Annotated in this window: 51 protein-coding genes and 1 pseudogene; 25 read left to right on the forward strand and 27 right to left on the reverse strand. The window is 71.6% G+C overall.

Features of this window, described 5'->3' with window-relative positions:
* Window positions 1-4: 4 nt before the first annotated feature.
* The 3 genes from Raf01_RS50975 to Raf01_RS33310 all read left to right on the forward strand — a co-directional run bounded on the left by Raf01_RS50975 (window position 5) and on the right by Raf01_RS33310 (window position 3785).
* Complete coding sequence (locus Raf01_RS50975) at window positions 5-310, forward strand: zinc ribbon domain-containing protein (RefSeq protein ID WP_373319646.1); 306 nt, start codon at window positions 5-7, stop codon at window positions 308-310.
* Between the two features lie 116 nt (window positions 311-426).
* The gene (locus Raf01_RS33305; RefSeq protein ID WP_203922147.1) at window positions 427-2043 is read left to right on the forward strand and encodes an ABC transporter transmembrane domain-containing protein; all 1617 of its coding nucleotides are present in this window, start codon (window positions 427-429) and stop codon (window positions 2041-2043) included.
* Complete coding sequence (locus Raf01_RS33310; RefSeq protein ID WP_203922055.1) at window positions 2040-3785, forward strand: ABC transporter ATP-binding protein; 1746 nt, start codon at window positions 2040-2042, stop codon at window positions 3783-3785. Before Raf01_RS33305 ends, Raf01_RS33310 begins: the two co-directional genes overlap by 4 nt.
* Window positions 3786-3826: 41 nt before the next feature.
* Here the strand turns inward: Raf01_RS33310 and Raf01_RS33315 are convergent, their stop codons facing one another.
* The 3 genes from Raf01_RS33315 to Raf01_RS33325 form a co-directional block, all read right to left on the reverse strand.
* Window positions 3827-4288: a DUF3291 domain-containing protein gene (locus Raf01_RS33315; RefSeq protein WP_203922056.1), complete on the reverse strand. Its 462-nt coding sequence runs from the start codon at window positions 4286-4288 to the stop codon at window positions 3827-3829.
* Between the two features lie 33 nt (window positions 4289-4321).
* Window positions 4322-5059 carry a helix-turn-helix transcriptional regulator gene (locus tag Raf01_RS33320; protein ID WP_203922057.1) on the reverse strand — a complete coding sequence of 246 codons (738 nt, stop codon included), beginning with the start codon at window positions 5057-5059 and terminating at the stop codon, window positions 4322-4324.
* A gap of 81 nt (window positions 5060-5140) precedes the next feature.
* A complete protein-coding gene (locus Raf01_RS33325) occupies window positions 5141-5530 on the reverse strand; it encodes a winged helix-turn-helix transcriptional regulator (RefSeq protein WP_239134154.1) in 390 nt (129 codons plus the stop codon).
* 156 nt (window positions 5531-5686) lie between these two features.
* Here Raf01_RS33325 and Raf01_RS33330 point away from each other — a divergent pair, with 156 nt between their 5' ends.
* The 6 genes from Raf01_RS33330 (at window position 5687) to Raf01_RS33355 (ending at window position 11634) form a co-directional block, all read left to right on the forward strand.
* Complete coding sequence (locus tag Raf01_RS33330; RefSeq protein ID WP_203922058.1) at window positions 5687-6322, forward strand: DsbA family oxidoreductase; 636 nt, start codon at window positions 5687-5689, stop codon at window positions 6320-6322.
* A 99-nt stretch (window positions 6323-6421) separates the two neighbouring features.
* The gene (locus Raf01_RS33335; protein ID WP_203922059.1) at window positions 6422-7207 is read left to right on the forward strand and encodes a YaaA family protein; all 786 of its coding nucleotides are present in this window, start codon (window positions 6422-6424) and stop codon (window positions 7205-7207) included.
* A 92-nt stretch (window positions 7208-7299) separates the two neighbouring features.
* Entirely contained in the window at window positions 7300-7959 is a 660-nt protein-coding gene (locus tag Raf01_RS33340) for a D-alanyl-D-alanine carboxypeptidase family protein (RefSeq protein WP_203922060.1), read from the forward strand.
* Window positions 7952-9961: a sensor histidine kinase gene (locus Raf01_RS33345; protein ID WP_203922061.1), complete on the forward strand. Its 2010-nt coding sequence runs from the start codon at window positions 7952-7954 to the stop codon at window positions 9959-9961. The genes Raf01_RS33340 and Raf01_RS33345 overlap by 8 nt, the downstream gene beginning before the upstream one ends.
* Before the next feature lie 105 nt (window positions 9962-10066).
* Complete coding sequence (locus tag Raf01_RS33350) at window positions 10067-10951, forward strand: ABC transporter substrate-binding protein (RefSeq protein WP_203922062.1); 885 nt, start codon at window positions 10067-10069, stop codon at window positions 10949-10951.
* Window positions 10952-10956: 5 nt separating this feature from the next.
* A complete protein-coding gene (locus Raf01_RS33355; protein WP_203922063.1) occupies window positions 10957-11634 on the forward strand; it encodes a formylglycine-generating enzyme family protein in 678 nt (225 codons plus the stop codon).
* Between the two features lie 49 nt (window positions 11635-11683).
* Here Raf01_RS33355 and Raf01_RS33360 read toward each other — a convergent pair whose 3' ends face one another.
* The 7 genes from Raf01_RS33360 to Raf01_RS33390 all read right to left on the reverse strand — a co-directional run bounded on the left by Raf01_RS33360 (window position 11684) and on the right by Raf01_RS33390 (window position 17627).
* Window positions 11684-13126: an MFS transporter gene (locus Raf01_RS33360; protein WP_239134155.1), complete on the reverse strand. Its 1443-nt coding sequence runs from the start codon at window positions 13124-13126 to the stop codon at window positions 11684-11686.
* On the reverse strand, window positions 13119-13595 hold the full coding sequence (locus Raf01_RS33365) for a MarR family winged helix-turn-helix transcriptional regulator (protein ID WP_203922064.1): 477 nt from the start codon (window positions 13593-13595) through the stop codon (window positions 13119-13121). The genes Raf01_RS33360 and Raf01_RS33365 overlap by 8 nt, the downstream gene beginning before the upstream one ends.
* Window positions 13596-13754: 159 nt before the next feature.
* Window positions 13755-14531: a hypothetical protein gene (locus Raf01_RS33370; RefSeq protein WP_203922065.1), complete on the reverse strand. Its 777-nt coding sequence runs from the start codon at window positions 14529-14531 to the stop codon at window positions 13755-13757.
* Between the two features lie 160 nt (window positions 14532-14691).
* Window positions 14692-14829, reverse strand: a complete 138-nt coding sequence (locus Raf01_RS33375) for a hypothetical protein (protein ID WP_203922066.1) — start codon at window positions 14827-14829, stop codon at window positions 14692-14694.
* Window positions 14830-14835: 6 nt separating this feature from the next.
* On the reverse strand, window positions 14836-15618 hold the full coding sequence (locus tag Raf01_RS33380; RefSeq protein WP_203922067.1) for an isocitrate lyase/PEP mutase family protein: 783 nt from the start codon (window positions 15616-15618) through the stop codon (window positions 14836-14838).
* A 7-nt stretch (window positions 15619-15625) separates the two neighbouring features.
* The gene (locus Raf01_RS33385) at window positions 15626-16885 is read right to left on the reverse strand and encodes an epoxide hydrolase family protein (RefSeq protein WP_239134175.1); all 1260 of its coding nucleotides are present in this window, start codon (window positions 16883-16885) and stop codon (window positions 15626-15628) included.
* Between the two features lie 97 nt (window positions 16886-16982).
* Window positions 16983-17627: a TetR/AcrR family transcriptional regulator gene (locus tag Raf01_RS33390; protein WP_239134156.1), complete on the reverse strand. Its 645-nt coding sequence runs from the start codon at window positions 17625-17627 to the stop codon at window positions 16983-16985.
* 145 nt (window positions 17628-17772) lie between these two features.
* On the opposite strand from Raf01_RS33390, the gene Raf01_RS33395 reads away from it, so the two are divergent.
* The 4 genes from Raf01_RS33395 to Raf01_RS33410 are packed head-to-tail and all read left to right on the forward strand — an operon-like array spanning window position 17773 to window position 22370.
* On the forward strand, window positions 17773-19134 hold the full coding sequence (locus Raf01_RS33395) for a cytochrome P450 (protein ID WP_203922069.1): 1362 nt from the start codon (window positions 17773-17775) through the stop codon (window positions 19132-19134).
* Entirely contained in the window at window positions 19131-20051 is a 921-nt protein-coding gene (locus Raf01_RS33400; RefSeq protein WP_203922070.1) for an alpha/beta fold hydrolase, read from the forward strand. Before Raf01_RS33395 ends, Raf01_RS33400 begins: the two co-directional genes overlap by 4 nt.
* Window positions 20032-20883: an SDR family NAD(P)-dependent oxidoreductase gene (locus Raf01_RS33405; RefSeq protein ID WP_203922071.1), complete on the forward strand. Its 852-nt coding sequence runs from the start codon at window positions 20032-20034 to the stop codon at window positions 20881-20883. Before Raf01_RS33400 ends, Raf01_RS33405 begins: the two co-directional genes overlap by 20 nt.
* Window positions 20880-22370, forward strand: a complete 1491-nt coding sequence (locus Raf01_RS33410) for a flavin-containing monooxygenase (protein ID WP_239134157.1) — start codon at window positions 20880-20882, stop codon at window positions 22368-22370. The genes Raf01_RS33405 and Raf01_RS33410 overlap by 4 nt, the downstream gene beginning before the upstream one ends.
* 36 nt (window positions 22371-22406) lie before the next feature.
* On the opposite strand, the gene Raf01_RS33415 is transcribed toward Raf01_RS33410, so the two are convergent.
* The 3 genes from Raf01_RS33415 to Raf01_RS49945 form a co-directional block, all read right to left on the reverse strand.
* Entirely contained in the window at window positions 22407-23279 is an 873-nt protein-coding gene (locus Raf01_RS33415) for a DUF4097 family beta strand repeat-containing protein (RefSeq protein ID WP_203922072.1), read from the reverse strand.
* 60 nt (window positions 23280-23339) lie between these two features.
* The gene (locus Raf01_RS33420; RefSeq protein WP_203922073.1) at window positions 23340-23855 is read right to left on the reverse strand and encodes a hypothetical protein; all 516 of its coding nucleotides are present in this window, start codon (window positions 23853-23855) and stop codon (window positions 23340-23342) included.
* A gap of 143 nt (window positions 23856-23998) precedes the next feature.
* A complete protein-coding gene (locus Raf01_RS49945; RefSeq protein ID WP_239134158.1) occupies window positions 23999-25096 on the reverse strand; it encodes a glycoside hydrolase family 75 protein in 1098 nt (365 codons plus the stop codon).
* 409 nt (window positions 25097-25505) lie between these two features.
* On the opposite strand from Raf01_RS49945, the gene Raf01_RS33430 reads away from it, so the two are divergent.
* The gene (locus Raf01_RS33430) at window positions 25506-26039 is read left to right on the forward strand and encodes a P-loop nucleotide/nucleoside kinase family protein (RefSeq protein WP_203922074.1); all 534 of its coding nucleotides are present in this window, start codon (window positions 25506-25508) and stop codon (window positions 26037-26039) included.
* A 50-nt stretch (window positions 26040-26089) separates the two neighbouring features.
* Here Raf01_RS33430 and Raf01_RS33435 read toward each other — a convergent pair whose 3' ends face one another.
* Window positions 26090-27622, reverse strand: coding sequence for an MFS transporter (locus Raf01_RS33435; protein ID WP_203922075.1), 1533 nt, complete (start codon window positions 27620-27622; stop codon window positions 26090-26092).
* A 641-nt stretch (window positions 27623-28263) separates the two neighbouring features.
* Between Raf01_RS33435 and Raf01_RS33440 the strand changes: the two genes are divergently transcribed.
* From Raf01_RS33440 to larA, 4 genes are all read left to right on the forward strand, one after another.
* On the forward strand, window positions 28264-29427 hold the full coding sequence (locus Raf01_RS33440; protein WP_203922076.1) for a cellulose binding domain-containing protein: 1164 nt from the start codon (window positions 28264-28266) through the stop codon (window positions 29425-29427).
* A gap of 390 nt (window positions 29428-29817) precedes the next feature.
* Window positions 29818-30666, forward strand: coding sequence for a fumarylacetoacetate hydrolase family protein (locus Raf01_RS33445; protein ID WP_203922077.1), 849 nt, complete (start codon window positions 29818-29820; stop codon window positions 30664-30666).
* Window positions 30663-31424 carry an SDR family NAD(P)-dependent oxidoreductase gene (locus tag Raf01_RS33450; protein ID WP_203922078.1) on the forward strand — a complete coding sequence of 254 codons (762 nt, stop codon included), beginning with the start codon at window positions 30663-30665 and terminating at the stop codon, window positions 31422-31424. Before Raf01_RS33445 ends, Raf01_RS33450 begins: the two co-directional genes overlap by 4 nt.
* 112 nt (window positions 31425-31536) lie before the next feature.
* Window positions 31537-32796: a nickel-dependent lactate racemase gene (larA, locus tag Raf01_RS33455; RefSeq protein WP_203922079.1), complete on the forward strand. Its 1260-nt coding sequence runs from the start codon at window positions 31537-31539 to the stop codon at window positions 32794-32796.
* Between the two features lie 38 nt (window positions 32797-32834).
* Here the strand turns inward: larA and Raf01_RS33460 are convergent, their stop codons facing one another.
* Both Raf01_RS33460 and Raf01_RS33465 read right to left on the reverse strand, forming a co-directional pair.
* Window positions 32835-33998, reverse strand: a complete 1164-nt coding sequence (locus tag Raf01_RS33460; protein ID WP_203922080.1) for a low temperature requirement protein A — start codon at window positions 33996-33998, stop codon at window positions 32835-32837.
* Between the two features lie 144 nt (window positions 33999-34142).
* A complete protein-coding gene (locus Raf01_RS33465; protein WP_239134159.1) occupies window positions 34143-35042 on the reverse strand; it encodes a fumarylacetoacetate hydrolase family protein in 900 nt (299 codons plus the stop codon).
* A 120-nt stretch (window positions 35043-35162) separates the two neighbouring features.
* Between Raf01_RS33465 and Raf01_RS33470 the strand changes: the two genes are divergently transcribed.
* Window positions 35163-35675 carry a GNAT family N-acetyltransferase gene (locus Raf01_RS33470; RefSeq protein ID WP_203922081.1) on the forward strand — a complete coding sequence of 171 codons (513 nt, stop codon included), beginning with the start codon at window positions 35163-35165 and terminating at the stop codon, window positions 35673-35675.
* 112 nt (window positions 35676-35787) lie between these two features.
* Here Raf01_RS33470 and Raf01_RS33475 read toward each other — a convergent pair whose 3' ends face one another.
* Window positions 35788-36969 (reverse strand): tetratricopeptide repeat protein, encoded by a 1182-nt coding sequence (locus Raf01_RS33475; RefSeq protein ID WP_203922082.1) that lies wholly within the window; start codon window positions 36967-36969, stop codon window positions 35788-35790.
* On the reverse strand, window positions 36966-38294 hold the full coding sequence (locus Raf01_RS33480) for a tetratricopeptide repeat protein (protein WP_203922083.1): 1329 nt from the start codon (window positions 38292-38294) through the stop codon (window positions 36966-36968). The genes Raf01_RS33475 and Raf01_RS33480 overlap by 4 nt, the downstream gene beginning before the upstream one ends.
* Before the next feature lie 122 nt (window positions 38295-38416).
* Between Raf01_RS33480 and Raf01_RS33485 the strand changes: the two genes are divergently transcribed.
* Entirely contained in the window at window positions 38417-39823 is a 1407-nt protein-coding gene (locus Raf01_RS33485; protein ID WP_203922084.1) for an MFS transporter, read from the forward strand.
* A 98-nt stretch (window positions 39824-39921) separates the two neighbouring features.
* Here Raf01_RS33485 and Raf01_RS33490 read toward each other — a convergent pair whose 3' ends face one another.
* The 8 genes and pseudogenes from Raf01_RS33490 to accD all read right to left on the reverse strand — a co-directional run bounded on the left by Raf01_RS33490 (window position 39922) and on the right by accD (window position 49139).
* Window positions 39922-41175: a glycoside hydrolase family 3 N-terminal domain-containing protein gene (locus Raf01_RS33490; protein ID WP_203922085.1), complete on the reverse strand. Its 1254-nt coding sequence runs from the start codon at window positions 41173-41175 to the stop codon at window positions 39922-39924.
* 196 nt (window positions 41176-41371) lie between these two features.
* Complete coding sequence (locus tag Raf01_RS33495) at window positions 41372-42640, reverse strand: beta-ketoacyl synthase N-terminal-like domain-containing protein (RefSeq protein ID WP_203922086.1); 1269 nt, start codon at window positions 42638-42640, stop codon at window positions 41372-41374.
* On the reverse strand, window positions 42637-43908 hold the full coding sequence (locus Raf01_RS33500) for a beta-ketoacyl-[acyl-carrier-protein] synthase family protein (RefSeq protein ID WP_203922087.1): 1272 nt from the start codon (window positions 43906-43908) through the stop codon (window positions 42637-42639). Before Raf01_RS33500 ends, Raf01_RS33495 begins: the two co-directional genes overlap by 4 nt.
* 146 nt (window positions 43909-44054) lie before the next feature.
* Window positions 44055-44444: pseudogene (locus tag Raf01_RS33505) on the reverse strand (cupin domain-containing protein); the annotation flags it as partial.
* Entirely contained in the window at window positions 44437-45270 is an 834-nt protein-coding gene (locus Raf01_RS33510; protein ID WP_203922089.1) for an SRPBCC family protein, read from the reverse strand. The gene Raf01_RS33510 and the pseudogene Raf01_RS33505, both read right to left, overlap by 8 nt.
* 15 nt (window positions 45271-45285) lie before the next feature.
* Window positions 45286-46674 carry an acetyl-CoA carboxylase biotin carboxylase subunit gene (locus Raf01_RS33515; RefSeq protein ID WP_203922090.1) on the reverse strand — a complete coding sequence of 463 codons (1389 nt, stop codon included), beginning with the start codon at window positions 46672-46674 and terminating at the stop codon, window positions 45286-45288.
* A gap of 109 nt (window positions 46675-46783) precedes the next feature.
* Entirely contained in the window at window positions 46784-47281 is a 498-nt protein-coding gene (accB, locus tag Raf01_RS33520) for an acetyl-CoA carboxylase biotin carboxyl carrier protein (protein ID WP_203922091.1), read from the reverse strand.
* Entirely contained in the window at window positions 47262-49139 is a 1878-nt protein-coding gene (accD, locus tag Raf01_RS33525; protein ID WP_203922092.1) for an acetyl-CoA carboxylase, carboxyltransferase subunit beta, read from the reverse strand. Before accD ends, accB begins: the two co-directional genes overlap by 20 nt.
* Before the next feature lie 406 nt (window positions 49140-49545).
* On the opposite strand from accD, the gene Raf01_RS33530 reads away from it, so the two are divergent.
* The 5 genes from Raf01_RS33530 to Raf01_RS33550 all read left to right on the forward strand — a co-directional run bounded on the left by Raf01_RS33530 (window position 49546) and on the right by Raf01_RS33550 (window position 55500).
* Window positions 49546-50460: an AfsR/SARP family transcriptional regulator gene (locus tag Raf01_RS33530; RefSeq protein ID WP_203922093.1), complete on the forward strand. Its 915-nt coding sequence runs from the start codon at window positions 49546-49548 to the stop codon at window positions 50458-50460.
* Between the two features lie 314 nt (window positions 50461-50774).
* Window positions 50775-51452: a TcmI family type II polyketide cyclase gene (locus Raf01_RS33535; RefSeq protein ID WP_203922094.1), complete on the forward strand. Its 678-nt coding sequence runs from the start codon at window positions 50775-50777 to the stop codon at window positions 51450-51452.
* 126 nt (window positions 51453-51578) lie between these two features.
* Window positions 51579-53930, forward strand: a complete 2352-nt coding sequence (locus Raf01_RS33540; protein WP_203922095.1) for an FAD-dependent monooxygenase — start codon at window positions 51579-51581, stop codon at window positions 53928-53930.
* On the forward strand, window positions 53927-54247 hold the full coding sequence (locus Raf01_RS33545; protein WP_203922096.1) for a putative quinol monooxygenase: 321 nt from the start codon (window positions 53927-53929) through the stop codon (window positions 54245-54247). Before Raf01_RS33540 ends, Raf01_RS33545 begins: the two co-directional genes overlap by 4 nt.
* Complete coding sequence (locus Raf01_RS33550; protein WP_203922097.1) at window positions 54244-55500, forward strand: cytochrome P450 family protein; 1257 nt, start codon at window positions 54244-54246, stop codon at window positions 55498-55500. Before Raf01_RS33545 ends, Raf01_RS33550 begins: the two co-directional genes overlap by 4 nt.
* Window positions 55501-55581: 81 nt before the next feature.
* On the opposite strand, the gene Raf01_RS33555 is transcribed toward Raf01_RS33550, so the two are convergent.
* Entirely contained in the window at window positions 55582-56574 is a 993-nt protein-coding gene (locus tag Raf01_RS33555; protein WP_373319647.1) for a phosphatidylinositol-specific phospholipase C domain-containing protein, read from the reverse strand.
* Between the last annotated feature and the right edge of the window lie 58 nt (window positions 56575-56632).

Raw genomic sequence — 56632 nt, forward strand, 5'->3', positions numbered from 1 at the left:
CCGCATGCTTGGCCCGGCGCTGCCGTTGTCGCAGCGGGTGTTCAGTTGCGACGGGTGTGGTTACCAGGCCGACCGGGATCACAACGCGGCGGTCAATCTCGCCGTCTGGGGCGAGCAGCACCACACCCAGACCCGGGACCCCGAGGTACGAGGCCCGGTCACCAACGCCTCCCGAGGGGCAGGCTCTGACCCACACCCAGGTGTGGGTGAAACCGACCCCGGTGACGGAGGAACCCCACCACCACACCCCCAGGAGTGCGGTGGCAGGGACGCCCGAGGAGGGCGCTGTCAGACGAGTCAACAACCGTGACTTTGAGACAGACCGTAGGCTTTGGCATGGTCGAGACGTATCCCCCGCCCCGGCTCAGCGACATCCGTACGCCCGGTCGGTTCCTCCGGTGGCTGGCCCGCAGCCAGCCGAAACGCATCCTGGCCGGAGCATTCCTGGGCACCACCTGGATGATCGGGCTGATCGTCCCGCCGTGGCTGCTGTCCAAGGCGGTCGATGAGGGACTCATTCCCGGCGACCTCGGCCGGCTGGTCGAGTGGGTTGCCGCGCTGATCGGCGTGGGCGTGCTCACCGCGTACCTGTCGATCATGCGGCACCGCACCATGACCCGCATCCGGATGGACGGCGCTTTCCGCACCGTGACCGCGGTGAACCGGCATGCCACCGTGCTCGGCGCGACGCTGTCCCGGCGGGTGACCAGCGGCGAGGTGGTCACGATCGGGATCGGCGATGTGGGAGCGGTCGCCATGGCACTGACGATGGCCGGGCCGGGGTTCGGTGGGCTGGTCGCCTACGCGGTTGTCGTGGTCCTGGTCTTCGCCATCTCGCCGCTCCTGGCGATCATCGTGCTGGCCGGCGTGCCGGTCCTGGCCGGCGTGGTCGGGCCGCTCCTCAAGCGGCTGAACCACACCGGCACCGCGTACCGGCAACGGCAGGGCGTCGCGACCGCGCGGATCGTCGACATCGTCGGCGGGCTGCGCGTGCTCAGCGGCCTCGGTGGCAAGGACGTCTTCGCCCGGCGGTACCGCGCCGACTCGGCGGCACTGCGGGTCGAGGGGTACCGCGTCGGTGCGGTGTCGAGCTGGATCGCCGCCTGCGGTGTCGGTCTGCCGGCGTTGTTCCTCGCGGTCGTGACGTGGATCGCGGCGCGGATGGCCGCACAGGGCACGATCCGGCCAGGCGACTTGGTAGCTGTCTACGGATATGTCGGCCTTCTAGTCATTCCGGTGTTCCAGTTCATCGAGGCCGGCGAGTCGCTGAGCCGCGCCCTGGTGGCGGCGAGCCGGATCGTGCGCTTCCTCAACCTGGCGCCGGACCGGTCGACCGGCACCGGAGCCGCACCGCCGCGCCCGTCGGAACTGCACGAGCCGCGGTCCGGTGTCCGGATCGCGGCCGGCGAGTTCGTGGCTCTCGTCGGCGCGCGCCCGGCCGAGGCCGAGGCCGTCATCGAACGGCTCGGCGGATTCGCGCCGTCGGATGCGACCTGGGGCGGTGTGCGACTCGACGCGATCGACGCTGACGAGCTTCGGCGCCGGATCGTGGTCGCGGACAACGACGCGTACCTGTTCGCCGGCGCGTTCCGCGAGGTCGTCGGCGGCGCCGACGACGCCAGTGTGCTGGCCGCGGTCGATGCCGCGGCGGTGAGGGACGTGGTGGAGGCGCTGCCCGACGGGTTGAACACGCGGATTCGCGGCCGGGCCGCGAATCTGTCGGGCGGTCAACGGCAGCGGGTACGCCTGGTCCGCGCGCTGCTGGCCGACCCGGAGATCCTGCTCGCCGCGGAACCCACGTCGGCCGTGGACGCGCACACCGAGGCCGCGATGGTCGACGGGCTGCGGCGCGCTCGCTCCGGTCGCACCACCGTGGTGACGACCACGTCACCGCTGGTCCTCGATCGAGCCGACCGGGTGATGTTCCTGGTCGACGGCGTGGTCGTCGCCACCGGAACGCACGCCGAGCTGCTCACCGGCGAGTCCGGGTATCGCGCCGTGGTCGCGCGCACCGCCGGAGAGGCCGCAGAGGTGCGCCGATGACCGTCGATCAGCTGCCGGTCGCCGGTACCCGCCAGGTGTGGCGCGCCGCCGGACGGCTGGTCGGGCGCGAGCGCCGCGCGGTCGCCGTCGTGCTGGCGCTCAACGGGCTCGCCGCGATCGCCGGGCTGGTCGGGCCGTGGCTGCTCGGCCGGATCATCGACGCCATCACCGGGGCGCACGACCCCGCGCAGCGGCACGCCGCGGTCGGCACCGTCGACCGGCTCGCCGCCGTGATCCTCACGATGACGGCCGCGTCGATGCTGCTCACCCGGTACGCGCGGCTGGTCGCGTTCCGGTTCGGCGAGCGTACGGCGGCACGGGTGCGCGAGGAGTTCCTCGACCGTACGCTCGCGCTGCCCGCCGCCGCCGTCGAGCAGGCATCGACCGGCGACCTGACCGCGCGCGGCACCACCGATGTCTCGAACGTCGCCTACACGCTGCGCGACGCCATGCCCGATGTCCTGCTCTCGCTGGTACAGGCTCTCGTCATCGTCGTCGCGGTCGTTCTGCTGGATCCGGTCCTCGGAGCGTGCGGCATCGTCAGCCTCGCCGGCGCCTGGGGTGCCGCCCGCTGGTACCTGCGGCGTGCGCGTGCGGCCTACCTCGCCGAAGGTGCCGCGCACTCGGTTCTCGCCGAGGAGCTGACCGCGACAGCCACCGGCGCCCGCACGGTCGAGGCGCTGTCGCTGGCCCAGCGTCGCATCGCCGCCGGCGACGACGCCATCGCCGGATCACGGCGGGCGCGGCTGCGTACGCTCGCGCTGCGTACCGTGCTGTATCCAGCCGTCGACATCTCGTACGTCATCCCGGTCGCCGGTGTGCTGCTCATCGGCGGCGCCTTCTACCATCGCTCGGACCTCGGTACCGTCGTCGCTGCCGCGCTCTACCTGCGCCAACTGGCCGCGCCGCTGGACGTCGTGCTGATGTGGGTCGAGGAGTTGCAGAGCAGCGGTGCGTCCTTCGCGCGTGTCGAGGGGCTCGCCGATCTCACCGAACCCCGTCCGGTGGCCGACGCCGAACCGGCCGACGATCGCATCGCCGTCACGGATGTCCGGTACGCCTACGACGAGGGCCGCGACGTGCTGCACGGCGTCGACCTCACGGTACGGCCGGGCGAACGGCTCGCGGTCGTCGGTGCCTCCGGGGCCGGCAAGTCGACTCTCGGGCGGCTGCTGGCCGGCGTCGACCGGCCGCGTACCGGTTCGGTGACCGTCGGCGGCGTGCCGATCGCCGACCTTCGGCCGGAGCGGCTCCGGGAACAGGTCGTCCTGGTGACGCAGGAGTACCACGTCTTCCACGACTCGATCCGCGGCAACCTGCTCATCGCGCGCCCGGAAGCGACCGACGCGCAACTGCTCGCGGCGCTCGACGCGGTCGGCGCGTCCTGGGCCGGGAACCTCGACACCGTGGTCGGCGGCGATGCGCTGAGGCTCGACGGTGCACAGGCACAGCAGCTCGCGCTGGCCCGGGTCGTACTCGCCGATCCGCACACGGTGATCCTGGACGAGGCGACCGCGATGCTGGACCCGGCCACGGCACGCGACGCCGAGCGGGCGCTGGCCGCGGTACTCGACGGCCGTACGGTCATCGCCATCGCCCACCGCCTGCAGACCGCGCACGACGCCGACCGGGTCGCCGTGATGGACGGCGGTGCGGTGACCGAATCGGGTACGCACGACGAACTGGTCGCGGCCGGCGGCACGTACGCGGCGCTGTGGCGTTCGTGGCACACCGCGCGCTGACGATCCGCCACCGAAGCCGTCACTGGTCGCCTTCTCCCCGATCAGTCTGACGAGCCGGGAGCGGCAAACCGCTGCTGGAACGTGAACGCCTCCGCCGTCGGTCCACGCTCGGCCAGCAGGTCGAGCCGGTCTCGTGCCTCCTTGAGTGTCGGGATCGTGCCGGCCGGCACCCACCACAGCACCGAGTGCGCGCCCAGCCCGTCGTGGGAGAACCACTCCCGGCGGCGGCGCAGCAGGTCGAGGTGAGCGGTGCGGTACATGTAGTCGTACAGCGTCTCGACGCTCTCCCACACCGACATGTTCACCATCACGTCCGGACCGTACGGGCGCAGTGCGGTGGCGTCGGACCCGCCGTCGTCGACGAGTCGCCAGACGAAGCCGGGGGCGGCGTCGGCCAGTGCGTTGATTTCCTCGAGCCGGGTCATGAAGCCGGCCATCTCGGGAGTGTCGAGCGGCTCGCGGGGCAGGGCGACGTTCAACTGGGCGAGGTGATGGTCCGTCATGGCGTCGAGCAGACCACGCCCCGATGTTCTATGTCAATCGTGATTGTTTTTAGAAGCGAGATCGATGACCACGCAGCAGTTCGTGCCGGTCGGCGCGATCCGCGGCACGGCCGGCGATCCGCCCAGCCCGTCACTCGACCGCTCGCCCAGGTCCGCGCCCCGACTCGCGCTCAGGCCGTCCAGCAGGCCCTCCAGCAGAGCGAGATTCATGCCGCACACCAGTGGCGGGTAGTCCCGCGCCAACGCGTGGAACGGGCAGTTGCGCAACACGATCGAATCGTCGCGCCGCTGCGGCTCGTACCCCTGCCCGGCAAGCACCTCGACGATCCCGGCGGCCGCGTCGGAGCCCGCGCGGTCGGCGTCACCCTCTCGAAGAGCGGCGGCGGCCAGCCCTGCCGACCGGCCCCGGTCGCGGGCCACGGCGAACAGCTTCTCGTCGGCGGCCGCGCGCTCCACCGTCTCCGCCAGCAACTCGGCGACGGCGAGGTACCGGCGCGGCGGAAGGCTCACCTCGTGGTCGGTGGCCGAGCGCCGGTACAGCTTCGCCGGCCGGCCCGCCCCCGGACCGGTGCGCCCCGACCTGCGCCCGAACGACACGTCCAGCAGCCCGGCCGTGGCCAGCCGGTCGAGATGGAAGGCGGCCAGGGTACGCCCGATGCCGCACGCCGAGGCGACCTCGTCGCGGCCCACCGGCTCGTCCTGGCTCACCGCGTACTCGTAGACCGCCCGGCGTACCGGCTCGCGCAGTTCGCCAATGGCCTCGACCGACATCCCGCAACGGTAGCGCGGGCCGCCCCCGCCGCCGTGGGACGGCGAGCGGCCGGCGAGCAGCCGGACGGCGGGGGGACGCCGCTACCCGTCCTGCTCGGAGCCGGCGTCGAAGCGCTGCTGGTGCCGGCGGATCTCGGTGTGGTGGTCGGCCGACCAGGCGGCCAGCGCGAGCACCGTGGACAGCAGCGAGGCGCCCAGGTCGGTCAGCGCGTATTCGACCCGTGGCGGCACCTCCGGGTACGCCGTCCGGGTGACCAGGCCGTTGCGCCGCAACTGCTTCAGCGTCAGCGTCAGCATGCGCTGGGAGATGCCCGGGATCGCGTCGGTGAGGTCGGAGTAGCGGGTCGGGCCGCTCTCGAGGGTACCGATGATCAGCACGCTCCACTTGTCGCCGACCAGGTCGAGGATCTCCCGGATGAAGTCGGCGTCGCGATCGCTCCACTGCGCGCACGGCCCCGGCACGGTTCGCACGTTTCTCCGGACACCGGTCCGGGCCTTCCGCACCGCCCTCGCACCCACCACCGATCCCCTCCCCTGTCGCTACTACGCACATAGATGTGCCTTTTGTACGCCTCCGAATCTAATGCACCATGGGGCTACGCACAATTCGTAAGTAGTGAGGGGATCATGAGGATCGAATTCTGGTCGGACATCGTCTGCCCGTGGTGCGGGCTGATGGATCACCGGCTGAACCGGGCACTGGGGCGCTTCGAGCACAGCCCGGACGTCCAGGTCGTCCACCGGTCGTTTCAACTGCATCCCGACCTGCCGCGGGACGGGGTCACGCAACGCGAGCTGTTCGACATGTTCGGGGTGGCGCGCGCCACCGGCGAGCGGACGCTGCGCGGCACCGAGGAATCCGCCGCGGCCGACGGCCTGGCGCCGTACCACGCGCTGGACCGCACGCTCGGCCCGACCGACCTGGCGCACGAGCTGCTGGCGTACGCGACCGATCGGGGTCGGGGCGCCGAGGTCTGGTCGGCGATGTTCCGGGCCCACTTCGGCGAGGCCCGCAAGCTGTGGATCCTCGATCAGGTGCTCGACTTCGCGGCGGAGGTGGGCCTGGACCGGGACGGCGCGGCCAAGGCGCTGCACGACCGGCGGTACCGCGAACGGGTGGCGGCCGACCAGCAGGAGGCGCAGAGCCTCGGCGCGCACGGAACCCCGTTCATCGTTCTGGATCGCCGGTACGCCGTCCCCGGCGCGGTCGGCACCGACGAACTGCTCGCCGCCATCACCACCGCCTGGCGGACGCGAGACTGACCTCGGCAACGACCCGACCGGGATCGCGGTTACCGTCGTCACGACCCGTAGAGTGGTCGGGATCTTGCGGTACGCGAGGCTGGGAGGGAGCAGGGCCAAGTGATCATCCTGATGCACAGCTCGAAGACGATGCGGCCGCCGACCTCCGGCACGAAGCCGACCGGTACGCCGGTGCTCCTGGACCGGGCCGAGGAACTCATCGGGTACCTGCGGACGCTGTCCACCTCGCAGCTGGCCAAGGTGATGGCGATCTCGCCCGACCTCGCCGAGAAGACCCGCGACCAGTACGCCCGGTGGAGCACCGATCCGGCCGACCAGGCACCCGCGGCCGAGAGCTTCGTCGGCGACATCTACAGCGGGCTGCGCGTCGACTCGTTCGGCGGGGCGGACCGGCGCTACGCCGACACGCACGTGCGGATCCTCTCCGGCCTGTACGGGATCCTGCGGCCGTTCGACGGGATCAGCCCGTACCGGCTGGAGATGGGCTACCGGCTGCGGCCGGCCGGGCACGCGAACCTGTACCAGTTCTGGGGCACAGCCATTTCGGAGCAGTTGCCCGCCTCCGGCCGGGTGGTGAACCTGGCCGCCGGCGAGTACAGCAAGACGGTCACCGGCCACATCGCCGCCGACCGGGTGGTGACGCCGAAGTTCCTCACCGTCCACCCCGCGAGCGGAGAGCCGAAGTTCGTCGTGGTGCACGCGAAGATCGCCCGGGGTGCGTTCGCCCGGTGGCTGGTCACCGCGCGGGTCAAGGACACCGACTCCGCGCTGGCCGGTTTCAGCGACATCGGGTACCGGTACGACGAAAAGTTGAGCACGCCCACCGAGCCGGCCTTCGTGTGCCAGGAGTTTGGCGGCAAGGGGTTGTCCGTCCGGCTCACCTGAGCGCGGCACGGCAGAAGTCGGGTAGGGGTACTCATCGAGGATGAGTAGCGCGACTCAGGCCCCGGGCACACCGGTCATGGGACGTTACCCGCATGCTTGCTCCCCTTCTCGTACCGGTGCCTCCCGGCCCGTTCTACGCCGACCCGCACGGCGTGACCGGCTCGGTACGGCGCCGGGACCGCGCGTACCGCGTCGTCACCCGGGCGCTGGCGGTGGCGCTGGTACCCGCGGCATTCACGGTCGCGCCGCGCCGGGCGCGGCACGTGGCCTGCCAGTGGGCGCTCGCGGCACGCTTTCCCGCGGAGGACCTCACCGGCCTGACGCCGGCGACCCGTGCCGCGTTCGAGGCGGCACGTACTCAGGCACTGTGGTGCGACGGCGAACTGATCGGCCTGACCGACGGGTACCGGGACGCGGAACAGCAGGCGCGCCTGTTCGCCGAGGAGGTCCGCCGCACCGGGTCGGTGGAGGCCGCCCGGCTGTGGATCCTGCCGCCGAACCAGTCGCGGCACGTGGCGGGTACCGCCGTGGACGTACGGCCGGCCGAAGGCGCCCGCTGGCTGGAGCGGCACGGGGCGCGGTATCACCTGTACCGGCTGTACGACAACGAGTGGTGGCACTTCGAGTACCGGCCGGACGCCCAACCCGAGCGCCTGCCCCACCCCGGGGCGCCGGTACCGCCGCCGCACGACGTGCCCCCGACCGCACCCCCGACCGCACCGGCGATCAGTCATGATCTGCGGCATGGATGAGCCGACGGCCCGCCCACCGGTCACGCGGGAGTCGAAGTCCTGGCGCTGGCCGGTTCCGCTGGCCGGGTTGGGCGGTTCCCTGTTCCTCGCGGTGGCCACGTCACCCTGGTACAGCGGTGTGGGGCAGGCGTTCCTCACCACGCCCGGGCGCGCCGAGTTCTCCGGCCTCGGGTGGGTGATCATGGCGGTGCCGATCGCGGCGACCCTGGTCGGCTTGTGCGCGCTGCGCTGGTGGCCGTACCTGCTCACCGCGGCGGGATTGCTGGCGGTCGCGCCGACGGTCGCCGAACTGACGCACGCGGAGTTCCCTCTCGCCGCGGACATAGTCTGCCGGGCGGGGTACCCGCTGGCGGTGGTCGGCGTGCTGGCCTGCGCCCAGAGCCTGGTGAGCAGCGCGGTCGGCTGGGCCGCGGCCGTCGCCGGACTGACGATGGGGGCCCGGTTGTTCGGTACCGTCTTGATCGGGCCGGGTTGGCTCCTCCAGACCCAGACCGTAGCGACCTGGCACGCCGTCCTGACCGCGGTCGGGTTGGCCGCGCTGGCCCCGGCCGTGTGGCGGCACCGGCGCGGTGACCGGACCGCCAACGGGCCATCGGACCAGAGTCTCTGGTCGTGGCAGCGACTCTGGCTGATCGTGCCCGCCACGCTCGCGATGTGCGTGGCCGTCCCGCTGTCGTTCCTGACCACCGACCGGCTCGCCGCGCTGCTCGGGGTCACCGAGTCCGCTCTGTACCGGCACCGGTACGCCGAGATCGGCGTCATCGGGGTGATCACGTTGGTGACCGTGGCCATCCTGGCCGCGATCGCCGGTCTGTGGTCGCTGGCCGGGACGGTGACCGCCGCGGTGATCCAGGTCGCCGTCGCGGCTCCGATGCTCCTCGCGGTGGCCGCGCTGGCGTTCAAGGACCCGGTACGCCTTCTCGGTGCCCTGGCCGGCGTGGCGCTCGGCGTGGTCGCGGCCGGCAACCGGTGGCGGGTACCGCTGGCCGGTACGGCGACGGTGCTCGGCGCGGCGGCGTTGTTCATCGCGTACGGGGCCACGACCGGCCATCCCGAGAAGCTGGCCGACCAGCGGAGCGTCATCCCGGGGCTGCTGATTCTCGTCCTGGTCACGGCGGCGGCCACCGCGGTGGTCGGCGCCACGGCTCCGGTCCTGGCACCGCGCGGCGCCCTCCCGGCCGTCCTGGGCCCGCTGGCCGCGACCCTGGCGGCGGGCGGGCTGCAGACGGTGAGCGTGACCTACCTGCACGACGGCGAGCCGGTCTCGTCCACACTCAACTCGGTCTACCACCTGACCACCTCGGCCGTGCTCCTGCTGGTGGCCGGCGCGGCGATCGGCGGGCTGGGATTCGCCCAGCAGCTGGCGGTGCGGCGGGCCGAGCGGAAGCAGACCGAACAGATCCGGTGGGAAGCCGCCGCCGCCGAGCGGGACCGGCTGGCCCGGCCGATCCACGACGGCGTGTTGCAGGTGCTGGCACTGGTCCAGCGGCATGGCCCCGAACTGGGTGGGCAGGGCAGCCAGCTCGCCGCGCTCGCCGGTGAGCAGGAGGTGGCGCTGCGCACCCTGCTGAGCAGAGGCGTGACCGCTCGCGGCGACGGCAACGGGGACCTGCGGACCCCGCTGCGGGACCTGGCGTCCCCGGCGATCGAGGTGGCCACGCCCGCGCAACCGGTGGTGCTGCCGGCCATCGCGGTCACCGAGCTGACCGCGGCCGTGCAGGCCGCGCTGGACAACGTGCGCCAGCATGCCGGGGCCGGCGCGCACGCCTGGGTGCTGCTGGAGGACGAGCGGGACGGGGTGCGGGTCACGGTCCGCGACGACGGGGTCGGGGTTCCCGCCGGGCGGCTGGACGAGGCGGCCGCATCCGGCCGGCTGGGGGTGGCCCAGTCGATGTGCGGCCGGGTCGCCGATCGCGGCGGTACGACGACCATCCACAGCACCCCCGGTCAGGGGACCGAGGTGGAGTTCTGGTTGCCGCGGCGGCCCTCCGGCGGCCGGTGACGCCGGGCCGGGGCGCCCCACCGGCCGGATGCGCCTCACCGGCCGGTGAGGGCCGCCGGGCGGGGGCGCCGCGGCCCGGGCGGCACCGGCGGGCAGGATGGGAGCATGCGCCTGGTGTCCCTGCTGCCCTCCGCGACCGAGATCGTGTACGCCCTCGGGCTCGACGACCAGCTCGTCGGGGTGACCTTCGAGTGCGACCATCCGCCGGCCGCCCGGACCGACAAGACCGTCGTGGTCGGCGGGCGGGACACCCGGGACCTGAGCCCCGGCGACATCGATGACTACGTCAAGGCTCAGCTCGCCGCCGGTGCCGACCTCTACACCCTGCGCGCCGACGCGCTGGCCGGGCTCGACCCGGAGCTGATTCTCACCCAGGACCTCTGCCGGGTCTGTGCCCTGCCGTCCGATCACGTCTCCGACGCCCTCGACTACCTCGGCTGCCGGGCCGACGTGCTGTCCCTCGACCCGTACACGCTGGACGAGGTACTGGGCACCATCGTCGCCGTCGGTGACCGGGCCGGCGTGCCGGACCGGGCCGCCACGCTGGTGGCCGGGCTGCGGGCACGGCTGGCCGCGGTGGCCTCGGCGGTCCGGGACCTGCCCCGGCCGCGGGTCGCCGTCGTGGAGTGGGTCGACCCGCCGTTCACCTCCGGACACTGGGTACCCGACCTCGTCCGGGCGGCCGGCGGCGAGCCGGTCGCCGCCCGGCCCGGCGCCCGGTCGACGCAGACCACCTGGCGGGAGTTCACCGACGCGGCACCCGACGTGGTCCTCGTGACCCCCTGCGGCTTCCACGTCGAGGGTGCCGCTCGGCAGGCGCGGACGATCGTTGACCGCTTCCCCGGCACGCAGGTATGGGCGCTGGACGCGGACGGGATCGTGGTGCGACCCGGCCCGCGCCTGGTCGACGGGGTCGAGGCGATCGCCGCGATCCTGCACCCCGGCGCGGTTCCCGAGCCGCCGGCCGGCGCCGCGCTGCGGGTGGCGTAGCCCACGTGGACGCGGGTACCGGCATCGAACTCGTCGCCGTTCCGCCGGGGCGGGTGACGCTGTCCGACCGGCGTACCCGACGGAGCTGGGTGATCGATGTGGCGCCGTACGAGCTGGCCGCGTTCCCGGTCACGCAGGCGCAGTACGCGCGGGTGACCGGCCAGTGGCCGAGTAGTGCCCGGGGCGACCGGCTGCCGGTCGAGGGCGTCTCCTGGCTGGACGCGATCCGGTTCTGCAACGCGCTGTCCGGGTGCGAGGGGTTGACGCCCGCGTACCGGCTGCCCGCCGGTTCCGGGGACGTCGCGTGGGACGAGTCCGCCGACGGGTACCGGCTGCCGACCGAGGCCGAGTGGGAGCACGCGTGCCGGGCCGGCGGCACCGGCCCGCGCTACGGCGAGCTGGACGAGATCGGCTGGTACCGCGGCAACTCCGGCGAGCGGATCCACGAGGTGGGCGGCAGGCGGCCCAACGCCTGGGGCCTGTACGACATGCTCGGCAACGCGTGGGACTGGTGCTGGGACATCTACGACGCCCAGGTGTACGGCAGCTACCGGGTACTCCGTGGCGGCGGATGGGCCGACGAGCACTGGAGCTGCCGGGCCTCGGTACGGCGCCGCAGCCACCCGACCTTCCAGATCGACGACGTGAGCTTCCGCCTCGCCCGTACCCCGAGAAACGGATGACGCGGGCCGTGCCGGGACCGGTGTGAGCCGGCCCCGGCACGGCCGCAGATCAGTTGTCCGGGGCGCCCGGCGGGATGAACAGGGCGGCGAGCGCGGCCAGCGCGGCGGAGGCGCCACAGACCGCGAACAGTGCCCGGTAGGCGCCCAGCGACGGCAGCTCGAACCCGCCGAGGACGATGGTGCTCGCGGTGAGCAGGCTGCCGCCGATCGCGCTCGCCAGCGAGCTGCCCAGGCTGCGGGACAACGAGTTGAGCCCGTTGGCAGCGGCGATCTCGGAGGTCGGTGTGTTGCGGTTGATCAGGGTCGGCATCGCGGCGTACCCGATGCCGGTGCCGCCACCGATGATCGTGCTGCCGATCACGACCTCCCACAGCGATCCGGTCGCGACGATGCGCAGTACCCAGCCGGCCGCGACCACCAGCGCACCGAACGCCAGCGTGCGATGCGGGCCCCACCAGCCGATGAGCCGGGCCGCGACCGGCGCGAGCAGGAGCATCAGCAGGCCGCTGGGCAGCAGGCACAGGCCGCCCACGACGATGGACGAGCCGAACCCGTACCCGCTGGCGCGCGGCGCCTCCACGAACGACGCGGTACCGATCAGGCTCGCGAACAGGGCGAAGCCGAACAGCAGCGAGGCCAGGTTGGTCAGCACGATCGGGCGCCTCGACATCGCCGCGATGTCGACCAGGGCGGCCGGCACGCGCCGCTCGACCACGACGAACACGGCGAGCACCACCACCGCGAGCCCGAGCAGCCCCAGGGTCCACGCCGAGGTCCAGCCCCAACTGGAACCCTGCGCCAGCGGCAGCAGCAGAGCGACCAGGCCGCCGGACAGCAGGACGGCGCCGATCAGGTCGACCCGCCCACCGGTGCGGATCGGCGATTCCCGGACGAACCACACGGTCGCGGCGAGAGCCACCGCCCCGGCCACCGTGGTGATCCAGAACAGGACGTGGAAGTCCGCGTGCTCACCGACCAGTCCGGCCAGCGGCAACCCGAGCGCGCCGCCGACCCCGAGCATCGCGCTGACCAGTGCGATGGCGGAGCGTACCCGTTCCCTGGGCAGCACCGAGGACAGCAGGCTGATGCCCAGCGGGATCGCCGACAGCGAGGCGCCCTGCACGGCCCGGCCGACGATCAGCAGCGTGACGTTGCTGGTGAGGGCGTCGAGCAGCGACCCGGCGGCGAGCGTACCGAGGGCCACCATCAGCATCAGCCGCTTGCCGAACATGTCGCCCAACCGCCCGAACAGCGGCACGGCGACCGCCCCGACCAGCAGGGTCGAGGTGAGCAGCCACTCCACGTTGCCGGCGGAGGTGTGCAGCCGGGGCGACAGCACCGGCAGCACCGGTACCAGCAGCGACTGGGACAGGGACACCATCAGCGCGCCGAGGCCGACCACGACCAGTTCGACCCAGGCCCCGCCCGGCGAGGTGTGCTCACGGAGGTCTCGCTCGGCGGCGACCCGCCGGTCGGCGATTGCCTCAGCCACGACCGCCCCCGACACCCACCGCGATCTCACTGGCCAGCTCGGGCCGGTGCACGAAGCGGTGCAGCAGGCGGGCGAACTCGTACCGGTCGCCCGCCGACCAGTCGGCGAGTACGTTGCCCAGTCGGGTACGCCGGTCCACCTCGGCCGCGTCCAGTTGGGCCACCGCCTTCGGGGTCAGGTGCACCAGTGTCGCCCGCCGGTCCGTCGGGTCGGGCCGCCGCGCGACGAGGCCGCGCGCCTGGAGTTCGTCCAGGTGCCGGGTGACCGTGGTGGAGTCCAGCCCCAGCTGGACGGCCAGCTCACTGACCCGCTCCGGACCGGAGCGGTGCAACCGCAGCAACGGTTGTACGGCGCCCCGGCGCAGGCCGGGTGAGAGCCGGGTGGCGAAGTCGGACAGGTACTGCTCACCGAGCGCGGTGAGCTCGACGAAGGCGTCATGGATCGCGTCTTCGATGCGAAGGCGTGGCATGCTGCTCCCAGATTAGCTGTACGCGTACACCAATCGGGGACCGTACCACTGGATCGGCCGCCGCCCGGCGGCGGCTCGCCGCACTGCGCCGGGTGACCGGGCCGACCGGTGGCGGCCCGCCCGGCTGTTGCCGAAACGGGCCGCCACCGAACGCGTTGTCTAGTGGTTGTACTGGAACCAGGGCTGGGCCCAGCCGAGGTACGGCTTGCCCCAGGTGTTGATGATTTCCGCGATCGTCGTCTCGGTCAGCGTGCCGTTGCCGTGGATGTCGTTCGAGACGAACTTCCCGCCGCCGATGGAAATCATCACGTGGCCGGCGCCGCCGGAGAAGAAGGCGAGGCCGCCGGCCGGTACGTTCTTGTCGCCGGCGTGCTTGTACGAGGCCGGAATCGCTTGCCAGTGCGCGTACGCCGTCGTCGAGCCGCTGGCCGGGAATCCGTACGCCAGCCCGACGACGTGGTCGCAGAGGTTGTAGTAGTCCGCGTGGTACGTGGTCGTCTCGTGCGACGTGGCCCAGGACACCGCCTGCGCGCACGTGTTCGGGTCGCCCAGGCCGCTGGTCGAACACGTCGGGGTGGTCGAGCCGCCACACAGGGGCGCGACCGTGCCGTCGGATCCGGTGTAGACGTACGCGTCCGAGACGTACCCGGTCGAGATGTGGTCCCAGAGGTCGGTCGGCCCGTACACGCCGACCACGGAGTCGCCGTGGATCTGGCAGTCGAAGGTGATGGAGGCGCCGTCGGCGACCGAGCCGACCGCGGTCGACGTGGTGTGCGGTCCCGACCGTACCGTCAACGAAGCACCGGACGTGGTGTGCACGGTACCCGTGGCGGCCGCCGCCGGACCGACGAAGACGAGCATGGCGACGACCGCGCCACCGATCGCGGCACCGGCGATCCGGAGAGCTCGTCCCGATCGGATCCTGTGTTGGTTCATGCGGACTCCCGTCTGAACGTTCGTTCGTGTGCGACAGAGTACGCAGATATATAGACGATCAACGCTGATTCGTCCAGGCGAACCGGTGAACAGCGCCAAAATATCCCGGTTGCCGGCGCGACCGAAGTCCACAGTGGACACATCGAGCCACGGTCGGCGGTCAGCCGGCGGCGTGCCCCAACCGCCCGTGGCTGCCGTGCAAGCCGTTGCGTCGCAACCTGCTCGCGAAGTCGTAGAACACCTTGCCACGCCAGGCGAGCAGACCGTCGAGCCCGACGATGGCGGCGAGGAAGGTCATCGCCGGCTATCGCACCTGATACGTGCCGGCGTGGTACCGGACCAGCCGCTCCTGCATCTCCGGGTACCCGGTCGCGGTGGGCGGCAGCCCGCCGTCGCGCAGGCCGGTCGCCACGCCGGCCGCGGCATCGAGCGCGGCACGGTAGGGCAGCGAACCGGTGCTGATCCGCCGGATGCCCAGCGCGCCGAGTTCGGCCACCGGCAGCCGGGGGTGGGCGAGCACGTTGACCGGCACCGGAATTCCGGCCGCGAAGCGCCGCAGGTCCTCGGGGTCGGTCGCGCCGGGGATGAACACGCCGTCGGCGCCGGCCTCGGCGTACGCGCGGGCACGGTCGAGGGTCGCCGCGACGGTGGCTTCCTGACCCAACCAGTACGTGTCCACCCGCGCGTTGACGAAGACTCCCGGCGCGGCCCGCTTGATCGCCGCGACCTTGGCGGCGTGGGCACCGGGGTCGATGAGTGCCTCGGCCGAGCTGTCCTCGACGTTGACACCGGCCACGCCGAGTTCGGCGACGAAGCCCGCGACCGCCTCGGGGTCGTCGCTGTACCCGTCCTCGATGTCGCAGCTCACGTGCACCGGCAGGCTCGCGAGCCCGCGCGCGAGCGCGAAGGTCGCGTCCCGGGTCGAGCGGCCACCGTCCGGGAAGCCCGCGCGGGCCGCCACGCCGAAACTCGTGGTTCCGATCGCGGAGAATCCGGCTTCGGCGAACGCGAGCGCGGACCCGATGTCCCAGGCGTTCGGCAGGAGCAGCGGCGCGGGCTGGTGGTGAAGCTCGTGAAAGCTGAGCATGGGCAGGCTACCTCTCTCGACCAGTCTGGCTCGGCGCGTCTGACGCCGCGCCACGACCCAGACCAGTCGGCTTAAAGGTGCGGCGCAGGTCGTCGACCCACTCGCCGGGAATCTCCCACGGGATGAAGTGGCCGCCGCGGTCGTGGACGGTGAGGTTGACGTGGTTGTACCAGGCCGCCCGATCGCTGTCGAGGAAGCTGCGCACCCGCTGATCGGTCGTGACGCCCGGCGGGTTCTCGTAGGCCACGAACGTGATGCCGGTCGGCGCCTCGATGACCGGCTGCCGGTCGTGGGACGGCGTCCACGGGTAGCGGTTGTTGTTGGCGTACGTGCGGATCGACGTGCCGATCGCGTTGTTCACCCAGAAAATCATCGCGTGGGTGAGCAGATCGTCCTTGGTGAACACGGACTCGATGTCGCCACCGTTGTCGCTCCAGCTCATCCAGCGCCGCAGGATCCAGGCGAGCATCCCGGCGGGCGAGTCGGACAGCCCGTAGGCCAGGGTGCTCGAGTCCAGCACGTGCGCGGCGAGGTGAACGGCGAAACGCTTGTCCAGCGCGACGATCTGCGCGTGGACGTCGGCGGGCAGGCCGTCCGGGATCGGCCGTCCGCCACCGAAGTCCCAGGCGCGGTCGCCCGTGAACAGGTTCAGCTTGAGCCCGGAGCCGATGTGGATGCCGTACAACTCGTCCGCGTACTTGTGGCCGAGCTGACCGGTGACCAGTGCCCCGACATCGCAGCCGGCGGCGGCATACCTCGCGTGGCCCAGGATCCGGGTCATCAGGGTGTGCCAGAGGTCGGCGACCTTCCAGAAGTTCATGTCCGGGTGGTTCGGCAGCGGGGTGGAGAACCCGAACCCGGGGAAGGACGGCACAATGACGTCGAACGCCTCGGCCGGGTCGCCGCCGTGCGCGCCCGGGTCGGCGAGCGGGTCGATCACCTTCGACCAGTGCCAGAACGTCCACGGCCAGCCGTGGGTGAGGATCAGCGGTGTCGGGTGCGGCCCGACCCCCGCTTTGCGCATGAAGTGCACCGGTACGCCGTCGACGTCGACCCGGTAGTGCTGGTACGCGTTGATCGCGGCTTCGGCGGCCCGCCAGTCGTACCGGGTGCGCCAGTACTCGACGAGTTCCCGCAGGTACCCGCCGTTGACGCCGTAATACGAGTCCTCGTTGCCGGCGTCTACCGGAAACCGGGTCAGGTCGAGACGAAGCCGCAGGTCGGCGAGCACCTCGTCGGGCACGTGGATCGGCACCGGTTCCAGCATGTCGGTCACGCCCCGCCCCCGCCCTCCCGGTGCCTCACCGGCCCACCGTACCCAGGCCGGCACGCCTCGGCGTGGCGGGGGCTCCCGCGACAGCCCGTTACGGGGGCGCCGGGACGTAGGTGCGCGGACCGAGCAGGGCGATCGACGCCTGTACCGCGACCTCGGTGATGTCGGTCATCCGCCCGCCGTCCTCGACCGTGCTGGCGAACAGCTCCCGCAGCCCGCCCAGCAGCATGACGGCCAGTTGCCGGGGCACCGGACCGACCCCGATGGCGTGCCACTCGTCGGTGTCGCAGAGCGTCTGGACCATGGTGATGAACGCTTCCATGGTGTCGCGATGCAGATCGCGGGCCGCGGCGCCGAGCGACGGTACGTCGCGGATCCAGCTCAGCGTGATGGCCGGCGCGGACTCCGCGCTGTGGATCCACGCCTCGATCGCCTGCCGCACCTGCACCGCCCAGGCGGCGGTCGGGTCGACCGAAGTGGAGATGTGCCGCACCAGTTCCGCGTTCGCGTCGGTGAGCAGCGCGATGAAGCACGCCTCCTTGCTGGCGAAGTGCTCGTAGAAGGTCCGCCGCGAGGTCCGTGCCCGGCGGACGATGTCGGCGACCGTGGTGTTGCGGTAGCCGTCGGCCGCGATCGACGCGACCAGGCCGTCGAGCAGCCGCTGGCGGAAGGTGCCCACGTCGCCGGGCCCGGTCGCCGTCCGGGCGGCCTGGGGCTGGCGAGCCGCGGTCGTCACGGTGATCACGGTAGCCCTTTCCGGTGGGACGGCTCTTGAACGGAATGGTACCCCGGCGTACCGTCGACTGGTACGTGCACGTACCAGCCCCGCGCATCAACCCCGCGTACCAGCCCGCGTTACATGCCAAGGAAGGTGGTGGCTGATGGCCACGGTGACGCTTCCTCGCGGCCCGTCGACCCCGTCCGTGATCCAGGCTGCCATGACGCTGACCCCCGGAAACAGGATGCGCCGGCTGCGCGACCGCTTCGGGGACACCTTTCGCGTCAAGCTGCCAAAGATCGAACACGCCCTGGTCGTCAGCGATCCGGCCGAGGTCAAGCAGCTGCTCCAGTCCGGCGCCGACACCGTCGACAACCTCAGCCTCAATCTCAGTCGGGTGCTGGGGCCGGGCTCGATGTTCGCCCTCAACGGGGAGAGGCATCACCGGCAGCGCCGGTTGCTCGTGCCGCCGTTCCACGGCCGCCGGCTGGCCGCATACGAGACGATCGTCGAGGAGGAGACGGTACGCGAGCTGGCGACCTGGCCGCAGGACCGGCCGTTGCCGACGATGCCGTCCATGATGCGCATCACCCTGAACGCCATCCTGCGCACCGTGTTCGGCGCCAAGGGCACCGAGCTGGCTGAGCTGCGTGAGCTGCTGCCCCGGATCGTCGTCCTCGGCTCCCGGCTGGCCTCGCTGCCGATCCCCGATGTCGGCCGTGGCCGGTGGAGCCCGTGGGGGCGGTTCTGGGCGATGCGCCGCCGCTACGACGCGATCGTCGAACGGATGCTGGCCAGTGCCGCGGCAGACCCGCAGCTCGACGAGCGCGACGACATCCTCGCGATGATGCTGCAGAGCCGGTACGAAGACGGCGGCCGGATGAGCCACAGCGAGGTCGCGGACCAGTTGCTCACCCTGCTGTCCGCCGGACACGAGACGACGGCCACGACGCTGGCCTGGACGGTCGAGCGGCTGCGCCGCCACCCCGAGGTGCTGCGCGACCTGGTCGCCGAGGTGGACGCGGGCGGCAGCGCGCTGCGCCAGGCGACGATCATCGAGGTGCAGCGGACCCGCCCGGTCGTCGAGGTGGTCGCCCGGCAGGTGATGGTGGACAGTCTCCAGCTCGGTCGCTGGACGCTTCCCCGGGGATGCGCGGTCATCGTCAGCATCACGCTCGTCCACGACAACGACACCCTCTTCCCCGACGCGGGGACGTTCGATCCACACCGGTTCGTCGACGCGAAGCCGGACCTGTACGAGTGGATCCCGTTCGGCGGCGGCACCCGACGTTGCCTCGGCGCGGCGTTCGCGAACATGGAGATGAACGTCGTGCTGCGTACCATGCTGCGTGACTACACGGTGCTGCCGACGTCCGAGGCCGCCGAGAAGCGGCATTCCCGCGGCATCACGAACGGCCCGGCGTTGGGCGGACGGGCGGTCGTCCGCCGCCGGAGCACACAGCCGGGGTCCGCGGCAGCGGGCCACACGACCACCGGCCACCCGACCACCGGAGAGCAGTCGTGACCGAGCAGCTTGTCGACGTCGGGCGAGGCGTCCACCTGGCCTGCGAGCAGATCGGTGACGCCGGTGCCGAGCCGGTCGTCCTCGTCGCCGGGCTGGGCCAGCAGCTACTCAGCTGGCCGACCGAGTTCTGTGAGCGGCTCGCCGCGCGGGGGTACCGGGTCGTCCGCTTCGACAACCGCGACGTGGGCCGGTCGACCCACCTACGGTTCCGGCCCCGGCACCCGCTCGTGACGATGGCCCGGCGCTTCCACCCGGACCAGTACGACCTCACCGACCTGGCCACCGACACCCTCGGCCTGATCGACGCGCTCGGCTACCGGCGGCCGCACCTGGTCGGCATCTCCATGGGCGGCATGATCGCCCAGTCGGTCGCGACGCTGTGGCCGGACCGGGTACGCACCCTCACCTCGATGATGTCGATGACCGGGGCGCGCGGTTCCGGTCGTCCGGCGCTGTCCACCATGCGGCTGCTGGCCGGGCGCCCGTCGAGGACCCGGCAGGAATCGGCCGACCGGGCGGTACGGATGTTCCGGCACATCGGCTCGCACGGCTTCCCGTTCGACGAGACCTGGGTACGCGAGCTGGCCGGCGAGGGGTACGACCGGGATCCGTCCAGCGGCGGCGTGGCCCGGCAGCTCGCCGCGATCGTCCGCTCCGGCGACCGGACCGCGCAGTTGCGCGCGATCACCGCGCCGACGCTGGTTATCCACGGCGACCGCGACCGGATGGTCCACCCGAGCGGCGGGGCCGCGACCGCGCGAGCGATCGCCGGCGCCCGGCTGGAGACCATCCGTGGGCTGGGCCACGACCTCCCGCGGGACGCCTGGCCAACCCTGGTCGACCTGATCGACACGCATGCCCGCCGCGGCGGGCAGCCCGAGCTGGCGGGGAGCACCGATGCGTCGAGCACATCCTGACATCACCGGCCGCCCGGTAATGATCACCGGAGCCGCCTCGGGGATCGGCCGCAGCCTCGCCCGGCGGCTGTCCAGGCTGGGCTCGCCGGTGGCCATCGCCGACCAGGACGAGGCCGGGCTCGCCAAGACCGCTGCCTCGCTGTCCGGCACGGTACTGACCCGGGTCCTCGACGTCCGGGACGCGGCCGACGTGACGCGGTTCGCCGGCGAGGTACGCGAATGGATGCCGGCGCCGCTGGCGGCGGTGTTCAACAATGCCGGCGTCGCGCTGACCTCGACCGTGCTGGACGCGGTGCCGGAGGACGACGACTGGCTGCACGAGACCAACTTCCACGGCGTGGTCAACGGCACCCGGGCGTTCCTGCCGATCCTCGTGGCGCAGGACGCCGGCGCCATCGTGAACACGTCCAGCGTCTTCGGTCTGCTCGGCATGCCCTACCAGAGCGCCTACTGCGCGGCGAAGTTCGCGGTCCGCGGCTTCACCGACGCCCTACGCCAGGAGTTGCGGGGCACGGGCGTGCGGGCGATCACCGTGCACCCCGGGGGCATCACCACCAACATCGCCCGCAACGCCCGGATGCGCAAGGACCCGCAGGGCCTCGGGCGCACCCGGGAGCAGATGGCGGCCCAGTTCGAGGCGGCCACCCTGACCTCACCGGACCGCGCCGCGGCGATCATCCATCACGGCGTCGAGCGCGGGAAGGCACGGATCCTGGTCGGGCCGGACGCGTACGTGTTCGACGCGCTCGCCAGGATCACACCCACCCACTACTACAGCCTGATCTCCGGGTTGCAGTCCACCCTGAGCTCCCGGCGCCGGAGGGCCCAGTGACCACCTCCACCGAGCACGTCGACGTGCTCATCATCGGCGCCGGACTGTCCGGCATCGGTGCCGCGCACCACATCCAGTCGGCCTTCCCGCACCGGACCTACACGATCCTGGAGGCGCGCGACGCCATCGGTGGCACCTGGGACCTGTTCCGGTACCCGGGTGTGCGCTCGGACTCGGACATGCACACGCTCGGGTACCGGTTCCGGCCGTGGACGCAGGCCAAGGCCATCGCCGACGGGCCGTCGATCCTGGACTACGTGCGGGAGACCGCCGCCGAGGCCGGGATCGACCGGCAGATCCGCTTCGGCCACCGGGCCGTCCGGGCGCAGTGGTCCACTGTGGACGCCCGCTGGACCGTGGACGTGGTACACGGCGACGAGCCGGTCCGGCTGACAACGAGTTTTCTCTACCTGTGTACCGGCTACTACCGGTACGACGCCGGGTACGTGCCGGAATTCCCGGGCATCGAGCGGTTCACCGGTACGGTGGTCCATCCGCAGTTCTGGCCGGAAGACCTGGACCACACCGGCAAGAAGGTGGTGGTGATCGGCAGCGGCGCGACGGCCGTGACGCTCGTCCCGGCGCTGGCCGACCGGGCCACGCACGTGACGATGCTCCAGCGCTCCCCCACGTACATCGCGTCGCGGCCGGGCGAGGACGCGATCGCGAACCGGCTGCGGCGCACGATCGGGGCACGCCGGGCGTACCCGGTGACCCGGTGGAAGAACGTCCTGCTCGGCACTGCGTTCTACCGGCTGGCCCGGAGCCGCCCGCGGGTCATGAAGTCGTTGATCCGCAAGGGGGCGATCCGGCAACTGCCGCCCGGGTACGACGTCGACACCCACTTCAACCCGCGCTACCAACCCTGGGACCAGCGGCTGTGCCTGGCCCCCGACGGAGATCTGTTCACCGCGATCCGGCGCGGGGGCGCCTCGGTGGTCACGGACCGGATCGCCGAGTTCACGCCCACCGGCGTGTGCCTGGAATCGGGTGCCGAACTCGATGCGGACATCGTCGTGACCGCGACCGGACTGCGTCTGCTGGCGTTCGGCGGGATGGACCTCGTCGTCGACGGTCGCGAGGTGACGCTGCGGGACACCATGGCGTACAAGAGCATGATGCTGTCCGGCGTGCCGAACTTCGTGTTCACCATCGGGTACACCAACGCGTCCTGGACGCTGAAGGCCGACCTCGTCGGCGAGTACACCGTCCGGCTGCTGCGCTACCTCGACGCCCGCGGGTACGACCAGTGCGTACCGGCCGACGACGATCCCACCGTCAACCGGCAGCCGCTGCTGGACTTTCAGGCCGGCTATGTGCTGCGCTCCGTCGACGAGTTCCCGCGGTCCGGCTCACGGACGCCGTGGCGCCTGGGCATGAGCTACGCGCACGACGTCCTGAACCTTCGGTACGGCCGGATCGACGACGGTGTCCTGCGGTTCTCCCGCCGCCCGGCGGTCGCGCCCCCGATGCCCCGGGCCGCCTGACCCGGCCGTACCGTCATCCCCCGCTCCCCGCGCCGGTCAGCTGTCCTGGCCGAGCAGAGAGCGCCGCACCTCGATGGTGCCGACGTGGGTACGCGCGACAATCTTCACGGTCGAGTCCGACTGTGCCGGGGCGTCCGCGTCGTTCAACGCGTTGCGCACGCCGCCGATCAGGGAATGCGCGTCGAGGTAGGCCGAGGTGCCCTCCCGGATCCCGACTTCGATCGACCCGGCCGTGGCCTCCAGCGAGACGGATCCCTGCCGGACCTCACCGATCCGCAGGCTGCCGTTGGCCGTCTTGGCCGTCACGTCGGCGTACGCCCGGTCGACGGACAGGCTGCCGTTGACACCGGTCAGCTTCAGGTCCCCGGTGATCTGGCCGATCTCGACCGGGCCGCTGAGGTTCTTGATCTCGGCGCTCCCCTCGATCCGGCCGATCCGCACGTGGCCATGCGCCGTGGTGGCCTCCACGTCGCCGATCGCGGATCCGATACTCACCAGGCCGAGCGCGGTGTCCAGGCGCAGCGGTCCGGTCTGCTCCAGCTCGATGTCACCGGCGGCGGTCGAGAAGCGGCACTCGCCCAGCCGGCCCTCGCCGTGCATGCGTCCCAGGGCCGACGCACCCCGCACGCCGGAGCCCGCCGGAAGGTCGACCGTCACCTGGACGCGACCCTCCTGGGCCGCTCCGGAGATGCGGCCGAGCAGGCCACGCCGCTTCGGCGTCTGTACCGACAGCGTGCCGTCGGCGTACTCCACCCGGGTCCGCTCCGCGGCCCGCACGTCGACCTCCCGATCGCTGGCCGGGCGCACCGTCACCACGGTGTCCGCGCGGTCGCCGGCAGTGAGGTGGACGTCCCCGGCGATGAGGTCGAGCTTGACGGTGATCGGTGCGGGAGTGGCGAAGGTTGGCATGGTGAAGCCCTTTCGGTCGGGTGGTGTCGGCGTTCGCGGGGAAAAGTGAGGGGTGACGGGTCAGCGGGTCCAGCCGCGGTAGCTCTGCCCGATCTGCAAGCCGCGCCGGCCGGAACTGCCGCGACGGTCCTCGGCCTCGATCGTGGCGGCCACCACCCGGACGAGCCAGGTGTTGACGGACAGTCCCTCCCGGCCGGCGGCCTCGTCGACCCGTGACTTCAGCCGCTCGGGGAGCCGGAGGCTGATCCGTGACGTGGCGCCGTCGTCGGCGAGGGGTGCGGCCGGCGCGGCGGGTGACATGTCGTCCGCGACGTCCTCGGGCATCCCGCCGGAAGCCGGCGAGTCCACGACGAACTCCGGGTTGCCTTCGCGGAGTCGGACGTACACCGAACCGGCCGCCAGGCCGGTGCTGATCTCGTCGGCCGCGGCGGACAGCGCGTTGAGCATGTTCAGGCGGATGGCCGATTCGAGCGGCCCGACAAACCGGTCGAGGAACGCCTGGGCATCCTCTCCCCCGGCGGTACCGGCGGCGGCGAGCGCGCGGCTGAGGCTGTCCACGTACGGCTCAAGGTCCATGACAGCAATGTAGCGTCAAATTGGCGCCATGCCAAGCCAGATGGCATCAATCTGCTGTCAGATTGCCCCGGAGAGGAGCCGCGCATACGGCAGCGGGCGGCGGGCGCACGTGTCGCGCCCACCGCCCGCCAGTGCGGAGGTGACTACGCCGGTAGCGTCCACAGCTGGTTCGCGGCCCCGGTGCAGCTCCAGATCTGCAACGGGGTGCCATCCGCGGAACTCGGCCCGGTCGCGTCCAGGCACTTGTTCGAGCCGACGTTGACCAGCTCGTTGCCGCTGCGCCGCCACTGCTGGGCTGCGGTGCCGTTGCAGTCGTACAGCTGCGCCTTCGTACCGTTGACGGTCCCGGCCGAGGCCACGTCCAGGCACTTGCCGAGCGACCGGATCGTCCCGTCGCCGCCGACCGTCCACTGCTGGGCGGCCGTACCGTTGCAGGTGTAGAGCTGCACCTTGGTGTTGTTCGCCGGGTTGGCACCGGCAACGTCCACGCACTTGCCGCCGTACCCGACGATCTGGCCGGTCCCTCCGGACGGCGGCGGCGTCGACGAGGATCCGACGAAGGCGGTGGCGGCCGAGGCGCCGACCTGATCGATCACCGAGTTGTTCTCCACAGGGTTCGGTACCGTACCGGTGAACACGATGAACGTCACCGGCCCCTCGGTCCCGCCGGTGGCCGGATCGGGGTCCACCCCCAGCGCCTGTGCGGTGGCATAGGACGCCTCGCCGATGATGTTGTCGGGGCCCTCGTCGGCGAACACCGCGTAGACGACCTTGTTGTTGTAGATGACCGCGCCCACGTTGCCCGGCCGGATGCCGGCGCTGGAGTAGTTGAATCGCGAGCTGGGCAGCGGGATCACGAAGTAGTGCGTGACGTCGGCGGTGAAGAACTGATTGGTCGACGTCTGGAACGAGGTCTCGTCGAAGTACCACGGGTCGGTGCTGGAGTTGCACCGCGACGTGGAGATGCCATCGCAGTCGACGTCCATGTCCGAAGTCCAGAAGTACGCGGATCCGGTCTTGCAGATGGAGACGGTGGCCGGACCACCGTCGTCGGTGGCGTACTTCCCGTTGGACGCTGGTGTGCAGGTCTGGGTCTTGGCCAGCAGCGCGGCGGCGCTCGGGCCGGCGGCGGCCGCAGCCGGAACGCTGGTTGTCGGGGTGGTCGACGCCAGCGCCGCGGTGGCGGTTGCCGATAGCGCGGCGACGGCGAGCAGGACCAGGGCGGGACGCAAACGTCTCACGTTGCTGCCTCTCCGGTGGGGCGGTGAGCGACTGACGGGGTACGGCCGGGCCGCCCGTACGCGCCGCCCGAAGGTCACCTGGACACGACGCGACCGGCCGGAGTGACGGCCCAGGGTGTGCCCAGTGACTCGGCTCGGCGCGAGAGGAGCGGTACGGCGAGTAATAGGAAGGGAACCATCCTAACTCGCCTGTGTCAATACCTCGATGTCTGCCCGAGCGCGTGTCACCGGGGCGTACTCCCAGTTCAGGGCTTTGTTTCGAGCTTGGTGTTGGCTCGCTACGAACCCGTCCGGGCTCGGCGGGCGCGAACCCTGGCGACAGGCTCCGGTACGGTCAGTCATCTTCCCGGGCCCGACACCGGGGCGATATCGGATCGCGCGCGACGGTCGGGACTGGCAGGCTGCCCGCATGGATCGCGCGGAGGTGCTGCTGATCGGCGGCCGTGCCGGGGTGGGCAAGACCACGATCGGGTGGGAGGTCTCCGCGCGCCTGCGCGCCGCCGCCGTCCGGCACGCGATCGTCGAGGGCGACTTCATGGGGCAGGTACACCCGGCACCGGAGGGGGATCCGGACCGGTCGAGGATCGTGGCGAGCAACCTGGCCGCCGTCTGGTCCAACTATCGCGGGCTCGGCTACCGCCGGCTCATCTACACCAACACGCTCAGCGTGTTGCCCTCCAGCACCGGCATGTTCCGCCGGGCGATGGGCGCCGACGTGCGGATCGTCCGCGTTCTCCTCACCGCCGACGACGCGACGGTGGACGACCGGCTCGCGCGGCGGGAACTCGGCACCGAACTGGAGGAGACGCGCGACAGCAGCGTCCACAAGGCCCGGCTCCTGGATGAGCGGGTGCCGGCGGACACGGTGCGGATCGCGACCGATCGCCGGAGCGTCACGGACATCGCCCACGACGTGGTGACCGCCACGGGCTGGGCCCCGTAGCGTCGGGGCCGGTAGGGACTCGGCCCGTTAGCGACCGGGCCCGGCGGCCACTAGGTCGGGACCATCCGGTTCTCCTCACCGGGGTCGCGCAACGCGGCCGGTACCCCGCGGGGCAGCAACAGCACCGACACCACCGCGCCCAGCAGGAACAGGCCGGTCGACCACCAGAACGCGGTCGTGTAGCCGTGCACCGCGGCCTGTGCCCCGGTCTGCGCGGACGGCGTCCGGCCGGCGAGGAAGCGCGCCGCGGCGGTGGCCGCCAGCGTGTTGAGTACCGCGACGCCGATCGAACCGCCGACCTGCTGCACGGTGTTGAACGTCGCCGACGCCACCCCGGCGTCCTCGGACAGCACGCCCAGCGTGGCGATGCTGGAACTGGTGGAGAAGACCAGACCGAGCCCGATGCCGAGCAGCGCCATGCTGGGCAACAGGTCGGCGAAGTAGTCGCTGGTCAGGCCGATCCGGGTCATCAGGTACACGCCGGCGGCGCCGAGCACCATCCCGACCGGCACGATCACCTTCGGCGGGACCCGGCGGGCGAGCGTCGGGCCCAGGATCGCGGCCACCACGACCAGAACCAACGGCAGCGGCAGGAACGCCAGGCCGGTGCGTACCGCGCTGTAGCGCAGGATTTGCTGGAGATACAGGCTGGTGAACAGGAAGACTCCGAGCATGGCGCCGGTGGCGAGCAGGATCGCCAGGTAGCCGCCGCCCCGGGTACGGTCGAGCAGCACGCGCAGCGGCAGCAACGGGTTCGACACGCGCGCCTGCAGGACGATGAACGCGATCAGCAGCACCGCGCCCACCGCGAGGAAGCCCACGGTCGCCGTTGACACCCAGCCGTCGCGGGGTACGTTCGCGAAGCCGTACACGATCGCGAACAGCCCGCCGCACACGGTCGCGGTACTCGGTACGTCGATGCGCGCGTGGGAGGCCGCGGGGCCGCGCCCGGGCAGCAGCGCGATCGCCCCGGCGGCCGCCGGGATTGCCGCCACGATGTTGATGTACAGGGTCCACCGCCAGGACAGGTACTCGGTGAGCACGCCACCGAGCAGGAGACCGACGGTGGCACCGCCGACGGCGATGGCGCCGAATATGCCGAATGCCCGTCCCCGTTCCCGCCCGCGGGCGAACGTGGTGGTGAGCACGGCGAGGGCTGCCGGCGCCAGGAACGCGGCGAACACCCCCTGAATCGCGCGGCTGGCCACCAGCATCATGAAGTTGCGGGCCGCACCGCCGACCGCCGAGGCGATGGCGAAGCCGATCAGCCCGGTGACCAACACGTTCTTGCGGCCGATGCGGTCGGCCAGCCGTCCGCTGATCAGGAGCAGGCTGCCGAACGCGAGTGTGTACCCGGTGATCACCCATTGCCGGTCGCCGGCGCTGAAGTTCAGCGCGCGCTGCGCGGACGGCAGCGCGATGTTCATGACGGTGTTGTCCAGCGCGATCATCATCTGCGCCAGGCCGACGACTCCGAGGACCCACCAGCGCCGGGACTCCAACTGGCTCCGCGCCTCGCGCGCCGGCACCCTCCGCGTGGCGGCCGGGCGGGCGAATACCCTGCGGTTGATCTCCGAGCTCATGAGCGCCTTCCGCCGGTCGTCGGTGATCGCGTGGCGCTGGTACCGGCGCACCGGCAGCAGCCGGCGGTCCGGTCCCGAGCGCGCCGAAAGGCCCCGGAACCCCTGGCACGGATCCCCGACCTGCAAGGCGATTGCCCAGGAGACGGCCGGGAAAACCCGCCCGGCGTCTTCCGCCCGGCGTCTTCCGCAAGGCGCCTTCCGCCCGGCGCCTTCCGCCCGCGCCCGGTCTCCCGGTGCCTTCCGCCCGCGCCCCGGCCTCCCCCGGCGGCACATCCCACCAGCGAGGCGGCACATCCCGCCGGCTCGGCGCGCGAACCGACCGCGGGATCGGGCGGACCCGGACACGCGTCGACTTTTGGCGTCGATAGCGGGCGGGGCGTCGAAGAACGGGGCGCACCGCAACACGCCGGTCGAAGCCGGTGGATAGTGCCTTGGCGATTCGCGGACCCCGTTCGAATGCGCGGTGTCGAACGCCATCGAAAAGCGGAATCCGCATTGGCTGATGCCCACCAATGGGAACGACAATCGCGGGCCCGACAAGGGTTTGACAAGGCCACCCGGTGCCGAACAAGCGTTTGCGCAAGGGCTTTAGTTCACTATTATTTCTTGACGCACATCAATGTCTCACGCATTGTTGACCCATGCCACAAATAGCTGCCCCTGCCGCATTGCGCCGCAGGCGGCCACAGCTGTACGCCACGATTGTCCTCAGCGCCGCGATGGTCGCCACCGGTCTGGTCGCCGTCGGGGCCGCGAACGCGGGCACGGCACCCACGGGATCGGTCGGCACCGGACCCCTGCCCACCGACAGCGTCACGCCCAGCCAACCGAGCACGTCGCCGTTCGCGCCGACGGCGCCGACCGACCTGACCGTCACCAGCCTCCTGTCACACTCCCTGACGCTGAGCTGGACCGCCTCGACTCCCGGCTGCTGCCCGATCACCGAGTACGGCATCACGATGGCTCGACCATTCACCGACGTCATCGGGGGAACGAGGGTCGCAAACGTCGCAACGGCCACGGTTCCGGTCTACCCGAACGATCAGTACACGATCTCGGTACACGCGATCGACAGTTCGGGGCAGTCGTCGCCGTCGTCCAACCTGATCACGCTGGTCGCCCCGGCCAACGACACCGGCGACATGAGCGCGCCGACGACCCCGGGCAACCTGACCTTCACCGACGCCACCGGGCCGACGCTGACCTGGTCGGCCTCGACCGACGACGTGGGCGTCACCGGGTACAACGTCTACCACTTCGACGGTTGGTACAGCTCGAAGCTCGTCGGCACGGTGACCGGGACGACGTTCGCCGTGCCGCCGTGGACCGGACCGCCACCGCCTGGCGTCTTGCACCAGTACTACGTGCGGGCCTTCGACGCGGCCGGCAACCTGTCGATCGCGACCAATGCGGTCAACGGGCATCCGGCCATCCCGACGCCGAGCCCGTCGACCGCACCGCCGAGCCCGTCGCCGAGCCCGTCGCCGGCCTGCACCGTGACGTACACGAACGTGTCGCAGTGGCCGGGCGGCTTCGTCGCGAGGCTGAAGGCGGTCAACTCGGGGTCGGCCCCGATCCGCGGCTGGAAGCTCGGCTTCACGTTCGGCGGCGACCAGCGCATCACCGCCGCGTGGGACGCCACGTTCAACCAGTCCGGCGCCGCCGCGACGTTGCGGAACACGCACGGCAACGCGGTGATCCCGGCACACGGCAGCGTGTCCATGGAGATCAGGGGAACCTGGCACGGCAGCGACGCCGCGCCAACGGCCTTCCTGCTCAACGACGTCCCCTGCGCGGCCGGATGACAACGCGGCCGGCTCGTGACGCGGCCTGCCAACGACGCGGCCTGCCAACGACGCGGCCGGTCAACGACGCGGCCGGCTCATGACCAGCGGGGGTCAGGGCCGGCCACCGGCGAGGCGGCGTGAGGTCGCCTCGCCGGGATGTCCACAGTGGATTATGACGGAATCATCGGATGACTTCGCCGGCATTCGAGGAGATGGTCCGGTGATTCAGTCAACACAGCCGTGTCCCGAGACGGATCTAGACAGGTTATGCGGGCTGTGCGAGGCTGCGAGGCGATCGTACATCGGGTTAATCTGCGCGACGGCCGGCTGAACGGACTCTGTCCCACAGGGCGCCGGGGCGGGTTCGCCAGACACGCTCGCCTGCCGCTGCGACGAGGGGACAACTTCATGAGGCTGGTGCGGATCGGACCGGCGGGTGCCGAACGGCCCGCGGTGCTCGACGGTGACGCGCGGTATCTCGACATCTCGCCACTCACCACAGACATCGACGGTGCCTTCCTCGCCGGCGACGGGGTCGACCGGGTGCGCGACGCCGTCGCCCGCGGAGAGCTGACCGAGCTTCCCACCCCCGAGCGGATCGGGTCGCCGATCGCCCGGCCCGGCAAGGTCGTGTGCATCGGGCTGAACTACTCCGACCACGCCGCCGAGACCGGGGCGGCCACCCCGACCGAGCCGATCATCTTCATGAAGGGGCCGGACACCGTGGTCGGCCCGAACGACACTGTGCTCATTCCGCGACGCAGCGTCAAGACCGACTACGAGGTCGAGTTGGGCATCGTCATCGGCAAGCCGGCCCGGTACCTCGACTCGCCTGCCGACGCGGCCGGGGTCATCGCCGGCTACGCGCTGGCCAACGACGTGAGCGAGCGCGAGTTCCAGACCGAGCGGGGCGGTCAGTGGGACAAGGGCAAGTCCTGCGAGACCTTCAACCCGCTGGGCCCGTGGCTGGTGACCGCGGACGAGGTACCCGATCCGCAGGCGCTGGGCCTGCGCACCTGGGTCAACGGCGAGGTGCGCCAGGACGGCAACACCAAAAACATGATCTTCGGGGTGTACCACGTGGTGTGGTACCTGAGCCAGTTCATGGTGCTCGAACCCGGCGACCTGGTGAACACCGGCACTCCGGCCGGCGTCGGCTTCGGCGCCAACGACTTCCCGTTCCTGCGCGCCGGCGACGTGGTCGAGCTGGAGATCGACGGGCTGGGCCGGGCCCGGCAGGAGATGGGTCAGGCATGAGCAACGGGGATTTCGCCGGGCTTGTCGCCGCCGTCACCGGGGGCGCATCGGGGATCGGACTGGCCACCGCACAGTTGCTGGCGCAGCGGGGCGCCACCGTGGCGGTACTCGACCTCAAACCCGACAACGTCGACGCGCCGCTGCGCGGGATCGTCTGCGATGTCAGCGACGACGACAGCGTGCGGGACGCGATCGGCGAGGTCGTCGGGCGGCACGGGGCGCTGGACATCCTGGTCAACAACGCCGGCATCGGCGCGCAGGGCAGCGTCGAGGACAACTCCGACGCCGAGTGGCAGCGGGTGTTCGACGTCAACGTGATCGGCATGGTGCGGGCCAGCCGGGCCGCACTGCCCCACCTGCGCCGCTCGGCGCACGCCGCGATCGTGAACACCTGCTCGATCGCGGCGACCGCCGGCCTGCCGCAACGCGCGCTGTACTCGGCCTCCAAGGGGGCGGTGCTCGCCCTGACCCGGGCGATGGCCGCCGACCACCTGCGCGAGGGCATCCGGGTCAACTGCGTCACCCCGGGCACCGCCGACACCCCATGGATCGACCGGCTGCTGTCGGTGGCGCCCGACCCGGCCGCGGAGCGCGCCGCGCTCGAGGCCCGGCAGCCGCACGGCCGGCTGGTCCGGGCGGACGAGGTGGCCGCCGCGATCGCCTACCTGGCAAGCCCCGCGGCCGGCTCCACGACCGGCGTGGATCTCGCAGTGGACGGCGGGATGGCCGGCCTACGGCTGCGCCCGGCCGGCCAATGACGCCGGGCCCAGCCACGAACCTGCCGGCCGCGCCCGGCCGGCCAATGACGCCGGGCCCAGCCACGAAATGCGGCTGTGCCCGGCCGGCCGATGAGGCCCGGCACGGCAGGCCATGAGAGTCCAGCTCGCGTACGGCAGTGACGGTCTGGCCGTCGACCTGCCCGACGGGCGCACGACGGTGATCGCGCCGACCCATCCACCCGGCGTCGGCGACGAGCGGGCCGCGCTGCGCCAGGCACTGCGGCACCCTCAGGCCGGGCCGCCGTTGCGCGAGCGGGTGCGCCCCGGCCAGACGGTAGCCATCTCGGCCTGCGACGGCACCCGCCCGCAGCCGCGCCAGGTGATGGTCGAGGCGATCCTCGACGAACTCGATGGCGTACTCGCCCGCGAGGACCTGGTGATCCTGGTGGCCACCGGTACGCACCGGGCCAACACCGCGGCCGAACTGCGCGCCATGTTCGGCGACTGGATCGTCGACAACGTACGCATCGTCAACCACGACGCGCGGGACGCCGGTTCGCTGCGGTTCCTGGGCCGCTTCGGCAACGACGTACCGGTGTGGCTGAATCGCGAGTGGGTCGACGCCGACGTACGCATCACCACCGGTTTCGTCGAGCCGCACTTCTTCGCCGGGTTCTCCGGCGGTCCCAAGCTTGTCGCGCCCGGGCTCGCCGGCCTGGACACGGTGCTGACCCTGCACGACGCCGCGCGCATCGGCGACGCCCGGGCCACCTGGGGCATCACCGAGGGCAATCCGGTGCATGACGACGTGCGTGCCATCGCGGCGGGTACCGGCGTGCACTTCGCCCTCGACGTCATCCTCAACCGGCAGCAGCGGATCGTGGCCGCGTTCGGCGGCGACCTGCTGGCCATGCACGCCGCGGCCATCGAGGCGGCCCGGACGATCGCGATGCGCCCGGTACCGGCGCCGTTCGACGTGGTGGTCACCACGAACGCCGGCTTCCCCCTGGACCAGAACCTGTACCAGTCGGTCAAGGGCATGTCGGCGGCGGCCACCGTGGTGAAGCCCGGCGGCACCATCATCTGCGCGGCCGAGTGCCGCGACGGCTTCCCCGATCACGGCTCATACCGCGAGGTGCTGACCTCGCAGCCCTCCCCGGCCGCGCTGCTGGAGGCGATCCGGGCCCGGCCGCGTACCGTGCCGGACCAGTGGCAGGTGCAGGTTCAGGCGCGCATCCAGTCCGCCGCACGGGTGGTCATGCACACCTCGTACCTGTCCGACGCCCAGCTTCGGGAGGCGCACCTGGAGCAGACCGCCGACATCGCGGACTGCGTGGCGCGGCACGGTTCGCACGCGACGGTCTGCGTCCTGCCCGAGGGCCCGCAGACCATCCCCTACCTCAGTCCCTGATCGCCGACGGCGCGGCCGGAGGTGCCTGGCCGACTCGGTCAACCATCCTGCGCTGACGCGGCGGCCTGCTCGACGACGACCACGATCACCCAGATCGCGACGCTCAGGCTCACCGCCACGAGTGGCGGCAGCCCACCGAGCGCGATGACCAGCGCGACGACCGCCAACGCGCCGTGGGCCGACGCCACCCTCCGGCTGACCGGCCGGTTGAGACCGAGATAGAGGATCAACCCGCCCAGCACCAACGCCAGTTGGCTTCCGCCCAGCAGCGGCCCGGAAACGCCGCGCTCGTGGTGCGCCGCCTCCCGCGCGGCCAACTCGACCGCGACGCCCAGGGCCGCTATCGCCCCGTACACCGCCAGATGGCCGTACCCGTAGAGGAAGCTGCGGAGTGTCGCCCGCCTGCCGGCGCGTAGTGCCCGGTTGGCTTCGCCGCGGTGGAACGCCGTGATGAAGTACACCCACCACACCCCGCTGGCGATGACGAAGCCGCCTGTTCCGATGGCCATGGTCGACGGTCGCCAGCCGGTCGCGTCGATCGCATTGGCGAGCGCGAGGACAGCCTCCCCGAGCACGACGATGGTGAACAGTCCGAACCGCTCCGGCATGTGTGACTCCTGAGTCGGTAGGCTGCTCACCCTGGCGTAGGCCACTGGTCCGGAGACCGCCGCGTTGACGACCAGCGCGGCACCCCAGACGGCGTACCGAGCCGGGGTGGGTACCAGCAGCGAACCGAACCAGGCGGCGGCGCCGACCAGGTACCCGAGGACGAACCACCGGCAGAATTCCCGTACCTGTTCGTCCAGCCACCCGACGACCGCGTACATGCCGAGGAGCAGCAGCAACAACAGTCCGTACGCCACCGCGAACCGGCCAGAGTTCCCGGCCGCTACGCCGCCGAGCGACGTGGACAATGCCAACACGCCCAGCATCGCGACCAGTTGCACCAGGCGGCTCGGCGGACGGTCGTCGTCGAAGAGGTCAGCGAAGTAGGAGAAGCTGATCCACAGCCACCAGACCGTGGTCAGCAGCCCGGCAAAGACCAGCACGCCGTGCAACGACGGATCGTCCACCAACAACCGGCCGAGCCGGAACACGGCGACGACGAACACCAGGTCGAAGAACAGCTCCAGCCAGCTGGACCGCCGTGTCTCGCCGTAGCTGTGCGTCAGTGAACGCCGGCGACCCGCTGGTTCCGCCACGGCGGCAGCATAGCGACGGACCGGCCACAGAGTCGCCGGCTTCGCGGGAAGATCACCCGATCTGGTCCGACCGGCTCCGGTATCCGATGCCGACCGGCCGGGCCGGCGTGCCCCCGGAGCGGGGTTGGCCTCAGGCCGGGCGGCTCAGGCCGCGTGGCGGTCCGGTGCCGGAGTCAGCCAGCCGAACGCTTCCCGGGTCGCCGACCGCACCGGGTTGGCCAGCCGGCCGACGCCCTCGATCTCGACGACCACCTCGTCGCCGGGTGCCAGGCAGAAGTCCAGGTCGGGAACCAGCCCGGTGCCGGTCGACAGCACGGCACCGTCCGGGAAGGTCGCCTGGCGGAACAGGTACTCGACGAGTTCGGCGAAGCCGCGGCGCATCCGCGCGGTGGAGGTCTGCCCGGACCAGGCCACGTCGCCGTCGCGCAGGACGGTGACCGCGATCGACAGTGCGGCGGGATCGGGAATCTCCCAGATCGGCGCGATGCCCGGACCCAGCGCACACGAGCCGGAGTAGATCTTCGCCTGCGGGAGGTACAGCGGGTTTTCCCCCTCGATGGAGCGCGAGGACACGTCGTCGCAGATGGTCAGCCCGACGATGTCGCCGTGCGCGTCGCAGACCAGCGCCAACTCCGGCTCGGGTACGTCGATGTCGGAGTCGACCCGCACGCCGATCGGCTCGCCGTCGCCGCAGACCCGCCAGGCCGGCGACTTGAAGAACAGCTCGGGCCGGGCCGCGTCGTACACCCGGGCGTACACGTCGGCGACCTGGCTCTCCTCCTGCCGCGCCTCGCTGGACCGCAGGTACGTCACCCCGGAGGCCCACACCTCGGTCAACCCGTCGACGGGTGGCAGCAGCCTGGCACCGGGTACCTCGTCGCCCGGCGACTCGACGGCCTTCCGCAGGGCGGCACTCCCCTCGCGCAGCAGGGCCGCCAGGGAGGGTGCGGCCAGTGCCCGTACCACCCCGGTGTCGCCGTCCCGGAGACCGACGCCGGCACCGGCGCCATCCGTTGTCGCGTACCGGACGATCTGGTTGGGCACGGCTGTTCCCCTCGCTGTCGACTCCGCAAGATCTTACAACCGCCCGGTCGGACCGGCACTCGTCGCCTTCTCGCGCAGCCACTCGCCGCCTTCTCGAAGCCCATGCGGCAGGATCGGCGCATGGACAACGTTTCCGTCCGCCCCGCGGAACCCGAGGATCTGGCCGCCGTTGCCGAACTGCGCTGGCGGTGGGCACGGGAGAATGGCACGCCCCCGGTCACCACCCGGGAGGAGTTCGTGACCGCGTTCACCGAATGGGCGCGCGACAACCGGGGCTCCCACCGGTGTGTGGTCGCGGTTCGCGGCGATGTCGTCGGCGGCGATGTCGTCCGCGACAATGTGGTCGGCGGCGATGTCGTCATCGGGATGGCCTGGCTGGCGACCGTCCGGCGGGTGCCGCACCCGGGTTCGCTGGACCGGATCTCGGGCGATGTGCAATGTGTGTACGTGGTACCGGAACAGCGCAACGGCGGCCTGGGCGGCCGGCTGATCGAAGCGGTCCTTGCCCACGCACGCGATCTGGGAGTCGAGCGCGCGACGGTGCACTCCAGCATCCGCGCCATTCCCGCGTACCGCCGGCACGGCTTCGTCCAGTCGCCGCAACTGCTCGACGTCGACATCGCACACCGGTAGCGTCGCGCGACGGTCCACTGAGACGAGCCGACGTCGCGGTTCGCGGCCACCCGCGCTCGCCGCCGGAAGCTCAGGCCGCGGCGCTCAGGCCGCGGCGCTCAGACCGCGCCGCTCAGACCTGGCCGGCCGGAGTCTCCGGTCCCGGCGCCCCCGCCTGAGCCGCAGCCCGGTCGGCCGCCCCGGGCGCGACCCGGTCGCCGGTACCCGGGCCGCTGCGCCGGCGCCTCCTGGCCCTGGACACGGCGCGGTTCCAGACCCGGATCACCCGGATCAGTGCCGGCACCACGCCGGCCGTCGCGAACAGCTGCAGCGTGGTCCACAGCGGCAGGGTGGTGGTGAGCATGACGAGCCCGATCGCGACCTGGTAGACCGCCAGCGCCATGAGGATCACGTGCGACCGGCGCAGCGACCTGAGGCCGTTCGCGTCGTCCTTCAGCGCGACCGCGGGCCAGCGGACCATGCGCCGGGTGCCGCTCGGCAGCCGCCGGTACGCGAGGCCGGCGAGGACCACCGTACCGGCGGCGACCAGGGCGGCCAGGCCGTCGCGTACGGCTCCCGGCGACAGCGTCGCGGCCGCCAGCCAGCAGGCGAGGTACACGCCCGATGTGGCCAGGTGCAGCCGGCCGAGCCACATGGTCGCCGCCAGCTGGACGTTGCGCACGAGCCGCGGATTGCCCGGGTTCGCCGCCACCACAGCCTGGAAACGGTCGGCGGCGGCGGTTGTCCGGGACTGGTGCAGGTCCAGTACGGCGAGGTTGACCCGCGCCGCCGCGTCCTCCGGCGACACGGCGAGTACCTGCTCGTAGCGCGCCCGGGCGGTGCGCAGGTCACCGAGCGCCAGGGCGACCCGGCCGGCGAGTACCAGGATCTCGTTGTTGTGCGGCGACAGCTCGAGCGCCCGGTCCACGGCGTCCCGCGCGGCCAATGCGGACTGGGCGTCCTCACCGGCCAGCAACGCCTCGGCGAGTACGACGAACGGCTCCCATTGCTGCGGCTTGAGGCGCACCGCCTCGCGCGCCGCCGCGACGGCCTCCGCCGGCCGGTCGAGGCGGCGCAGCGCGATGGACCGCAGCCGGTGCGCCCACTCGTCGTTCGGTGCCAGCGCGCACGCGCGTGCCGCCTGCTCCAGCATCGCCGGCCAGTCCTGGCCCAGGTGATGGCACCGGGCCAGCAGGCACGCCAGCCGCGCCGAGTTCGGGTCGCGAGCCGCGAGCCGGACGAGGATCTCCGCGGCCGCCTCCCAGCGGCCCACTTCGAGCAGCGCGTTGACCCGCCGCAGCTCCGGGTCGGTCATCGGGCGGGGCGTTGTCGCTTGAGGTACTGCGCCAGATCGTCGTAGCTGCCGTCCTGGTTACCGAACTGCGCGACGTTTTTCGCGGAGGCGAACCACGAGCCGGTCGAGGGGCGCAGCGCCCGGGCGGCGGCCTCCATGTCCCGCTGCTCGATCATCCGCACCTCGCCGGAGGAGATGGCGTCCTGGATCGCGTTCTCGGCGGCTGTCTCGCAGAGGTGCTCCAGGTCGGCTCCGGAGAACGACTCCGTCGCCGCCGCCAGCTTGGCCAGATCGATGTTCGCGATCGGGCGGTCCCGCAGGTGGTATTCGAGGATCGTCGACCGTGCCGGGGCGTCCGGCGGCGCGACGAACAGCATCCGGTCCAGCCGCCCGGGCCGGCGCAGCGCCGCGTCCACGTCCCAGGGCGCGTTCGTCGCGGCCAGCACGAACATCCCCTCGTTGACGGCGTCCACACCATCGAGCTCGGTCAGCAGTTGGTTGCCGAGGGTCCGCATGGCCGAGGACCGCAGCTGGCTGCGCTTGTGGCCCAGCGCGTCGATCTCGTCGAAGAACAGCACGCACGGCGCGTTGCGCCGGGCCGCCTCGAAGATCTCGTGCAGGTTCCGTTCCGCCTGGCCCGACCACATGTCCAGCACATCGACAATGGACACCGAGAGGAACCGGGCGCCCATCTCACCCGCGACGGCGCGGGCCAGGAACGTCTTGCCGCAGCCGGGCGGACCGTACAGGAGCAGGCCACCGCGCAGCTTCTTGCCGTACAGCGCCCGCAGCTTCGGGTTGCGCATCGGTGCCAGGAAGGCCAGCTCCAGGCGGGTCTTCACGTCTTCCATGCCGCCGACATCGGCCAGTCGTACCGAGGAGATCTCGGCCTGCACGATGCCGTCGTCGTCGGACCGGATCGGTTCCGGCTCGTCGCCGGCACGCGCGAACCGGGGCGGTATGACATCCTCCAGGTCCCCGACGATCGCCGACCAGGCGGCCTCCGGGCTCGGGTCGTGGACCGCCGAGGACGCGTCCGGCTCGCTGTCCGGCCCCGCGGCCGCGCCGGCTTCGCCGTCCGTCGCCTCCGCCGGCCCGGCCGGTCGCCGCGGACCGGGCACGTCACCGTCCGCCGGGGCCGGCTCGCCGCCGGCGATCGCTCGCGCCATCAACGCCCGTACGCCGGCGTTCTGCGGGTCTCCGGCCAGTGCCCGGGCCAGCTGCTCGATGGCTTCGTCCCGGCGCTTCGCGGCCAGCAGCAGCTCGGCGAGGTGTACCCGCAGCGGAACGTCGTCCGGACGGTCGGCGACGGCCGCGCGCAGGCTCTCGATCAAGGACGAGTCCATGCCCGGAGCGTATCGGCCGGCCGGACCGTGCGGCCATCCGGTTCCGCCGGTCGGCGGGGCTGGCCCCTGGTACATTTCAGGACAAGTAGCACGCCCGCGTCCTCGAGGTTGACGGTGCCCAGGTGACGGCCGATGCCAGAGCGGCCACCCTCGCCGCCCGCCTCGACCTTCTGCCGGTGTCCCGCTGGCACCGGATGGTCACCCTGATCGTGGGCCTCGGCTCGTTCTTCGACCTCTACGAGGTGTTCCTCGGCGGCGTTCTGGCTCCCGTGCTGGCCAAACAGTGGCACCTGTCGTCGACCGGCAAGTCCGCGGTGATCTCCAGCGCCTTCGCCGGCATGTTCATCGGGGCGAGCCTGTTGTCGCTCGCCGCCGACCGCTGGGGCAGGCGACGGATCTTCATGGTCAACCTGCTCGTCTACTCGCTCTTCTCGCTGGCCTCCGCGTTCTCGCCGAACCTTCAGGTGTTCCTGGTGCTGCGGTTCCTCGCCGGCATCGGGATCGGTGCCGAGCTGGTCCTCGTCGACGCGTACCTGGCCGAGTTCCTGCCCGCGCGGGTACGCGGCCGGTACATCGCATGGGCGTACACGGTCGGATTCTTCGGCGTACCGCTCGTGGCGCTCGTCGGCGCGCGGGTGATCGCGTCGGCGCGGTTCGGCATCGACGGCTGGCGCTGGCTGCTGATCGGTGGGGGGCTCGCCGCGCTGGTGGTGCTGTTCTCCCGGCGCGCGTTGGAGGAGTCCCCGCGCTGGCTGGCGGCGCGCGGCGACTTCGCCGCGGCGGACGCCGTGGTGGGACGCGTGGAGGAGCGGGTGCGCGCCTGGATGCGGCGAGCCGGCAGGCCGGTACCCGAGCTCAGCGAGGCGACCGGGCGGCACGCCGCCGAGCTGGCCGCCGCGCAGCGGCGCGAACAGCGCCCGCGGCTCGTCGACATGTTCCGCGGCCGGTACCGCGGCCGCACGATCATGATGTGGACCTTCCAGGTGCTGCAGACGGTCGCCTACTACGGCTTCGGCTCGCTGGCACCCATCGTGCTGGTGTCCAAGGGCTTCACCGTCACGTCCTCGCTCGGCTACGCGGGACTGACCTACCTCGGCTACCCGTTGGGTTCGCTGGTGTCGTTGCCGCTGGTGGAACGCTTCGAACGCAAGACGCTCATCATCGTCTCGGCGATCGGCATCGCCGTCTTCGGACTGATCTTCGGCTTCTCGACCAGCACACCGCTGATCGTGGCCGCCGGATTCCTGCTGACCATCTGCAGCAACGTGTTCTCGAACGCCTTTCATGTCTATCAGACCGAGATCTTCCCGACCGCGGTGCGCAGCAGCGCCATCGGCATCGCCTACTCGCTCTCGCGTGCCGCGTCGGCGCTGCTGCCGTTCATCGCGGTCGCCGCGCTCGACCGGCTCGGTGCCGGCGGGGTGTTCGGCGGGTCAGCGGTGCTGATCGCCGCGCTCTGCGTGGACGTCTGGCTGCTCGGCCCGCGAACGAACGGGCGGGCGCTGGAGGACACGGCGGCCACGAGCTGACCGTGGGCCACCCGTCCGGTGGGCACCGCCGTGCGCCGCGTGGTCCGGCCGCCGGCGAGATGCTTGTGGCCGGTGAATGCCCGCTGCCGGTGGGTGCCTCAGCCGAGCCGGCCGCGCAGCGCGAGGACGCGCTGCAGCGCGTCGGCGCCCAGTCCCGAATCGAGCTGCCCGTTGGCGATCGCCGCCTGGAGGGCGTCGACCGCGTCCTGACCCTGGCCGACGTCGCGTGCGGAGCAGAGCACGATGTCCATGCCGGCCGCCGCGGCCGCGACCGCGCGCTCACCGGTATCGCCGAAGTTCTGCAGCGCGCCGGCCTCGATCGCGTCGGTGATCGTGACTCCGCGGAACCTGAGCCGCCCGCGGAGTTCGAGCACGATCCTCGGTGACAGCCCGGCCGGCAGGTTCGGGTCGAGCGCCGGGTAGGTCGCCCACGACATCATGACCATGTCCACGTTGGCCTGCACAGCGTGGGTGAACGGGAACTCGTCGACGCGACGCAGGTCCGACGACGACACGTTGAGCGTCGCGGTCCCGAGATCGGTGTTCTGGGCTCTGGTCGCGGCACCGAGCCCGGGGAAGTGCTTGGCGGTCGTGACCACGCCGAGCTCTTGCTGCGCGGTGATGGACGCGGCACCGCACACGCCGCAGACGGCGGGATCCATGCTGTACGAGCGCCCGAACTGGTCGTCGAAGTTGCCGGCCTGCCGGTACACGTCGAGTACCGGCGCGAGGTTGCAGTTCATCCCGGCGTCGAGCAGGTTCTGTGCCGCGCCGACGCCCGCGGATCGCGCCGCACCGACCGGGTCGGCCGACGCGCCGACCTGCTTCTCGGAAACCCCGGGGGCGCCGGGAAGCCGCTGCACGACGCCGCCCTCCTGGTCGGTCATCAGCAACAGCGGGTATCCGATGCCGCTGTCCGCCTGCGCCTGCGCCAACTGGCCGGTCACCGCCTGGATCTGGCTGCGGTCGTTGCGGTTGATGTTCTCGCCGAAGAAGATGACCCCGCCGACCAGTCCGGCACGGATGGCGTCGAAGAGTGCCGGCGGCGGCGTCAGACCGGGGTAGGACCAGATCACGCGCTGCCCGGCCTGCTGCTCGGGGGAAAGGCCGAACGGGCCGGGCTCACTCTTCGCGCTCGCCGCACCGGTCACGCCATCGATCGCCGCACCGGTCGCCCCACCGGTCGGGCCGGCGCCGAGTGCCCGCGCCGGTTTCGCGAGCGCGGCGCCGCCAGCGAGCAGGGCCGCCCCGCCGACGAGCAGGCTGCGCCTACCGACGCCCCGGCTGTTGCCGATTGCCGGAGGCGAGTCGAAGTCGATCGAGGTGCCAGCGGAGCCATCGTTCGGAGCCATTGCCGTCCTCCTCGCACAGTCGGGGCAACGCCCCCGATCGGCTGCGCGCGAAACGTCCGTCTCGCCCGGAACCTCGAATGATCGCCGCATGATCACATTGGCAGAGACCAATGTGGCAGAGACCAATGTGGACGTCAAGGCTCACCCAGCCGCCGCCAATGCCGAGCCGGCGGCTCACTCCACCGGCCGCATCCCGTCACCCTGGCGCGGAGCCCCGGCGCAGCACCACCGCGCTGTTGAACCCGTCGAAGCCGCGCGCCGCGATCAGGGCGAGATCCGACCGCTGCTGCCGGTGTTCGCGGACGAAATCCAGGTCGCACCCGGACGCCGGCCGGTCCAACCCAGCGGTCGCCGGCACCAGACCCTGGTGCATCGCCAGCAACGCGTTGGCCACATCCAGAGCCGCGCCGCCCTGGTGAGCCCGGCCGGTCAGCGGCTTCTGCGTGGTCACCGGCGGCGAGGTCGGACCGAAGACGGTACGCAGGGCCCGCGCTTCGCTGAGGTCATAGCCGGGTACGCCGAGCGCGTCCGGTACCACGATGTCCACCTCGTCCGGCCGGGCCCCGGCGCGCTCCAGGGCCAGCTCCATCGCGCGGGCGTACTGCGTGGCGTCACCGCGCTGCCGAGCGTCGGTGTACCGGGCGTCGTGCGTCGAGGCCCAGCCGGCCACCTCGCCGTAGATGGTCGCACCGCGATCCAGCGCGTGCCCGAGCTCCTCGACGACGAAGACCGCACCGCCCTCCCCCGGCACGTACCCGCTGGCTGTCTCGTCGAACGGCCGGTACGCCCGGGCGGGGTCGGTACTGCTGGTCAACAGGCCGCCACGCAGTTGGCAGGCCAGGGCGTACGGGCTCAGCGGGCACTCGGTACCGCCGGCGATCACCACCGGGGTACCCCGGCGGATCATCCGTACCGCGTGGGCCAGGCTGTCCAGGCCGCCGGCGGTCTCCGACACCAGTACCCCGCACGGGCCCTTGAACTGGTGGTGGATGGAGAGCTGGCCGACACTGGCGGCGTAGAACCAGGCGATCGACTGGTACGCACCGACGGTACGCGACGGCTGGCTCCACAGGCGTTGCAGTTCCCGCTGACCGAACAGGTTCCCGCCGGACGAGCTGGCCAGGGTCACCCCCACCTGGTACGGGTCGCCGGCCACCTCGGCCAGCCCGGCGTCCTGCAGGGCGAGCCGGGTGGCCGCGAACCCGAGGTGGGTCCACCGGTCGGTCTGCACCACCCGCCGGTTGTCGGCCCATCCCAGCGCGTCGAACTCGGACACCTCGCCGGCCAGCGTGGACGGGTACGGGGTCGGGTCGAACAGCGTGATCCGCCGCAGCGCACTCTCCCCGGCCAGTACCCGCTTCCAGTGGGCGTCCGCGCCGACACCGGTCGGCGCGACCACACCGATCCCGGTCACCACGGCCCTCTTGCTCGTCGCGCCGCCCCGGTCAGCGCGCGGGGCGGTCATCGGACCGCCTCGGTCAACCGGCGGAACACCATCGCCGACTGGAACCCGCCGAACCCGCTGCCGACCGACAGCGCGACATCCACGTCCACTTCCCGCGCGGTGTTCGGAACGTAGTCGAGGTCGCATTCCGGGTCCCGGGTGCTCCAGTTGGCGGTCGGCGGCACGACCCCGTTCTCGATGGCCAGCGCGCACGCGGCCATCTCGATGGATCCGATCGCGCCGAGCGAGTGCCCGACCATCGACTTGATGGAGCTGATCGGCACGCGGTACGCGGTGTCGCGCAGCGCCCGCTTGAACGCGGCCGTCTCGTGCCGGTCGTTCTGCCGGGTACCCGAGCCGTGCGCGCTGATGTACGACACGTCGTCCGGGTTGAGCCGTCCCTCGTCCAGTGCCGCCGTGATGGCCAGCGCCATCTCGGCGCCGTCCGGCCTCAGGCCGGTCATGTGGTACCCGTTGCTGCGGTTGGCGTAGCCGGCCAGTTCGCAGTAGATGTGCGCGCCACGCCGCCGGGCGTGGGCCAACTCCTCCAGGACGAGCACGGCGGCGCCCTCGGCGAGGACGAACCCGGCCCGGTTCCCGTCGAACGGGCGGGACGCGTGCGCCGGGTCGTCGTTGGCCGCGGTGGTCGCCTTGATGGCGTCGAACGACGCGACGGTCACCGGTGAGATCGGCGTGTCCGACGCCCCGGCCAGCACCACGTCCGCCTCGTCGTCGCAGATCAGCTGGTGCGCGTACCCGACCGCGTCGATCCCGGACGTGCAGCCCGTGGAGATCACCTGGGCCGGGCCGTGCAGCCCGTGCCGGCAGGCGACCTCGGCGGCCAGGCTGCTCGGAACCAGCGCCTGGTAGAGGAACGGAGTGGTGCGGTTGTGGTCGACCAGCCACTGGGCGCCCGAGTCGCTGGCCACGACGTACTCCCGCTCCAGCGCCATGGTGCCGCCGACGGCCGAGCCGAGCACGACCCCGGTCCGTTGCCGGGTCGCCTCGTCGGTCGCGAGCCCGCTGTCGGCCAGCGCCTCGATCGACGCGGCGAGCGCGAACTGCACGTACCGGTCGGCTCGCTGCCGCTCCACGGCGGTGAGCCCGGCCGCGGCGGCGTCGAAGTCGCACTCGGCGGCGATCTGGGAGCGGAACGGGGACGGGTCGAAGAAGCTGATCCGCCGGGTCGAGGTCCGCCCCTCGGTGATGGTGGCCCAGAACTGGTCGCGGGTGACCCCGCCGGGAGCCACCACACCGACCCCGGTCACCACCGTCCGGCGCGGGTTCACGCCGGGGCCTCGGCGGGCTGCTCGGCCGGCTCGTCGCGTTGAGCCGCCGCGGACTGCTCAGCCGGCGCTGACTGCTGGGCCGGCGCCGGCTGCGCGGCCGGCGCTGACTGCTCGGCCGGCGCCGGCTGCGCGGGAGGCGCGGCGCTCTCGGTGTCGACGTGCCCGAGTTCGGGCCGGGGAGCCAGCGGCCCCAGTTGGAAGACCGCCTCGGCCGGCTCGTCCCCGGCGTTGCGCAGCCGGTGCCGGGCGCCTATCGGGATGAACAGCGCCTGGCCGGTAGCCAGCGGGACCGGCTGGTCGTCCAGGTCCACCACGATCTGGCCCCGGATGACGCACAGGAACTCCTCGCTGTACGGGTGGTAGTGCTCCGCGATCCGCTCCCCCGGCAGCAGCCGGGCGACGCCCATGAAGCCCGACGTACTCCCGACGGTCTTCGGTCCCAACAGGACCCGCAGCTCGCCGCCGCGCCGGCAGTCCGGCGGTACGTCCCGCGCCGCGACCACCCGGCGGAACTCGGCACCGGTACCGTCACTCATCGCCGGCCCCCGTGCCCGCCGTGGCGTCCTGCCGGGTAGCCGCCCGTTCGACGCGCTCACGTTCGACGCGCTCCCGGATGACGGCCATCTGAATCCGCGAGTTGGAGTTGATCCGCTCAGTCATCTGGCGGTTGTTCACTGGGGCGGTCGGGCGCATCGCGAAGTCCTGCACCCAGGTCATCCGGGTACCTTCCGGTACCTCGTCGTAGTGCCAGCCGATCCGCATGTACTCGAACGGCCCGGTCTCCACCCGGTGCGCCCGCACCTTGCGCCGTACCGGGTCGGCGGTGCGCTCGCTGACCCAGCTCCAGACAGCCCCGTTCTCGTCCGGCACCATGGTGAGCCGGAACAGTACCGTCTCCCCGGTGCGCTGGAGCACCTCCACCGAGGCGTACTCGGTGAACAGGTCGGGCCACCGCTCGACGTCGTTGGTCAGCTGCCAGACCAGTTCGATGGGGGCGTTGATGACGACGGTGTTCTCGGTGTGCCCCGGCTGGTCGGGGTCGGCCGCCGGCGCGGGGATCGGGTTGCCGCTCGGGTTGCCGCTGGGCGAGGGTCCGGCCGGCTCGCCGGGCGGGCGGATGTCCAGCAGTTCGGCGAGTTCGTCGATGGTGAGCAGCGCGGCGTTCTCCGGCACGTGCGCGCCGTGCCGGTCCGCGACGACGGCCTCCAGTTCGAGCAGGGCGAGCGAGTCCATGCCGAGTTCCGCCAGTGTCGCGGTCGGCGCCGACGCGGCCGCGTCGGGATCCAGTCCACAGTTGCGCACCAGGATCGCGGTGATTTCGGCGGTCACGGCCTGGCGCCGCTCCGAAGTGTTGAGAGTCATCTGGCCTCCCTGGCATCAGGTGGTTGGGTGTGGAAGACGGGAGTCCCGCGGCGCGGGCGGATTCACGAGACGGTCGACGAGTCCGGTCGAGTAGCGGCCCTTGCGGAACGCGGCGTCGTCGAGGATGCGGCGGAGGAACGGGATCGTGGTGCGTACCCCGGGTCCGGCGATGTCGAACTCGGCCAGCGCGCGTTCCATCCGGTCCAGGGCGAGGTCGCGGTCCGGAGCCCAGACGATCACCTTGGCGAGCAGCGAGTCGTAGTACGGGCCGACCAGGTAACCGGGGTAGCCGTGGGTGTCCACCCGGGTGAACGGGCCGCCCGGCGGCCGGAACCGGTCGAGGCGCCCGGGCGCCGGCGCGAAGCCGCGGTCCGGGTCCTCCGCGTTGACCCGGCACTCGATCGCGGCGCCTCGCAGCCGTACCTCGTCCTGCCGCATCCGCAAGCGCACGCCCGCCGCGATGTGCAACTGCTCGTGCACCAGGTCGAGACCGGTGATCATTTCGGTCACCGGGTGCTCCACCTGGATGCGGCAGTTCGCCTCGATGAAACGGAATCCCTCGGTCTCGTCGACGAGGAATTCGAAGGTGCCCGCTCCCCGGTAGCCGACGGCGAGCGCTCCGCGCACCGCGGCGTCGGCGATGGCGTCCAGGGTGCACGGGGACAGCCCCGGCGCCGGGCCCTCCTCCACCAGCTTCTGGTGCCGGCGCTGCGCCGAACAGTCCCGGGTACCCAGGTGCACACCGTTGCCGTACGCGTCGCAGAGCACCTGCACCTCGACGTGCCGCGCGTGGACCAGGTAGTGCTCCAGGTAGACCCGGTTGTCGCCGAACGTGGCCTGTGCGGCCATCTGGGTCCGCGCGAACGCGTCGGCGAGTTCGGACGGCGACCACACCACGGCCATCCCGCGACCGCCGCCGCCCGCGACGCTCTTGATGATGACCGGGTAACCGATCTCCTTGGCGACCGTTCGCGCGGCTGCCGCGCTGGCCAGTGTCTCGGCGCTTCCCGCGTTCAGCGGCAGTCCGGCCTGGCGCATCAGGGTGCGCGCCCGCGCCTTGTCGCCGAACGCGCGCACCACCTCCGGGTCGGGTCCGATGAAGACCAGCCCGTTGTCGGCGCAGACCTCGGCGAAGTCGGCGTCCTCGGAGAGGAAGCCGTAGCCGGGGTGGATCGCGTCGGCGCCGGTCTGCCGGGCCGCCTCGACGATCGCCGCGGCGTTGAGGTAGCTGTGCCGGCTCGCCGGCGGCCCGATCCGGACCGCCTCGTCGGCCATCCGCACCACCGCCGAGTCGCTGTCCGCGGTCGAGTAGACCGCCACCGTCCGTACGCCCAACTCCCGGCACGCGCGGGCGACCCGTACCGCGATTTCGCCGCGGTTGGCGATCAGTACCTTCTCGAACATGCTCGCGCCCTCCCCCTGTTCGTCTCGCGCGGCAAATCCCCGTGCGGCAAATCCCTGTACGGCAAATCCCTGTGCGAAAATCCCCTGCGGCAAATCCCCCCGCGGCCGGTCACGCCGGTGCCAGGGCGATGAGCGCCTGTCCGAACTCGACCGGCTGGCCGTCGTCGACGAGCACGTCGAGCACCCGACCCGCCTGGCCGGCGGTGATCTCGTTCATGAGCTTCATCGCCTCGACGATGCCGATCACCCGGTCCGGCTCGACCAGATCGCCGACGGCCACGAACGGCGTCGCGCCCGGCTCGGGGGCGCGGTAGAACGTGCCGACCATCGGCGACACGATGCTGTGCGACACGGCGCTGCCCGACCCGGGCCCCGCCATCGCCTGCGGTACGTCCGCGGGAGCGGTCGCGGTAACCGGTGCGGCCGGCGGTACGGCGGCTGGCCGCGCCGGCCCGCCGTTGTGGTCGCCGTGCCATTCGATCTCCACGGCGGCGTCACCGCGACTGATCTGGATCCGCCGCAGCGGTCCGGCGACCTCGCCCACCAGCAACCGGGCCTGCTGGCGCAGGGCGGCCAGCACGCCGTCCTCATGCTCCGGAGTACTCATGGACGCTCCCCAGTTCGGTGCGGGCCTTGTCACCGGTGGCGCAGAACCTGCGGAACCGCGCCCGGCGCAGCGGCACGAGATCCTGGGCGGGTACGTCCAGCAGCGGCGTGAGCGTCCCGGTGAGCGCCGCGCGCAGCTCGCCCGGCGCGTGCTGCCCGCCGGGGACGGCCGGATCGCCGACGATCGCGTCGATCACGCCGACCCGCAGCAGGTCGGGTGCTGTCAGGCAGAGGGCCTCGGCGGCCCGGGGCGCCGCGGACGGATCGTTCCAGAGGATCGCGGCGCAGCCCTCCGGGCTGATCACCGAGTACACCGCGTCGTGACGCATCAGCACCCGGTCGGCGACCGCGAGCGCCAGCGCTCCCCCGCTGCCACCCTCACCGGTGATGACCGCGACGACGGGTACCGGCAGGCCGGCCATGGTCGAGATGCTCTCCGCGATGGCGAGTGCCTGACCCTGCTGCTCGGCCTGCACGCCCGGGCTCGCCCCGGGAGTGTCGATGAGCGTCACCACCGGCAGGCCGAGATTGGCCGCCGTCCGCATGACGCGGACAGCTTTGCGGTACCCGGCCGGACTCGCCATGCCGAAGTCGCGCGCCACCAACTCGGCGGTGGTGTGGCCCTTCTGGTGCCCGATCACCGCCACCGGGATCCCGTCCAGGCGGGCGAAGCCCGCGACGACCGCCGGGCAGTCCGCGCCCAGCCGATCGCCGTGCAGTTCCACGAACCCGTCGAACGCGGTGGCCAGATAGTCCAATGTGGTCGGTCGGTCGGACCGCCGTGCGGCGCGTACGATCCCGATCGCCTCGGCCGGCGCGGAGGTGCCGTCGCGTACCGGCGCGCCAGCCGTGCCCGGAGACTGGCCTGGGTCGTCGTGCGGTGCCAGACGCACCGACCCGGGCCGGTCGGGAGCTTCGACGTCCGGCTCCGGTGGCGGTACCCGAGGGGACGGCACGGTCGCGTGCACCGGTGCGGCGGCCGCCAACGCGGGAGCGGGTCTCGTGGCTACAGACCGCGGGGCTTCGGGCCGCGGGGCTTCGGCCCGCGGGGCGGGCGTCGGCGCCGCCACCGAGAGCAGCGAGCGCAGCGCCGGCCGCAACTGCCGGCGCTCCACCACCATGTCCACATAGCCGTGACGGAACAGGAAATCGGCGGTCTGGAAGCCGTCGGGCAGGGTCTGCCGGAGCGTCTGCTGGATGACCCGCGGTCCGGCGAAGCCCATCCGGGCCCCGCTCTCCGCGACGATGACATCGGTGGCGGTCGCGAACGACGCGGCCACGCCCCCGTACGTGGGGTCGGTGATGACGCTGACGCTCAGCAGGCCGTCCGACCGCAGGCCGGCGATCGCCTGGATCGTGGTCGCCATCTGCATGAGCGACAGCGCGCCCTCCTGCATCCGCGCTCCGCCGGACGCGGTCACCACGACGAACGGCAGCCGGCGCTGGCGGGCACGCTCCACGGCACGCACGATCAGCTCACCGGTGACCGAACCCAGGCTGCCGCCGAGGAACCGGAAGTCCATCGCCGCCAGCACCAGGCGGTGACCGTCGATGGCCGCCTCGCCGCACAACACCGCCTCGGACAGGCCGGTGGACGCGCGGGCGCCGGCCAGCCGCGCCGGGTACGGGACCAGGTCGACGAACCCGAGCGGGTCGACCGCCGGAACCCGGTCGGCGAACGCGGTGAAGCTGCCCGGGTCGGCGAGCTGTTCGATCCGGTCCGCGGCGGCGAGCCGCCGGTGGTCGCCGCACTCCGGGCAGACTTCCAGATTGCGGTACAGCCGTTTGCGATAAAGCAACGTCGAGCACGACGCGCAGCGCACCCACGGCTGCCGCTCAGCAGTGGCCGCTGCGGTCATCGCCGGTTCCCGCGTGTCGTGGTCGCGGTCGTGACAGCATCCATGTGTTCCCCCAGACTGGATCGCCGCACCACCGTGACCCGGGGGGTGTCAATCGCCTGTCACAGAAAACTCACAGGTTTGGGCGAGCTATGACGCTGGGGTGACGGCGCGTACCGGATCGTTCCGCGTGGGCCTGCGCTCCCCACGCAGGTCACGTGAGGTTTTCAGGAAAATCTGCCGGTCGCACCGCCGGCCGAACCGTTGACGGAGCGTAGTAGCGATTGATAACGTTCGTCACACTTTATGACTAAGCAGGTATTCGGGTCAGGGCACCGGCCGTTGCTTGGGGACAGCGGTGTCACACCAGCCAACCCCCCGGCAGCGCGGCTTTCCGAACGAGAGTCTCCGTGCAGGGGGTTCAACGATGGCCTCTGAAAAGAGCACGCCGATCTCCGGGAGGAAGAGCCCTCCGCGGCAACCGGCCGAGCGGCGGCAACCGAGCGCGCCGCGGCAACCGGGTGAGGAGCGGGAAGCGAGCGAGGAGCGGCAACCGGCCGAGCTCCCGGCTGTCCATGCCGAGGTGACGATCCAGCTGGTGCTGCTCGGTGGGTTCCGGCTGCTGCACGACGGCAAGCCGGTGGTGGTGCCGCGCGGCCTGCAGCGCGCCATCGCGCTGATCGGACTGCGTCCCGGTGCCACCCGCTCGCACCTTGCCGGGCTGCTGTGGCCGGACACACCGGAGGAGCGTGCGTTGTCGTCGCTGCGGACCGCGTTGTGGCGGTTGCGCCAGGACCCCTTTTGCCCGATCGTGGCGGCGGGCGACACCGTCCGGCTTCATCCGCGAGTCAACGTCGACGTCGACGAACTCGTCCGCGCCGCGAGCGGGGTGAACCAGGGAGGCGATCCGCGCCCGGCCGCGCCGGTCCTCGCCGCCGGCCGGCACGACCTGTTGCCCGGCTGGTACGACGACTGGGTGTTGCTGGAACGCGAACGGCTCCGGCAGTTGCGACTTCATCTGCTCGACGAGACTGCCCGTGCCCACCTACGGGCCGGTGACCACGGGGCGGCGCTGCAGGCCGCGCTGGAGGCGATCGCCGCGGAGCCGCTCCGGGAAACCCCGCACCGCCTGGTCGTCGCGACGCACCTCGCCGAGGGCAACGCCTACGAGGCGCTGCACGCGTTCTACGTGTACCGGGATCTCCTCCTCCGCGAGCTGCAACTCGAACCGTCCACGGCGATGCACGAACTGATCAATCAAGTCCTTCCTCCGATCATTTCGTCTGGCCAGCGCCAGGGCCGCCCCGGTACCGATCCTCCCCGCGTCACGCGGCCATCCTGAGAGCGGCCGTCTCGAGAGCGGCCATCCTGAGAGCGACCGGCCTGAGGACTACCTGCCTCACCGGCCGGCCTCACCGAGTCCCCCTCGCCGGGCCGGCGTCGGCGAGAGCGGACCCATCCTGGCAGCCACCCGTCCCCGCGGCGTCACCGTTTCGCGGCACGGCGACCGGATCGCGGTGACGGCGCAGAGACGCGACGGCCGGCAGGGTCACTGGCGTCAGCCCGACCGCACCCGGCCGTACGGTGTCGCCGCGGCATCTACGGTGTCGCCGCGGTGTCTACGCCCGTCAAGGATCCGCCAGCCAAGGAGCAGCCATGACTTTCCGAAGCGTGATCGTCTGTCGCATCGTCCCGGGCAGTGAGAGCACTGTCGCCGAGGTGTTCGGCTACTACGACAAGACGACGCGACCGCAGGACTTCGGCGTGATCGGTCGGACCCTGCTCTCGTTCGACGACCTCTACATCCACGTCATCGAACGCAACGTGGACCCGAAGACGCTGGAGCGTCCCCGCGGGCTGCCCGCGTTCCAGCAGATCGCCGAGAAGATCGCGCCGTACGTGACGCCGTACCCGAGGGACTGGAAGGTGCCGTCCGACTCCGTCGCCAAGGAGTTCTACAGCTGGACCGCCGAGGATGAGTCGGGCAAGCCCCCGACGGTCGCCGAGAACCAACTCGTCATCGTCGCGCGCATGAAGCCCGGCGCGGAACCCGACATCGCCCGCATCTTCGCCGAGTCGGACAAGACCGAGCTGCCGGTCCGGATGGGCGTCACCGGGCGCTGGCTGTACGCGCTCGACGACGTGTACCTGCACGTGATGGAGCGCGGCGACGAGTCGTTCGCGGACACCGCGAGGGACAACCACGACCAGCCCGCGTTCGCCAAGATCATGGAAGATCTCAGCCCGTTCATCGAGGCGTACAGCCCGGACACCTGGCGCAGTCCGGAGGACGCGGTGGCCCACGAGTTCTACCGCTGGAAGGCGGAGGACTGACCGCCGCGCACTGGCCGCCACGCCCGTTGGCCGCCACGCCCCACTGACTGCCACGCACTGGCCGCCACGCCCACGCTGACCGCCGCCCGCTGACCGCCGCAGGTCGCCACCGGTTGAGGAGACCCCGTGATCAGGACGATGCTCCGGACGCGCGTGCGCCCGGGGTGCGAGCAGGCCGTCGAGTCCGCGTGGCGGGCGCAGGCCGGGCAGGTCGGTCAGCTGGCCGGCAACCTGGCCTGGCAACTGCTGCGGGACGCGCACGATCCCCGCTCGTTCGTCGTGGTGGCCGAGTGGGACGACGAGTCCGCGCTGCGGGACTACGAGGACGGGCCGGTCGCCGCGCGCTTCGCCGACGCGGTGCGCCCGCTGCGCGAGGCGTCCGGCGCGGACAGCTACCGGGTGATGCGCGGCGCCGCTCCCAACCACCCAGCCGCGGACCATTGGGACGGTGCCGGGTCGCGGATCTGCGTGGACGTCGAGGTGACGGTACCGGTCGCCCGGCGCGCGGAGTTCGCCGGCGGGTACGCGCAGGTGCTGTCCCGGATGGCCGGGGTACCCGGGTACCTGCGCGAGGACCTGCTGTGCGAGCCGGGTACGGACGTGTTCCACATCGTCGCCGAGTGGGACAGCGAGGCGCAGTTCTTCCAGTGGATCGGCAACCCGGCACACGCGCAGGAGGAGGCGGGGCCGATCGCGCCGTTCCTCCTCGACTTCCGTCGCCGCATGTTCCACCTCGCGACCGGTCCCGAAAACGGGCTCGCGGAGCGCTCCCCAAGCAGGTTCACGCCCGGGACCGGACGAGAACCCCGTACCGGCAAGGAGATCGACGTGAACAGCACAACGGACGTACTCATCGTGGGAGCGGGGCCCACCGGGCTGACCGCAGCCGTCGAGCTGGCCCGGCGCGGCATCCGGTGCCAGGTGGCGGAGAAGTTGGCCACCCCGCCGGCCCAGGCCGACAAGGCGATCGGCGTGCACTGCCGCACCATGGAGATCTGGGAGGACCAGGGCATCGTGCGGGACGCCATGGACGCCGGAATCTGGCTGACGGGCCAGATGGTGTTCGTCAACGGCAAGGAGACCTACCGGGGCAGCTGGGAGCTGCCCGAGTTGCCGTACGCGCACCTCGGCCTGCCCCAGTACGAGACCGAGCGACTGCTCACCGGGCGGCTGGCCACGCTCGGCGTGGTTCCCGAGCGGGGTGCCGAGCTGGTCGCGTTCAGCCAGGACGACGACGGCGTACTCGCGACGCTCGACCTGGCCGGTGGCGGCCGGCAGACGGTACGGGCGAAGTATCTGGTCGGCTGCGACGGGGCGCACAGCAAGGTCCGCGAGCTGCTCGGGTTGACGTTCACCGGTGGGCTGGGCAAGTTCCCGCAACTGTTCATGCTCGGCGATGTCGACGTGGACTGGGTCATGCCGGAGGGCCACCTGCTGCGGTTCATGCACGAGACCGACGGCCGGATGGACAACATGCTGGTGTGCGTCCCGCTGCGCGGGGAGTCGCGGTACCGGCTCGCGACGATGGCGCCGCCCCGGTTCTTCGCGCAGACCGGCGGCAGGGACGCCCCGCCCGGGTTCAGCGAGGAGCTTGCCGAGCCGACCCTCGCCGACGTTCAGGCCGCGCTGAACCAACTGGCCCCGCCCGGTACCCGCGCGTCGAACCTGCGCTGGTCCTCGGTGTTCCGGATCAGCCACGGGATCGTCGACCGGTACCGCGAGGGTCGGGTGTTCGTGGCCGGCGACGCGGCGCACCTGCACCCGCCGGCCGGCGGGCAGGGCATGAACACCGGCATCCAGGACGCCTGGAACCTGGCCTGGAAGCTGGCCCTGGCGGTGCGCGGGATGGCCACGCCCGGCCTGCTGGACAGCTACGAGACCGAACGGCGTCCGGAGGGCGAGGAGATCGTCGGGCGGGCGGTGCGGATGGCGTTCACCGACGAACTGGACCGCGAGGACCTCAAGCGGCAGTTCCTGCAGGAGATGTCCATGCTGCTCAGCTACTCCGCCAGCCCGCTGGTCGGCCAGTCGGTGACCACGCCCGAGGCGCTGCGCGACGGCCCCCGGCCCGGCGACCGCGCACCCGATGTCGGCGGCCTGTACCGGCGCGGCGTCGGCCACCTGCTGCGCCTGCGCGACCTGACCCGGGGCACCCGGTACACGCTGCTGGTGTACGCCGACCGCACGGCCAGCGAGGCGGCGGTGATCGCCGTGGAGAAGCTGTGCGCCGACGTCCGCCAGCAGGCGTTCGGGGAGATCGACGTGTACCTGCTGCTCGACGCGGACGCCCGGGTGCCGTGGATGCTGGACCCACCGGTGATCCGGGACGACTCCGGCGAGTTCCGCACCGCGTACGGGGTCGACGGCACCGCGCTGTACCTGATCCGCCCGGACGGGCACGTCGGGTTCCGCAGCCAGCCGATCGACGCCGACGCGCTGCGCGCCAACCTGCAGCTGACCTTCGGGAGCGCCCGATGACGATGGTGCGCACGGTGCTCGCGATGCGTGCCCGGGAAGGCTGTGAACAGCGTTTCGAGGCGGAGTGGCTGGGCGCGGCCGAAGAGATCCGGCAGCTGCCCGGGTGCCTGCGCCAGGACCTGGTCCGCGATGCCGACGACCCGCGCAGCTACCTGATCATCAGCGACTGGGCGGACCGCGACCGGCTGGACGCCTTCGGCCGCAGCGAGCACCGGGACCGGCTGCTGGCCATGATCCGTGAGCTGCGCGAGTCCGCGCAGCGACACACCTACCAGGTGCTGCACAGCGTGCGCAGGGAACCGGAGGAGCCGCGATGAGCGAGAACCAGGCCGGCCGCCCGGCCATACCCGCGCAGGCCATACCCGCGTCGGAGCTCTACACCGACGAGTTCGCCGCCGACCCGTACCCCGCGTTCGCCCGGCTGCGGCAGGGCGCCCCGGTGTGCCCGGTCACCGGCGCGCGGTTCGACACCTACCTGATCAGCAGGTTCGACGACGCTAAGGCGGCACTCACCGATCCCCGGCTGTCCAAGGATCTCTACGGTCCGGAACAGCACTACCTGCGGATCTTCGGGCCGAACTCGGAGGGCTTGAACAAGAACATGCTCAACTCCGATCCGCCGGAGCACGATCGGCTGCGCCAGATCGTGTCGCAGGCGTTCACCACACGGCGGGTCGAGGCGCTGCGGCCCCGGGTGGCCGGCTTCGTGGAGAGCCTGCTCGAAAAGATCATCCCGCGCGGCGAGTGCGATCTGATGCGCGACTTCGCGATCCCGCTGCCGATGATGGTGATCTGCGACCTGCTGGGGATACCGGAGATCGACCACGACCGGGTTCTCGGCTGGACCCAGGTGATCCGGACGTCCGGGTCGTCCCGCCGGCCGCCGGAACAGGAGCGGGCGGCCGTACAGGAAGCGCAATTGCGGCTGAACCACTACCTCGCCGACCTGGTACAGGCCAAGCGCGCCCACCCCACAGCGGGCATGATCAATGAACTCATCGACGCCTGCGACCGCGACGGGAAGCTCACCGAACCGGAGGTCGTCACCACCACGTTCCTGCTGCTGTTCGCCGGGCACCAGACCACCGCGGACTTCATCGGCAACGCGACGGTCGCCCTGCTGACCCACCCCGACCAGCTCGATGTGCTGCGTGCGAAGCCCGACCTGCTGCCGGCGGCGATCGAGGAGCTGCTGCGGTTCGACGGTCCGTTGCCGGTCGCCAGTCCGCGGATCGCCACCGAGGACATCGAGTACCAGGGTGTTCGGATCCCGGCCGGGTCCATCGTCGGCGTCGTGATCAACGCGGCGAACCACGACCCGGCGTTCTTTGCCGAGCCGGACCGGCTCGACGTGTGCCGCGAGCGCGGCCCGCACATCGGCTTCGGTCACGGCGTGCACTACTGCCTGGGGGTGTCGCTGGCCAGGATGGAGGCACGGATCGGCATCGGCGCGTTGCTGCGCCGGCTTCCCGGGCTGCGGCTCGGCGTACCGGCCGACCAGTTGCGCCGGCTGCCGGCCGGCTCACCGTTCCGCGGCCTGCTGGAACTTCCGGTGCGGTTCGTCGCCTAGGTGTTCTGTCCACCAAGGATCTGTCACGACGCGATGCCGGGGCGTGGGCGGTTGCCCGCGCCCCGGCGTTCCGTGGGGGCGTCAGCCGCGCGTGTCCACCAGGCCGACGACCTGCGGCATGTCCGACCAGTCCGACGAGGCGACACTCGCGTGCGCCGCGGCGAGCGCGGCCACCCGGGCCTGCGCCGCCGCCGCGTCGCCGTCGGCCACCGCCGGCGGCACGTTCTGCGCGTCGGTCATCACCAGCAGGTAGTGGTTGGTGTCGTACCAGGAGGTGTCGATGCCACCGGTGACGTACTGGGTCGCGTCGCCGTCGAAGACCACGAACCACGGGCGCAGCGTGGCGTCGCCGTAGCGGGTGCGCGGGTCGCCGCTGGCCGCGTTGTGCACGGCCGGGAAGATCTGCGCCTTGGACAGCGTCCCGGAGGCGGCGAGGCCCTTGAGGTACTGCGCGTACTCGACGTCGGTCCACAGCGAGTCGGTCGGGTTGTTCTCCTCGACCGTACCGGGGATGATCTCGATGACCACCTTGCCGGCCAGCTGCGCCCGGGTCGGCCACGCGTTGGCCTTCGCGGCCGCGTCCAGCGACGCGTACCCGCTGGCCAGGTCGGCCGGCTTGAACACGGCGGAGCCGAGGTGCGCCGCGATCGCCGAGTCGAGCTGCGCCGGTCCGAGGCCGGTACGGCTGCTGAATCCGGCCTTCAGCTCCAGCTTGAGGAACAGCGGCCCGGTGCCCGGGTGTGCGGCCAGCCAGACCCGGATGTCGTCGAGGCAGTACTCCAGGTCCTTGTTGGCCCCGCCGGTGTAGAGCTGGGACGCGCTGCTGGCCGCGACGCAGTTGTTGCCGTTGCCCAGCGGATTGTCGTGGCTGACCTTCCACTCGCGGGTGAAGATGTCGTCCCAGACGTCGAGTTCGATCAGCCCGGGGTGCTGGTCGAGCGCCTGGGCGAGGTACTGGAACGTGGCCGGGTCGTACGTGTTGTGCGTGCCGACAGTGGTCGTCTCGGAGAACCGGCTGCCGGAACCGGCCGCCGACGCCGGGGAGGCGGCCGCCACGACTAGAGCGGAAGCCACGACGAAAGCGGAGGCCGCCGCGACGGCCGCGGCGACGAGGAAACGGGATCTGCGCACG

It is taken from the genome of Rugosimonospora africana (genome assembly GCF_016862975.1).
GTDB lineage: Bacteria > Actinomycetota > Actinomycetes > Mycobacteriales > Micromonosporaceae > Rugosimonospora > Rugosimonospora africana.

Coding starts and splice junctions, on each gene's coding strand:
- Raf01_RS33475 (WP_203922082.1), bottom strand. CDS start 36,969: ATGACCGACCCGGAGCTGCGGCGGGTCAACGCGCTGCTCGAAGTGGGC.
- Raf01_RS50975 (WP_373319646.1), top strand. CDS start 5: ATGCTTGGCCCGGCGCTGCCGTTGTCGCAGCGGGTGTTCAGTTGCGAC.
- Raf01_RS33530 (WP_203922093.1), top strand. CDS start 49,546: ATGGCCTCTGAAAAGAGCACGCCGATCTCCGGGAGGAAGAGCCCTCCG.
- Raf01_RS33495 (WP_203922086.1), bottom strand. CDS start 42,640: ATGACCGCCCCGCGCGCTGACCGGGGCGGCGCGACGAGCAAGAGGGCC.
- Raf01_RS33310 (WP_203922055.1), top strand. CDS start 2,040: ATGACCGTCGATCAGCTGCCGGTCGCCGGTACCCGCCAGGTGTGGCGC.
- Raf01_RS33415 (WP_203922072.1), bottom strand. CDS start 23,279: ATGCCAACCTTCGCCACTCCCGCACCGATCACCGTCAAGCTCGACCTC.
- Raf01_RS33435 (WP_203922075.1), bottom strand. CDS start 27,622: ATGAGCTCGGAGATCAACCGCAGGGTATTCGCCCGCCCGGCCGCCACG.
- Raf01_RS33515 (WP_203922090.1), bottom strand. CDS start 46,674: ATGTTCGAGAAGGTACTGATCGCCAACCGCGGCGAAATCGCGGTACGG.
- Raf01_RS33535 (WP_203922094.1), top strand. CDS start 50,775: ATGACTTTCCGAAGCGTGATCGTCTGTCGCATCGTCCCGGGCAGTGAG.
- Raf01_RS33380 (WP_203922067.1), bottom strand. CDS start 15,618: ATGCTCAGCTTTCACGAGCTTCACCACCAGCCCGCGCCGCTGCTCCTG.
- Raf01_RS33330 (WP_203922058.1), top strand. CDS start 5,687: ATGAGGATCGAATTCTGGTCGGACATCGTCTGCCCGTGGTGCGGGCTG.
- Raf01_RS33490 (WP_203922085.1), bottom strand. CDS start 41,175: ATGGCTCCGAACGATGGCTCCGCTGGCACCTCGATCGACTTCGACTCG.
- Raf01_RS33470 (WP_203922081.1), top strand. CDS start 35,163: ATGGACAACGTTTCCGTCCGCCCCGCGGAACCCGAGGATCTGGCCGCC.
- Raf01_RS33510 (WP_203922089.1), bottom strand. CDS start 45,270: ATGACTCTCAACACTTCGGAGCGGCGCCAGGCCGTGACCGCCGAAATC.
- Raf01_RS33545 (WP_203922096.1), top strand. CDS start 53,927: ATGACGATGGTGCGCACGGTGCTCGCGATGCGTGCCCGGGAAGGCTGT.
- Raf01_RS33345 (WP_203922061.1), top strand. CDS start 7,952: ATGGATGAGCCGACGGCCCGCCCACCGGTCACGCGGGAGTCGAAGTCC.
- Raf01_RS33315 (WP_203922056.1), bottom strand. CDS start 4,288: ATGACGGACCATCACCTCGCCCAGTTGAACGTCGCCCTGCCCCGCGAG.
- Raf01_RS33440 (WP_203922076.1), top strand. CDS start 28,264: ATGCCACAAATAGCTGCCCCTGCCGCATTGCGCCGCAGGCGGCCACAG.
- Raf01_RS33445 (WP_203922077.1), top strand. CDS start 29,818: ATGAGGCTGGTGCGGATCGGACCGGCGGGTGCCGAACGGCCCGCGGTG.
- Raf01_RS33375 (WP_203922066.1), bottom strand. CDS start 14,829: ATGACCTTCCTCGCCGCCATCGTCGGGCTCGACGGTCTGCTCGCCTGG.
- Raf01_RS33480 (WP_203922083.1), bottom strand. CDS start 38,294: ATGGACTCGTCCTTGATCGAGAGCCTGCGCGCGGCCGTCGCCGACCGT.
- Raf01_RS33430 (WP_203922074.1), top strand. CDS start 25,506: ATGGATCGCGCGGAGGTGCTGCTGATCGGCGGCCGTGCCGGGGTGGGC.
- accD (WP_203922092.1), bottom strand. CDS start 49,139: ATGACCGCAGCGGCCACTGCTGAGCGGCAGCCGTGGGTGCGCTGCGCG.
- accB (WP_203922091.1), bottom strand. CDS start 47,281: ATGAGTACTCCGGAGCATGAGGACGGCGTGCTGGCCGCCCTGCGCCAG.
- Raf01_RS33405 (WP_203922071.1), top strand. CDS start 20,032: ATGCGTCGAGCACATCCTGACATCACCGGCCGCCCGGTAATGATCACC.
- Raf01_RS33350 (WP_203922062.1), top strand. CDS start 10,067: ATGCGCCTGGTGTCCCTGCTGCCCTCCGCGACCGAGATCGTGTACGCC.
- Raf01_RS33395 (WP_203922069.1), top strand. CDS start 17,773: ATGGCCACGGTGACGCTTCCTCGCGGCCCGTCGACCCCGTCCGTGATC.
- Raf01_RS33370 (WP_203922065.1), bottom strand. CDS start 14,531: ATGAACCAACACAGGATCCGATCGGGACGAGCTCTCCGGATCGCCGGT.
- Raf01_RS33320 (WP_203922057.1), bottom strand. CDS start 5,059: ATGTCGGTCGAGGCCATTGGCGAACTGCGCGAGCCGGTACGCCGGGCG.
- Raf01_RS33550 (WP_203922097.1), top strand. CDS start 54,244: ATGAGCGAGAACCAGGCCGGCCGCCCGGCCATACCCGCGCAGGCCATA.
- larA (WP_203922079.1), top strand. CDS start 31,537: ATGAGAGTCCAGCTCGCGTACGGCAGTGACGGTCTGGCCGTCGACCTG.
- Raf01_RS33450 (WP_203922078.1), top strand. CDS start 30,663: ATGAGCAACGGGGATTTCGCCGGGCTTGTCGCCGCCGTCACCGGGGGC.
- Raf01_RS33385 (WP_239134175.1), bottom strand. CDS start 16,885: ATGCTGGAACCGGTGCCGATCCACGTGCCCGACGAGGTGCTCGCCGAC.
- Raf01_RS33340 (WP_203922060.1), top strand. CDS start 7,300: ATGCTTGCTCCCCTTCTCGTACCGGTGCCTCCCGGCCCGTTCTACGCC.
- Raf01_RS33420 (WP_203922073.1), bottom strand. CDS start 23,855: ATGGACCTTGAGCCGTACGTGGACAGCCTCAGCCGCGCGCTCGCCGCC.
- Raf01_RS33365 (WP_203922064.1), bottom strand. CDS start 13,595: ATGCCACGCCTTCGCATCGAAGACGCGATCCATGACGCCTTCGTCGAG.